Origin of the sequence: Pseudoalteromonas sp. bablab_jr010, assembly GCF_016464105.1 — a bacterium.
GTDB lineage: Bacteria > Pseudomonadota > Gammaproteobacteria > Enterobacterales > Alteromonadaceae > Pseudoalteromonas > Pseudoalteromonas simplex.
The window spans coordinates 56,006-96,451 of sequence record NZ_JACDWV010000029.1; the positions used below are offsets into that span (position 1 = coordinate 56,006).

Sequence of the window (40,446 nt, forward strand, 5' to 3'; positions counted from 1 at the left end):
ATTCCCCAACTTTTGCATTAGCTGCCAGAATCACATACAGGCTGATCAAGCTTTGTGTCAGTATTGTTTAGATGACCTTAATTTATTTGACCTTACACGCCATCCAAATCTGTTACACCGACCAGATATATGTGATGCATTTCCTGATAGTAATTTTGACCATTTAATTGCCTGTGCGTGGTATCAAGCACCTTTTAAACTTTGGCTCAAGCAATTGAAATTTAATGACCAACAATATTTTCGTGTGGCACTACAACAAGTGATAGGGAAACAGCTGCAATTAGCTCGTCAAGTTAATGCAAATTGGCCCGACCTTTTTATTGTGCTGCCTCTGCATAATCAACGCTTTTTAGCACGCGGCTTTAATCAGGTAAGCCAAACTTGGCTGCCTGTTTTAAAAAACCAGCAATCTACTGTTAGCTCAGCTCTTTACAAGCAAAAAGCAACCAAAGCACAATCACAGTTAAGTAAAGCGAAAAGAGTTAAAAATCTACAAAATGCATTTGTTTGTCAGCAAGATTTAACAGGGAAAACCGTGGCAGTTGTTGATGATGTGATGACCTCTGGCGCAACTTTAAATGCTGCGACAGAAGCCATAAAAAATGCAGGGGCGAAGCAAATATGGGCTATGCTCACTTGCCTAACAGGGTTAGGCAACCTGCATTATGATTAAGTGTGATTATTTATCACCAGAGGCATGAAAGGCATTACCAAAAAATAAGGCATTGCTTAGTAATCGACTCGTGCCGTACCAGTAACCACGGAATACTGGGTTATCTGTCATGCCTATCACACTGCCTTTGCCATATGAATGCGCAATGAGGCCAGCAGCACCCGCTACTTGCTCTACGTTTACGTCATCAGTAAAGCCAGCTAAAAGCGGTTTATCTGTGTAAGTAAGCACATTAACAAATGGAGCATCTGACTTCTCAAGTAGCCAAGTGCTATTCTTAAATACAGGTAATGTATTACGGTTCAGCGAATACGTAAGTGGGTGAGATAAATCTACAGAGGTATTAAAAATTGCGCCGGCAATACGCTGACGGCCTGCTAAGTGATCTTTATCAGCATAGCTAAGCCCTGTGGTATCAAAGGCACTCGCTACATCACGACGAGATAAGTAATTGGCTTTTAGTAGCTGCTGATCGGCTAAGAACTTAGCACCGCCTTTGTGACCCCAAATAACACCGCCTTTACGCACCCACGACTTAATAGCCACTTTAGTCGCATCATCAAGACGATTGAAATTTCCGTGCGCTAAAATAATATGGCTGTAGTTTTCAAGGTCGATGTTACCTAAACGTTCCATTTCGATAATGCTTGGCGCTGTACCAACAAAACGATCTAAGTAGTACCACACTTCTCCCAGCTCATACTGGCTAGTTCCTTGACCACCCACTAGCAATACTTTAGGCGCTTTCACAACCGCCATTGCACGAGAACCTAAATCAGCCCCCTTCACCGTTAAGCCCGAACTAATGGGTGTAATTTCAATGCCAAACTCATTCTGTGCTTGGTTTAAATAACTAACCCAGTTGCTATCAGTTTGCAGACCAGCAGGAACAAGAATACTACCTGGCTCAAAAGCGATTTCACCTGATGGTGTTTTTGCTGTTAGTGGGCTTAATGCCACACGTGCTTTCACGCCTTGCTCGAGTAAGCTATTAAGCATTTTTGGCGCTAGGTAGTCATCCCATTTGAATGCGTAAGCATAGCTTTGCGGTAATGCTGCAAAGCTTGACTTAACACTTTGCTGCCAAGGCATTTTTGCCACATTTAAACCCCAGTTGCTGCTTACCTTTGCAAATTCTAGGTTGAAGGCATGAGCAAGTGTCCAGCCAGATACATCATAAAACGTATTATCAACAAAACGCTGCTGCTCACTGAAAATTGCTTTAATTAAACGAAATTGTGGCTGTGCTAATGGCACATAATAGCTTTGCTCAGAAAAGCTTTGACCGTTTACTTTTAACGGCTCTTCTAACATGTACGCATTGATTTGATGTTGTCTAAGTAAATCAAGGAAGTATTGCATGCGGCTGTGATCAGCGCCGCCTTTAACTACATACCCTTTAAAGTCTTCATCACCAGCAAGATCAACTGCTTTGTTGTAAAATTTTGCTTGATAATCAAGTAAGTCTGTACGGTTATCAATCGCTGCTTGGAATGTCGATAAGCTAGTTAATAACTGATTTTTAATTGTAAACGGGAAGCTTAACGGACCGTTGATCGTTTCTTGTAAGTGACCACGCGAGCTCGCTTGTTCAAATAAGATGCCTACACCGCCATTGACGTCTGGGTAAGTTGAGCCTTTACCATAGTAAAAGTCATCAAAGCTTTCTTCAGTGAAGTAAAGTGCGTTGTGCTCATCAAGTGTCTTTGCATGATAGTTTGCAATTGCTTTAGTCAGCGTGACATTTTCTTCAGGCGTGATTGGGTGCTTACGAGTTGGGATCCCTGGTTGGAAAAAATAAGTGCTGTTTGGGCCCATCTCATGGAAGTCAGTTAGGATATTCGGTTTCCATTGGTGAAACTGTGCAATACGTGCACGTGATTCAGGATGTTGTAGTAATAACCAGTCACGGTTTAAATCAAACAAGTAATGGTTAGTACGGCTACTAGGCCAACTTTCGATATGTTCACGAGTTTGCGGATCTGATGATAACTTCATGCCACGGTTGCTGTTTGCCCAATTAGCAAAACGCGCTAAGCCATCAGGGTTTAATGACGGGTCGAGTAAAATAACCGTGTTGTTAAGTAAGGCATCGATTTCTGGGCCCTGTGCTGCAGCAAGGTAATACGCAACCAGCAACGATGCATTGCTACCTGATGATTCATTACCGTGAACACTGTAACCCATCCAAACAACCGCAGGCTGCTTGCTTGAGTCACTCGCTTCACCATTTAGGCGAGCTAAGTGAGCCTTACGAATTTGCTCAACTTGGCCAAGTTTGTCGGACGCTGTAATTGTTAGCATCACCAATGGACGCTGCTCATGGGTGCGACCGATTACTTTAAAATTCATTCGGTCACTTTTTTCAGCAAGAATTTGCATATATTGCACAAGCTGATCGTGACGTACATGCCACTCACCCACTTCGTAGCCTAACACCTGTTCAGGAGTCGGAATACTTGGGTCAAATTTCACATCTTGTTCAAAGTAATAAGAAAGTGGTTTTGCTAATGCGCTAACGCTCACTAGCATGGTTAATATTGTTATTATGAAACGCATAGATAGCACCCGTAATTATTTGATGTTTTAACGCTACCATTCGATAAAATAGATGCAACTTTTTACGCTCAACACTGGCGACAACACGATGAGCGGAGTATGATACACAGTATCCGAGTAATTTAGTCAAGTATAGTCCGTTTTATGATCTCTATTTCTGAATCTGCACAATCTCATTTTGCTAAACTTTTAGCAGACCAAGCTGAACAAACAAACATTCGTGTGTTTGTAGTAAACCCAGGTACTTCGCAGGCTGAGTGTGGTGTATCTTACTGCCCAGAAGACGCCGTTGAAGCGACTGATATTCGTCTACCATTCAATGGTTTTGATGCCGTTGTTGATGCAGAAAGCGCCCCTTTCTTAGAAGAAGCTGAAATCGATTTTGTAACTGACAAAATGGGTACTCAGTTAACGCTTAAAGCACCAAACGCAAAAGCACGCAAACTTAGCGATGATGCGTCACTACAAGAGCGTGTTCAACACATGCTTGAAACCGAAGTTAATCCACAGCTCGCAAACCACGGCGGTCAAGTAAGCCTAGTAGAAATTACAGCTGACGGTATCGCGGTACTGCAATTTGGCGGTGGCTGTAACGGTTGTTCAATGATTGACGTCACACTTAAAGAAGGCATCGAGAAAGAAATGATCGCCAAGTTTGACGAAATCAACGGTGTAAGAGACATTACTGATCACCAATCTGGTGAGCACTCTTACTACTAACCGGTATCTAAAGCATGCTTAAAAAATGGGTATTTCGCTTAGGTAGCGATCCCAAATTAAGCTTAAAACGCTTTCTTCGCGGCCTAGCACTGTTTGTGCTAGCCGTGATTTTTATTGCCATAGGTTATTATGGGCCCGCACTATTTCAATTAATTGGCCTAGTCATACTCTCAGTGGCTTTATTCTTTGCTGGTTGGGGCTATTTAGGTATTTTTGCCAACCGCTTCGCGCAAGTTTTAGAGCGCTCTTCACCCAAAAATCACGACCCTGATTTGTGGAAGTAATTTAATCTAATAATTGCTGATTATTGACAATTTTACGGTAGCGAAACCACAGCGTTAACCCGCGCATCAGCATAAAGCTGGTCATCGCAAACCATAAACCATGATTTTGCCAGCTACTCACTAACCAAAACAGTCCAAAAAAGCCCACTAAAGCACTAAATAGCATAGTATTACGCATATCTTTAGCACGGGTTAAACCAACAAATATGCCATCAAATAAGAAGCAGCCCATCGCCGCGATAGGCAATATAATCACCCAAGGAAGGTAAACCGTTGCAAGACTGATAACTTCGGGCACATCGGTAAGTAAGCGAATAATTGCCTCACCAAATAATAAAAATATAAGGCTATAAAACAGCGCAAATAACCCGCCCCAAAATAAGCTCAAATTAACCCATAACTTAATCTGCTTAGCGCTGTGCTCACCTTTCGCTTTACCGACCTTAGCTTCACTCGCATAAGCAATACCATCAAGCGCAAAGCTCACCAACATTAAAAAGTTTAGCAATACGGCATTAGCCGCTAAAGTTGTTTCGCCGATCCGTGCGCCATAAAAAGTCATAAAACTAAAACACAGCTGGAGTGCAAGTGAGCGAATAAAAATATCGCGATTTAAGCTCACCAAATCAAGTAACTTAGCAATACTTAACCAGGCTTTCACGGCAAGGTTGACACCTTGCTTTTTGGCGAGCTGAGCAACTAACATAAGTGCAAAAGCAAGGGCGATATAATCAGCAATTAAAGACGCCCACGCAGCTCCAGCCACACCCCAATCAAGAAACACCACAAAATAAATATCAAGCACGATATTGGTAATATTGGTGATTAGTAATAAATAAAAAGGCCCGCGGCCATAATGGACACCTAGCATCCAACCAAGTAAAACCAAATTACATAAAGCAGCGGGCGCACTAAAAATACGAATAGAAAAATAGCTATTTGCTTGTTCTAAAACAGCTTCATTAGCATTTGATAAATATGCCATTAAGGATTGAATAGGTATACTCAGCGCTATTAATAACAGCGCAACCGCTGTTGCTAGTAACAAGCTGCGCTTTAATAGCTCAGCGAGCAAGGTATGATCGCTTTTACCATAAGCCTGGGCAACCAAACCTGTGGTACTCATGCGCAAAAAGCCTGCTAGCCAAAATAATAACGAGATAACTGCTGAGCCCAGCGCTATACCAGCCAAATAGTGAGCGCTTCCTAAGTGGCCGATTACAGCAGTATCAACTAAACCTAACATTGGCACGGTAATATTTGATAAAATCATCGGACCGGCTAATAACAGTAAACTTTTATGGTGTGCCTTATGACGTTTAAGAAAATGTTTCATGTAGTATTTGCAGTCCTGTTAGGTTTATCTTTGCGCGCCCATGGTGCAGTCATTCTACAGTATCACCACGTCAGTGAAAGCCTTCCTGCGGTTACCAGTGTCAGTAGCGAAACATTCACTGAACATATGCAATATTTAAAAGATAATAACTTTAACGTTATTCCATTAGATGAACTCATTACCTCATTACAAACAGGCCAACCGCTAACAGATAAAACCGTCGCGATTACCTTCGACGATGGCTACAAAAATAACTATGAAGAAGCAGCGCCCATCTTAGAAAAATTTGGCTATCCGTACACTATTTTCGTCAATCCCGAGCTAATTGATGAAGGCAAAAGCTATGTAATGACTTGGCAGCAGTTAAAGGAGCTATCGAAAAAAGGTGCCTTAATTAGCAACCATACGCAAATTCATAATTACTTACATCGCAAACAACCAGGCGAGAGTGAAGAAGCATGGCTTGCACGTACTAAAAAAGACATTTTATCTGCCCAGCAGCGAATTAAAGAAGAAATTGGCCATGATTATAAATACCTCGCTTACCCTTATGGCGAGTTTAATAATTCATTGCAACAACTAGTAAAATCGCTAGGCTTTGTTGGTATAGGTCAGCATTCGGGTGCTGTTGGTATCCACTCTGACTTTACCCGATTACCACGTTTTCCAGCATCGGGCTTTTATTCAAAGCTTGAAACACTTGCCACTAAACTCGACTCTCAAGCATTCACTATCAAACAGCTCACCTACTCAGATAGTGTGACAGACGAAAACCCACCTAGTTTAACGATGCAATTTGATATGCAGGACTTTCATAAAAGCCAGTTTGCTTGTTATGTATCAGGTATTGGTCAAGCTGATTTAACCTGGCTTAGTAAAGATACGGTGAAGATCACATCACCTGAAAAACTGAAAAAAGGCCGTTCTCGCTTTAACTGCACGGCCCCTTCTATCGCGAAGAAAGGCAGCTATTATTGGTTCTCTCAACCTTGGGTTATTGTACCTTAACTACTTGTTTTAGCATTTGCGCTGTGACTTTATCAAGGCGAACCACTTCATTAGCCGCATTGAGTTCGACTGCGGCTTTTGGCATGCCCCATACCACTGACGATAATTCATCTTGCGCGATGGTGTAAGCTCCTGCTTGATTTAATGCGAGCATGCCTTTTGCGCCATCGCTGCCCATACCGGTCAATAACGCAGCCACAACCGCTTTAGGGCAAGCCACAACCAAGGAGTTAAATAGCACATCAACCGCTGGGCGATGGCGATTAACCAACTCATTAGTATCAAGCTGGCAGTATAGGCCGCCTGCTTTTTTCACTACACTTAAATGCTGATCGCCTGGCGCAATGTACGCCCAACCTGACTGTAACTTATCGCCATGTTCAGCCTCCTTAACACTAATTTTGCAGGTTCTATCCATGCGCATCGCAAACGAAGTACTAAAAACCGGCGGGATATGCTGTGTAATCACTATCGGTGGACAGTTTTCTGGCATGCGCACAAGCACTTCTTTAATTGCTTCTGTTCCACCTGTTGAAGCACCAATTGCAAGTACACTATTGGGCTTAAATTGCAGTGCTGTTAAGGCGCTATCGTCTTCAATTTTTGTTTCTTTAAATGCACGTATTCTTGCACCTGCGGCTGTGCGTACTTTTTGATGAAGTAAATGTGCATATCGCTGCAAGTTTTCTGTTACATTGATAGTTGGTTTAGCAATAAAATCAACAGCACCAATTTCGAGGGCTTCCAGTGTAATGGGTGAGCCTTTTTGAGTCAGTGTTGAAATCATCACAACTGGCATAGGACGAAGGCGCATCAAGTTTTTTAAAAAGCTTAATCCATCCATTTTCGGCATTTCGATATCCAGCGTTAAGACATCAGGATTGAGGCGCTTAATTAAATCTCGGGCTTGATAAGGATCTTCTGCCGCGCCAACAACTTGAATGTCTTCTGCTTGCTCGAGTACTTCCTTGAGTAAACCACGGATCAAAGCAGAATCATCAACTATGAGTACTTTGATCATTTGCTCTCCTAAAATAATTCAATATCCGTTTCTGCATCTTGCTGTTCGATATCGTGTAGGTATTTGATTTCACGTTTTTCGAGCTTATCTGAATGCAGTTCACGCATTTTTTTTACTTGGGCTTTACCTGTTTGAGGATCAAACATCACCTTTCGGGGCCAAGGCCCACCGACATCATGAGATACTAAATCTAAACCTTCCTCAAGTATATAAGCATTTGCAAAACGAATGTTGCCAACACCAATATCAGTCATTGAGCGGATTATTTTCCCTCCGCCAAACAGTTTTACTTTGAGATTGCGCCTAGAAGCACCGTTTTTAAGGATTTCATTGATCAGATATTCCATTGCCCAGTTACCGTAACGACAATTAAGACTATGAGCATTACTAGGATCGACTCCTTTTTCTACAGGCAACATAAAGTGATTCATGCCGCCAATTCCTAGGCCTTCATCATAAATACATGCTGCAATACATGAACCAAGCACTGTCGTGATCAATTCATCAGTTTTAGAGACATAAAACTCGCCAGGTAATACCTTAGCAATTACCTTCCCACGACGATTATCCCAAAACCGTTTCACATGCTCAAAGCCAGATATAACAGGCCGGAAGTGACTATTCATGATCCGCCCCTTTGGTAAATAGTCTGGCCTAAGTTTTTAAATTCCTTATGATCCTTCCCTAATGTCTCTGAATGCCCTAAAAATAAGTAGCCAGTGTTAGTCAGTAAGTCGTGATAGCGTTTAAAAAGTTCGTCTTTGGTTGGCTTATCGAAATAGATAACAACATTACGACAAAAAATCACATCAAACGGTCCTTTCATAGGCCAGCTCTGTAATAAGTTTAGACGCTTAAAAAAAATGTTCTTTTGTAGTTCGGGCTTTACTTTATAAAGTTCTCCATCGTGGCTTTTCAAAAACCAGCGCTTAAGATGGCTTTTGTCTAGTCCATTCACATTTGCTGCGGTATAGGTGCCAGCCTGCGCTTTTGCGAGTACATTTGAGTCTAAATCGGTGGCTAAAATTTTCACATCCCAATCGGGTGGAAATAAACCATGCAATGTCATAGCAATCGTATAAGGCTCTTCGCCAGTGGAACAGCCAGCTGACCAGACCCTTACCCGCTTTTGTTTTGCATTACCAACCAATAGTTTTGGCACTATAGTATTTTTCAGGTAATTAAAGTGATGGGGCTCACGAAAAAAAGAAGTCAGATTAGTGGTTATAGCATTAATAAATTCACTGAACTCTTGCTCTTTATTCTCATCAAGAAAACCTAAGTACTCCCTAAAACTCTTTAGCTTGTGATGGCGGATACGTCTTGCTAAACGCGAGTAAACCATTTCACGTTTATGCTCCGCCAATACAATGCCACACGCATCGTACACCTGAGAAGAAATAGCCTTGAAATCATTATCCGTTAATAAAAACTCTTTCATGTGTTAGACCCTGCAGCTGTAACAGTCGGTGCAATTAACTTATTAGGATAAAGTCGGGAAGAGTTTAAAACTCTTCCCACTCGTCACTGGGATCAACAAAATTGTTGCCTTTTGGTGCCGAACGCACTGGTGAGCTTGGCTGTTTAGCTGCAGGCGCTGAACTAGCGCTGTTTGAAATATCAACTTCGTTATTTGATAACGAGAAGAAGTTTAACAAGCGGCGCATATCATTTGCTTGTTCAGCCATTGATTCGCCCGCAGCTGATGCTTCTTCAACTAAAGCTGCATTTTGTTGAGTCATTTCATCCATTTGAGCGATGGCTTTATTAACTTGCTCAATGCCAGAGCTTTGCTCTTCTGATGCTTGGGCAATATCAGAGATCATTGCCGTAACTCTTTGTACTGCTGTTACTATTTCTTGCAATGTTGAACCTGATTCATTAACAAGTAATGTACCATCTTCAACTTTGCCAACACTGTCTCGGATTAATTCTTTGATTTCTTTTGCTGCGGCGGCTGAACGCTGTGCTAAGTTACGGACCTCACCAGCAACAACAGCGAAACCTCGGCCTTGCTCACCTGCTCGTGCAGCTTCGACTGCAGCATTCAACGCAAGTAGGTTTGTTTGGAAAGCTATTTCATCAATCACACTAATGATGTCAGCAATTTTCTTACTCGATTCATTAATTGCCGACATGCTGGTTACGGCGCGATTGACAACTTCACCACCTTTTTGCGCTTTTGTACGCGTTTCTTCCGCAAGTTCATTCACTTCTTTTGCATTATCAGCATTTTGACGAACCGTACTGGTCATTTCTTCCATGCTTGATGCTGTTTCTTCAAGTGATGAAGCTTGCTCTTCAGTCCGTTGACTTAAATCTGCATTACCTTGCGAAATTTCTTCTGCACCACTGGCAACGAGCGTTGCAGAGGTATTAATGCGATTAATCACTTCAGTAAGCTTATCAGCTGTGGCATTTGCATCACGTTTTAACTTATCGAATGAACCTTGGTACTCTTGTTCTATTCGTTTTGATAAATCACCATTTGCCATGGCATCAAGCATATTGCCCGTGTCTTTTACTGCATCATCGACGATACTAACTAGGCTATTCAAGCCCTGCGCTAGACGTAAGAAGAATCCTTGTTTGCCCGCTTCTTCAACACGCGCTTCTAAATCACCATTCCCGGCAGCAGCAACAAGGCCTGCAATTTCTTTTTCAATCGCCACTTCAGCTGTTCTATCTTCCCACTCTACAACCGTACCAATTCGTTCGTTTTCTGGCGTAAAGATAGGGTTTGCAACTAATCCAAATGTTCGACCACCAACATATATTTCAGTGCTATATGTGCTACTCAGCTTCGCCAGCATATTGCGCTGATGTGCTGGGTTTTTATGGAACACATCAATATTTTGACCAATGAGGTTACTACTGTTGAAATTAGGTAAGTCTTTACGTAAATCACTTTCAGCTGCTTTCATCATATTTAAAACAGCTTCGTTCATGTAAATAATATTATTGCCGGCATCTGCAATCATGGTATTGGTTGCCACACGGTCTAACGCGCGTCGAACACGAAGATTCTCTTCTGCTTCACGTTTTTCAGCTTCCGCTTTTGCCACGCTATCAGTGATATCTTGCCATTCAACAATTGTTCCTAGACGACTTCCAGATACACTGAGCCACGGCGTTGCTATTAAACTAAATATTAAATCCGCAATTTTAAGCGTTGTTTTAAAAGGCTCGGTCAAGGTTCTTAGTACTTCACGCTGATGAGATGGTTGCTTATGAAAGTCATCAACACAGGTGCCAACTAAGCTATCAACCGAGAAGTTTGGCAGCACCTCTTTTAAAGCTTCTTCACGAAACTTAAGCATTTTTTGTACTTGGTCGTTAACAAAAATAATTTCTAGGTCATTATTAGCAATCATCACATTGGCTTGGCAGACCCGAAGCGCGTTTGACAGATCTGCATCACGCTTAGATTTTTTTTCTAGCTCTTTTTGCGCTGTAATATCACTGGCAAACTTAATAACTTTAACGACATTGCCATTACTATCAATAATTGGGTTATAGGTAGCTTGAATCCAAATTTCTTTACCATTTTTGGCAAACCGCTTGAATTCATCTGACATAAATTCACCTGTGCGCAAGCGCTGCCAGAACTGTTGGTATTCAGGACTTTGAGTTTCTTGGTCATCAACAAAAATTGCGTGATGTTGCCCTTGAATTTCTTCAAGTCGGTAACCCATGGCATTCAAAAAATTAGCATTCGCAGTGATTATGTTTCCACTTGGTTCGAACTCAATAACTGCCAGCGATTTGTTCAGTGCTGCAACAACTAAATCATTATTTGACTCAACGTTTTTAGGACTACTAAACCATCCCATACCCTTCACCTTCTTGTTAATCTACCCAATTAAATGTCCATTGTTTTTTGTAGGTCTAGTAACGCGACCATCTTTTCACCCACATTGACTAAACCCGCAACAAATTGAGTGTTGTCTGAGTCAGACAAGTGCGGCACCGCTTTCGCTTCATGCTCTGCAATGCTATAGACATCCGACACGGCATCAACCACGATACCCATAATTTTACATGTGCTCTCTAATTTAACTTTCAGTACAATAACGACAGTTAACGGTCCATAAGTGACAGCGGGCAAGCCAAAGCGCAGCCGTAAATCAATAATAGGAACTATAGTGCCGCGCAAATTTATAACGCCTTTAACAAAGTCAGGTGAGTTTGGAATTTCAGTAATTTCTTCCCAACTACGAATTTCCTGTACCGTAAGAATATCTACACCGTACTCTTCATCAGCCATGAAAAAGGTTAAAAACTGTTTAATATCTTCGTCTTGCCCGATATTCAGCTTACTTTGTAGGTCATCGTGCTCAACAATCATGACGCCTCCAAATTAGCTTTTGATTCAATAATTAACTCTTGGCTTCCTGGCTTCCTTAAGCCTGACAATTTAATTAAGCCGCTGATATCTATAATTAAAGATACTCTGCCATCTCCTAAAATTGTCGCTCCTGATACACCATCAACTTTTTGATAATTCGCCTCTAAACTTTTAATAACCACTTGTTGCTGTGATAATAAATCATCAACCAACAAACCAACTTTTTGATTATCGCTCTCAACAACAACCAACAAAGTTCTATCAAGCGTTTCTATCGCACCTTTGTGATTAAAAATATTGTAAAGCCTTAAAATTGGGATGTACTCATCTCTCAAACGAAGTACATCTAAATCTTTACCGACGCGACTGACTTTGCTGATATCAATTTGTAGTGACTCAATAATAGAAATGAGTGGAATAATGTATGTATGCTGGGCAACTTTAACCAATTGACCATCCAAAATAGCTAGAGTAAGAGGTAACCGGATGGTGAAGGTTGAACCGACACCTGGCGCTGAAGCCACCTCAACCGAGCCACTGAGCGCTTCGATATTACGCCTAACCACGTCCATACCAACACCGCGGCCAGATAAGTCACTCACTTGATCCGCTGTCGAAAAGCCAGGTAAAAAGATAAGCTCATTAATTTCGTTATCGTTTAAATCGTCATTTTCAGAGATCAAGCCATTTTTTATCGCCTTTTCTCTGATCTTTTGCGTGTTGAGCCCCTGACCATCATCCATAATTTCGATAACAATATTACCGCCTTGATGAAATGCATTAAGCGTCACAGTGCCAACAGGGTCTTTACCCGCAGCAACACGCTTATCAACTGTTTCTAAGCCATGATCTAAGGAATTTCTCACTAGATGCACCATAGGATCAGAAAGCTTCTCCATCACCGTTTTATCTAGTTCTGTTTGTTCACCAAGCAATTTAAGCTCAACTTGTTTATCCAACTTTTGCGAGATATCACGAACTAACCGAGGGAAGCGACTAAATACAAAGCTTATTGGTAACATGCGAATACGCATGACATTTTCTTGTAAGTCACGTGTATTATGTGCCAGTTGCGCTAAGCCCTCTTGTAACGAGGCGATGGTTGCTTCGGTTATTTCTTGCTCACCTAACTGGCTTAACATCGCTTGGGTAATAACTAACTCACCCACCATGTTGATCAATGAATCAACTTTGTCGATACCAACCCTGATTGAGGTTGACTCTGCATTGGCTGTGGTCGCTTTAACGGGTACTGGTTTTTTCGTATCAGTAGTTGGTTTAACTGGAATAGGCTCGGCTTCTTTCTTTGGTTCGACAACTGCTGTAGCCGTTTCAGTCGTTGTAATTTCTTCATCACCAAACAAGCCACCGCACAATGTGATAGCAATGTCAGCGTCATCCTCAACCCACTCAAAAATTTCTTCTATGCAACTTTGCTCTTTGTCTGTGGTTAAGAAAAAACGCCATGATAAGAAACAGTCTTCGGGGGCAAGGTTAGTAATATCGGGGACATCATCTTGAAAGGCTTGTGTTTCTAGCTCACCCAACTCAGCAAGTTCACTGATCATGTACAGTGGTTCATTGCCAGTTTTAAATAAATGATGATGGGGTTTGAAGTCAATTTGAAAGGTATTTTTTATGTTAGTTTCGTTACTAACTGCCTGCTGCTGAACAACTTTGCTCTTAGAGCGCATGCCCAGAATTTCTTCAAATTTAACCCGTAACTCATCAGCCTCTGTTAAGTCTGGCTGCTGCTCCGCTTGCAATGTTCTTAACAACGCTCTTAAGCAATCAACCGACTTGAGAAGGAGATTAACGTGTTCTGCGGTTAAGGTACGAGAGCCTTCACGGATTTGATCTAACAAAGTCTCAAGTACATGAGTAAAGTCAGCAACGGCGCTGAAACCAAAGGTACCACTGCCTCCTTTTATTGAGTGTGCAGCACGGAAAATTGTATTTATCGTTTCCAAGTCTTCTTCGCCTGGCACCAAGTTCAATAACTCGGCTTCCATTGCATCAAGACCTTCGAAGCTTTCTTCAAAGAAAACCTCAAAAAATTGGCTTAGATCTATACTCATGCCCCGCTCCTATTATTAGCGAATCACTTTTTTCAATACCGCTAACAATTGCTCAGGATTAAATGGTTTAACAATCCACCCTGTTGCTCCAGCAGCTTTACCTTCTGTTTTTTTATCAAGCCCTGACTCTGTGGTCAGCATTAGTAGTGGTGTAAATTTATAATTCGGTAAGCTACGCAGCTCGCGAATAAGAGTAATGCCATCCATGACAGGCATATTCACATCAGAAATAACCGCATCAAAACCTTGTTGCTTAGCGATATTTAGTGCTTCGCTACCATCTTTTGCTTCTGTTACATCGAAGCCTGCTTTTTTTAGTGTAAAGCTGACCATTTGGCGCATTGATGCAGAATCATCGACAGCTAGAATTCTCTTCATAAAAACCTCTTAATTGGCATTTTCAAGCACAAGATAATGGCTTAAACCCAAACTAGTAATTGCTTGTTGCAAAGGCTTGCTTTCACCAATCCATATGATTTTGTGTTGTACTGAAAGCAAATGTTTTTGCAGCGCACATAAAAGCTGAATTGACGCCGTATCAGCTCGTGTCACTTCACTAATATCAAGACAAATATCGTCATTCGCAGACAATTCTTGTAGCAAATCTTGATGGAGTGTTTCGACCTGAGTAATGGCTAATTCAATAGGGAGCTTTAACATTATTTGAATCTTCCCTGCTTAAAACAATTCATAATAAAAGCTTAGACTGACTAAACGAAATTGCCATAAATTGCTTTAAAAAATAGTAAATTTTTTTAGTAGCTTAGCGAGTTATGGCAAAAAATGTATTTACTATTGTTAGCTAATATCGCAAGGCAAATGCTTTATTCTGCATAATAGTCTGCTATTAACTTAAACTCCTCCGTTAACTTGCTAGCATCTACTAATGGCACATTACCTTGCTTAAATTGTGGTTTGAAAATAGCTCTAACAGAGCCTGTAGGATCAACTAAAACAACTGATGCACTATGATCAACTGCGTATTCTTGCTGATCGCTATCGTTAATTGCGTAAATTAAGCCTAACTCTCTTACAAATGGAAAAAGTTGTTTATGCGGACCTGAAACAGCAAGAAAGTTAGGATTAAAGTAATCAATATAAGCTTTACGCTTTTCAGTTGTGTCACGCTTTGGATCAACAGCAACAAACCATACTTGTACTTTGTAATCTTGACTTAACTGTTTTTGAATCGCGGTTAGTTTTGCCAGTGTCATTGGACAAATATCTGGGCAACTGGTGTAACCTAGAAAGACCAAATTCCAATGATCCATAAATTGGCTGTTATCTGCAGGCGCACCATGTTGATCAGTTAATAAAAAAGGACTAATCGGTTTCGCTTGCTCATAAACCAGCGCTTCCACCTCAGGGACGCTATTATTTTTTTCACATCCAGCAATAAATAACACCAAGCCCATAAATAATAAAGCGACTATTCGCGTCATAAAACTAACCATTTATCAATAAATAAGACAATAAAGAGTAGCATTAAATGCACAATTGAAAAACGAAATAAGTCCATTGCAGTATCATCTTTAGGTGCTATTTTCAGCTTCAGCGCCTTATAAATGAAAACAGCATTTAGTATGCTCGCCCCAAGCAAATAAATTAGCCCTGACATACCAATTAAGTAAGGGAGTACACACACTAACGCGAGTAAAATGCTGTAAGCCACTACACATGTTTTACAAAATTCAATACCGTGAGTAACTGGCAGCATCGGAATTTTTGCCCGCTCGTAATCACTTTTACGTGCAATCGCTAATGCCCAAAAATGTGGTGGGGTCCAGGTAAATATAATCATCACCAATAACCATGGTGCAGCAGCCATATGGCCCGTTTCAGATACCCATCCTAACAGCGGTGGCATAGCTCCAGCCAAACCACCAATAACAATATTTTGCGGTGTGGCACGCTTTAAAAATGAAGTGTAAATAAAGGCATAGCCAACAAGCGCAAACAAAGTAAGAATGGCTGTAAGTGTATTCGCCCAAATCACAAGCATCATAAAACCTATTACGCCAATCACTCCAGCAAAGCTCAAAGCGTGCTGTTTACTGAGTCGACCTTTTGCCACAGGGCGATGGCGCGTACGTGCCATTTTACTGTCGATTTCACTATCAACAACATGATTGATCACAGCAGCTGCGGCCGACAGCAAGCCAATGCCTAGCAAGCTTGCAAGTTGCACAAATACTCCTCGCCCAACATCAGGAGCTAATGCCAGACCAACCCATGCTGTGAGTACAAGCATGGCAACCACTTTAAATTTACTTATAGCTAAGTAATCTTTAAGTAACTCTGAGCTTTGAATAAATAATGATTTTTCTGAGCTTAGTAATAATGCCATCACAGCCTCCTAGGTTCTTATTTTTAAGTGGAAGCATAGTCTTACCATGCTAAGCAGTAACAATGCGGCCATTAGGTTGTGCGCAAGCGCAACACTTAATGGAAAGTGCCAGTGCACAACAGCTAGACCTAAACAGATTTGGCACAACAAAGCGATTAATACAGTGACGGTACAGTGCTTAATTTTTCGTGAGTAACAGCGTGAATATATGCGCCACATGATCAGCGCTAACACTACACAAGTAACCAGCGCCCAAATACGATGCAGCAAATGAATAGACATACGCGCTTGCTGCGATAGCACACCATATTCATAGGTACTGTGCTCGAGCGGTAATTGAAAAACGCTCTTCAAAGAAAACGGTTGTCCGTAGCTACACAGCGGTAAGCCATTGCAATGTGGAGCTGCATAATTCGCCGCAAGCCAGCCACCCAATGCAATTTGCAGTATAAGCACCACCAAGCCCACCAGCGCTAACCGGTAATATGGCTTTGCGCCGCTATCACTGCTAGCAACAGGTTCGGTCTTTAAACGTAGATACAATAAAAACAGCAACGACAAAATACTAAAACCGCCGAGCAAATGCCCCATTACAACTAAAGGTTGTAGGTTCATAGTGACAGTCCACATGCCCAATACGGCTTGGAATACCACCAGTAATAATAGTGCTAATGGCAGCTTAACCGGCATATTTGGATATTGACGTTTTAAAAATGCAAAAACAAACAAAGCTAAAATTAATAGGCCAAGGGCACCGGCAAAATAGCGGTGGATCATTTCTTTCCATGCTTTTGCAGCCTCAAACATCATATCAGGGTAGTTTTGCTCAACATGTAACAGAGCAGTTTCATGTTTTGGCACGGTTAAAAATCCATAGCACCCAGGCCAGTCAGGACAGCCAAGCCCAGCATCACTCAGCCGTGTATAAGCACCAAGCCCAACAACTAAGATAGAGAAGAAAACCGTAATTAAGACTAAATATTTATAATTTTTATACATCTTTATCCCCTTAATGAGGTTTAACTTGAACGCGCATAGTTAAGTAGTTTCTTTAAGTCTTTAAGTAAGCCTTTTTGAATCAGTCTGTTTTGTTCTGGCTCAGCCGTGTAGGGGTAATGCAAAACCACTAAGCCCATGTGATCAACTAAATATAGGTCTCCCGCTTTGAGTGCAGGACTTACTGCTAATTGACGCCAATTTGCCGATACCTGCTGTTGATTTGTCAGTACCGCCACATCCACTTTTTGCTGATTTTTACCTAAAGCGACATATAGGTTATCTAGACTGGCTAATTGGCTTGCACAAACATCAGTGCACTCTTTTGGATAATTAAGCGCAATAGTCCATTGTTTAGGTTCGCCTTGTTGCCAATCAACTAGCTTCACTTCTTCACTTAAAAGCTCACCATGATTACTCGAACCACTCGGTAACCACTCAAGCTTTAATGCTGCATATGCAAGTGCCAACGGCACAAAACAGCACAAAACGAACAAACTAAGCGGGTTTATTTTCATAACCTCTCCTTCTCATCGCAAAAAAAGCAATAACTACACACGCTAAGCCGATTAATAACCACTGCACGGCATAGGCGTAATGTTTATCTGGCCCCATCACGACACTCTGGTAATGCGGGGTTGCAATACCATCTGCTTCATTACGATAACCAATAAAGTCTTGTAAGGGCTTTGCTAATTGAGTACTAAAAATTGTTAAATCGATGCCTTGAATACGCTTAGGCCAGCCTTGTTCTGCACCAATCTCATCGGCAAGTGTGAAGCCTTGTAAGTTGCCTTGTTTCAATTGCACTGTGGCCGAAAACCTTGTTGATTCTGGCCACTCAACGGTTGGTAACAGGTTGCGGTTTACAGGAGCTTTTAGCCAACCAAAGTTAACGATTATAGGCGCGGTTTCGCCGGTAATTGTCATAGCTACTAGTAAGTCATAGCCCACTTGCCCCTGATAAATTTGATTATCAAGCAGCCAGTACTGTTGTTTATTTACCTCGCCAGAGACTTTGACTTGCAAGCCCGTTTTGTTCAGCTCTCTAGGTAAATTTTGCAGCTCTTGCCAGCTCAAAACTCCTTGCTCTTTCGAAACGGCTAACTGACTTAGTTGCTGCTGTTTTTGCTCGCCTCGCTGGTATTGCCAAACGCTGAGTCGTAAACAAATAAGCACTGCAAGTATCACAACGCAAATTGCGATAATTGAGCTAAGCTTTTGTTTGCGCCATAAAATTAACTGCATTTGGAATACCTAATATGATTAAAATCATTATTGTTTTGTTATTACTTTATATTCTGTTCAACCTGTTTAGAGCGCTGTTTGTGATGATGTCAGCAAAAGAGCACTCGAAACCCATGTCGCATTATTTAGGTCGTCGAGTGCTGTTTTCAGGTATTGTGCTGGTGCTCATCATTGCCGCAATGAAATTAGGCTTTATTCACACCAACCCGTCGCCGCTTCACAAAGCTACAGCACGTACACAAATACAAATAAACACAACCACACCACATCAACAAAGTGCCAATACCAAGCAGCTGCTTGAAAGGCAAAGTGCTTTTCACTCGTGAAGTGGCCTTTAAAAATTCTTAGTAGCACTACAAATAAAATAATGGTTCCAAGTGTCACGTGCATACCGTGAAAGCCCGTTAACAAGAAAAAGGTATTCCCATAAACGCCCGCATCTAAGGTCAAACCTAGATCTTGATAAGCATGCATATACTCATAAACTTGTAAGCCAAGGAAAATCACACCTAATAGCACGGTTAAAGATAAAAACACCTTCAGGGCGCCGCGCTTATTGTTTTCAATAGCAACATGAGCAAAGTGAATTGTGACCGACGAGGTAAGTAGAATAAGCGTGTTGATCAATGGTAGACCTTGCCAGCCCATAGCTTGTGTGGTCTCGCCCGCTGGCGTAGTTAATAGCGGCCATACGGCTTCAAAGGTTGGCCAGAGTACTTCATTGGTCATAGCATTATTACTTGCGCCACCAAGCCAAGGCACCGAAATCATACGGGCGTAAAATAGTGCGCCAAAAAATGCCATAAAGAACATAACTTCAGAGAAGATAAACCAGCCCATACCTTGTTTGAATGAACGATCCATTTGCGCTGAATAAAGCCCTTTATGAGACTCTTCAATAACGTTTTTAAACCAGCTAAAAACCATATAGATTAATATGGCAATGCCTAGATACAACACATACTGGCCACTACTGCTCTCACCACTTACTTGCATCACTGTTAAACCAGCACCAACAGCAATTAAAAACATCGCGATGGCGCCAACTATTGGCCAAGGACTCTCGGCTGGAACATAGTATTTTTCATAATTTTGATTCATTTTGTTTGCTCCCAATTAGCAATTAGCTTGGCGGCTTTTAATCGTTTTTAGCCACAACATGCCCGCTAATATCAAACACGGTATACGACAACGTCAGTTCCTCAACATCGTCGGGTAACTCAGTATCAACATAAAACAACAAGGTAAACTCCATTTCTTCACCGGCTTTCATTGGCTGCTGATCAAAGCAAAAACAGGCGATTTTATGTAAGTACTTTGCCGCTTTACCCGGTGATACTGATGGAATTGCTTGCATGACTTTGTCTTCATTACTGGTGTTTTTCGCTGAGAATTTAACTTCACGCATGGCACCAGGTTGTACTGCCACACTGTATTGCTCAGACTGCACCTTAAATGGCGCGCCGCTTTGAGCGTGAGTGGTAAAGCTGACATCAACTTGACGCTGTGTATTTATTGATTCACTCGCGCTCGCTTTTTCTAATGATGGCTTACCATTCAACCCTGTAACGTCGCAAAACACGTCGTAAAGCGGCACCATTGCAAAAGCAAAAGCAAACATGAGCAAGCATGTAATCAGCAGTTTTTTTAGCAAAGGTGCATGGTTCATTACTTAATCTCCGGCGGTGTTTCAAAGGTATGATAAGGTGCTGGAGAATCGACTTCCCACTCTAAACCTTCAGCTCCATCCCATACTTTGGCAGGCGCTTTTTCGCCCCCTCTGGCACATTTAAATACCACCAACACAAACAACAGTTGCGATAAGCCAAATGCAAAACCACCAATACTGATAATGGCGTTAAAGTCAGCGAATTGCAGTGCATAGTCAGGAATACGACGCGGCATACCGGCAAGGCCAACAAAGTGCATAGGGAAGAACAACACGTTGACACTGATTAGCGATAACCAAAAATGCCATTTCGCCAGCGTTTCGTTATACATGTTGCCGGTCCATTTCGGTAACCAGTAGTAGGCCCCCGCCATAATTGAGAACACAGCTCCTGTCACAAGCACATAATGGAAGTGTGCCACCACAAAATAGGTATCATGATATTGAAAATCTGCCGGTGTAATCGCAAGCATCAAGCCAGAGAAACCACCTAAGGTGAATAACACAATAAAGGCGATGGCAAACATCATCGGAATTTCGAAGCTAATTGAACCGCGCCACATGGTGGCCACCCAGTTAAACACTTTAACGCCCGTTGGCACCGAAATGAGCATGGTGGCGTACATGAAAAACAACTCGCCTGCCACAGGCATCCCAGTGGTAAACATATGGTGTGCCCAAACGATAAAACTTAGCAGCGCAATCGATGAAGTTGCATACACCATAGACGCGTAGCCAAATAGCTTTTTGCGCGAGAAGGTAGGTACGATAGTCGATATAATGCCAAAGGCTGGTAAAATCATGATGTACACTTCAGGGTGACCGAAGAACCAGAAAATGTGCTGGAACATCACAGGGTCGCCCCCACCGGCTGCATCAAAAAAGCTGGTTGCAAAGTATTTATCGGTCAACACCATAGTGACCGCCCCTGCTAAAACAGGCATAACAGCAATTAACAAAAATGCAGTGATTAACCATGTCCAAACAAATAGCGGTAGCTTCATCCACGTCATACCCGGCGCTCTTAGGTTGACGATGGTCACGATAACGTTAATCGCCCCCATAATTGAGCTGATACCCATGATATGTACAGCAAATACAAACAGTGCGGTGTTGTCGTTACTGTAAGTGGTGGAGAGTGGTGCATAGAAAGTCCAACCAAACGCAGGACCGCCACCCGGCATGAGTAACGAAGCTAAGAGGATTAAAAATGCGAAAGGCAATATCCAAAAGCTCCAGTTATTCATACGTGGTAAGGCCATATCCGGTGCGCCTATCATCATAGGTACCATCCAGTTTGCAAGCCCAGTGAACGCGGGCATAACGGCACCAAACACCATGATCAAGCCATGTACGGTAGTCATTTGATTAAAAAAGTGCGGATCGACTAACTGTAATCCAGGCTGAAACAGTTCAGCGCGGATCACCATTGCCATTGCTCCACCAATTAAAAACATGGTGAGTGAAAAAATCAGGTATAAACTCCCGATGTCTTTATGATTGGTGGTGTAAAGCCAACGCTTAAAACCTTTAGCTGGGTAATGATGGTCGTGATGCGCATGCCCAGTTGCTTGCTCGTTAATAACGTTACTCATTAGTTCGCCTCCGCTGCTGCATCAATCGCGGCTTGAATTTGACTCGGTTGGATAACATCGCCGGTGTCATTACCCCACGCGTTTCGCTTATAAGTAATAACCGCAGCAAGTTGCTTAATTGAAAGCTGTTTATCAAACGCTTGCATTGCTGTGCCAGGCTTACCGTGTAACACAATATCTATGTGATCTTTTACATCACCTAATACAATCGGGCTGCCTTTAAGTGCTGGAAATACGCCAGGTAGGCCCATACCGGTAGGTTGGTGGCATGCAGCACAACTAGCCATGTAGACTTGCTCACCCAAGGTCATAAGCTCTTCTTTCGGTAATGTTTGATCAAGCAAAGCAGCATCCGCTGCGGCCGCATTGGCTTTTTCTTGCTTAGCATCTGCAAGCCAATTAGCAAATTCATCTTCAGGTAAGGCTTTCACCACAACAGGCATAAAGCCATGATCTTTACCGCATAACTCAGCACATTGGCCACGGTACACGCCTGGCTCGTTAATACGTGTCCACGCTTCATTGATAAACCCAGGATTTGCATCCTTTTTAACCGCAAAATCAGGCACCCACCATGAATGAATTACATCGTCTGAAGTCATTAAAAAGCGAACTTTTTTATTGATAGGAAGTACTAGCGGTTTATCTACTTCAAGCAAATAATGCTCAGTTTTCTCTGCTTTGTTGTCTATTTGGTCTTTTGGTGTAGATAGAATCGAGTAATAAGCAATGTCTTCACCCATGTACTCATAATGCCACTTCCATTGTGAGCCCGTCACTTTAATGGTGATATCGGCTTTAGAGGCATCTTCCATGGCAATTAAGGTTTTTGTGGCAGGCACAGCCATGGCGATTAAGATGACAAATGGAATGGCAGTCCAAAGTATTTCAACTTTTGTACTTTCATGAAATTGGGCAGGCTTGGCCCCTTTGGATTTACGGTGGTGTATTAAAGCCCAAAACATCACCGCAAATACGATGATGCCGATTACACAGCAGATAATAAATATCGTCATGTGTAACTCATAAACATTATTACTTATATCGGTCACCCCTTTACGCATATTGTATTGGCTATTTGCCAATGCAAGCTCAGGAAGTGCAAACAATATAAGCCACAAGGCGTAACGCAGTTTACCCATGTGACGGCTCCTTTAGATGCTATTGCAAGACGCAAAGCGAAAAGGCGATACAGCAAGGTGCCCATTCGTTTTTCTTATTGTTCAGAGCGACTACGTATCATTTTGACCCACTTATGATACCGACCCCATGACTAACACCTCGCACATTTTTGTGTCTTTTTATTAATTAGGTGTTAATACAGTGTATTAACCAATTAGTTAAAAAATGACCAATAAGCAAGTTTTAATGATAATAAATGTTTATTTTGGTGCAGAAATAACAACTATAATCAGCGCGTTATTTAATGTTTAGGAGTAAAAACGAAATATAAAAAGAGAGGAAAACTGCGCCATATAAGGCTTTAAATGAAGAGTAAGGATTCACAAATCCTAATTAAGTAGTAAAATTTCAGCGGCGCACCAAATTGAGTCAATTTGATGCACCAAATTGGGAACAGTTACATCCAGTCAGCGTTACGAATAACACCTACCGCTAACCCCTCGATGTTGAACGACTCATGCTCAAGGTCAACCTCAATAGGCGAAAACTCTTCGTTCTCAGCGTGTAAAAGTACTTTGCGACCCGCTTTTTCTAGACGCTTAACTGTTACATCTTCATCGACTCGAGCTACAACTACTTGCCCGTTTTCAGCAACTTGTGTTCTGTGTACTGCAAGCAAATCGCCATCCATAATACCAATGTCTTTCATACTCATACCATTTACACGCAGTAAGAAATCGGCTGCAGGTTTAAATAATGAAGGATCAACTTGGCAGTGGCTTTCAACATGCTCTTGCGCCAAAATAGGTTCACCAGCTGCAACACGGCCAATTAAAGGTAAGCCTAGTTGCTCTGGCTCATCTTCTTCAATTAACTGAATACCGCGACTCGCCCCAGGCTTCATTTTGATCATGCCTTTTTTAGCCAGTGCTTTTAGGTGTTCTTCAGCAGCGTTGGCACTTTTAAAACCTAATGTTTGAGCTATTTCAGCACGCGTAGGTGGCATGCCTGTATCTTTAATAAAGACTTTAATTAGTTCTAAAATTTGCGATTGGCGTTTAGTTAATGGGCGCATACAACTGGTTTTCCATACAGTACATTTAACTGTGAGTATATACAGTTATTTGAAAATCGCAAATTTAAATTAACCCCATCATATTGCTACAAAACTAACATTGAACCACACCGAAAGATGCCATAAGGTATTAGCTTTAATTAGCAGGCTAAGGAAACACAATGAGTATTTGGCACCACCCAATCACGTTAGAGCTTTGCAAAGAGCTAGAACAAGGGATCACCGGTCAAGGCACTTTAATGAAAACTATGGGCATTGAGGTGACTGAAATTGGTGATGATTATTTAATGGCAACTATGCCTGCTATTCCTGAGCATCATAACCCTATGGGTATGGTTCATGGCGGAGCAAACGTTGTATTAGCAGAGACAGTGGCAAGCTATGCAGCCAATTTCGTGGTTGATTTCAATAAGTTCTATGCTGTTGGCCAAGAAATTAATGCCAACCACATGAAAGCGTCACGCAAAGGAACGTTAACAGCAACAGCAAGACCGCTGCATTTAGGTAAGCGAACATCTGTTTGGGATATTAAAATTACCAATGCCGCAGGAGAGCTTTGCTGCGTATCAAGAATGACCGCAGCTGTTGTAGAGCGATAAATTCTGGCTATTTTTCAATAGGATAAATAGTAATTTCAATCCCTGCACCAATTGCTGAGATACGTAACAAGGTGTCGGCATGCAGGGGTTGGTTAAAGCATTTAGGCGAATTACCTGATTCAAAGCCTATATCAAATGTACGCTTTGAGCACGATAACCACTGTTTTAATGCATTGCGCGAGCAAGACTCAATAAGCTCGCAAAGCTGGTTAATGGCTTTATCTGGAGAGCTGATATCTGCGGTTGCTTCAATACGTGCTAGTTGGCGGTATTCATCTTGGTCATAATGTAAAACCATGGCGTTTTTCTTCAAATCAGCAACAAGCGCACTAATATCGTGCTTTGATTCAAGCTCCAGATCTACATTTAAAAATTGAATTTCCGACATACTCTCGTTTTTACCCTCTGTTGATATCGACTGAAACTTTAACTCAGTTTTGTATATATACCAAATCTAGAATACAGTTAATGCGACATTATGCCGCATTGGCAATCTAGCTAAACAACTTAAAATAGCGCCCACATAACAATAATAACGGGGTAATAATGAATAAACGCCTGTTTAAGTATGCTCGTAAAGGGCATAAATGGCTTGGCTACTTACTTGCTTTACAGATCTTTTTTTGGCTCTTAGGTGGGCTGGTAATGAGCTCATTACCACTTGAAAAAGTGCATGGCAAACATTTGGCTAATCGCAGTTTAAGTAGCCCATTTTTATTGTCAGACTACTTAGCATCTGTTGATAAGATAACAGCGCAATTTGAGCAAATTGAAGGTATTAAATATAGCCATTTTTTAAATACCCCGATTATAGAAGTTACATCCTCTAGCGGTACGTTTACTTTTGATGGCAGAACAGGTGCTAAAATGCCTGCACCGAGTAAAGCGCAAATCATTGAAAATGCGCAAGCTCACCTGCTTATTGACGCAAAAATAACGCAAGCGCAGTTATTAACAAAAGGGCCTAGAGAAGTCGGTCACAAAGCCAATGTTTGGCAAATTAGCTTCGATGATTGGCGATCAACAACCTTATATTTAGATAGCCAAACCGGTAACCTTATTACTGTGCGCAGCACCCTGTGGCGCATTTTCGACTTTTTCTGGATGCTACACATTATGGATTATGATGAGCGTGAGAACTTTAACAATCCACTACTCATCAGCTTCTCGGCCACCAGCGTACTATTTTGTATTACAGGAGTTCTCTTGTTACTACAAAACGTTCGAATTAAACGTAAAAAGCCAGCTACACGTGTTGGTCAATCAAAATAGGATTGCCATCTGGGTCGGTGATAATAAAACTCGCGTCACCGGCCTTTTGTATTTCTAATCCTTGTTGCTGAAATTGTGCAGCTAATTGCTCAAAGGTTGCAAATTCATCCAAAGCTTCAGCATTTTGATCCCACCCTGGGTTAAAGGTCAGCATGGTTTTGTCGAACATACCTTGAAACAAACCAATTAAATGTTCACCGTTTTTCATAATTAGCCAATGCTGTTCTATCTCCCCAGCAAACTCGTTGAAACCTAGCTTTTCATAAAACTGCTTTGAAGCACGAATATCTTTGACATTTAAACTCACTGAGAAGGCACCTAATAACATAGTTGTAATTCCTTTAATTAAAACGGCCTAACAACTATAGCTGAGTTGAAAAACTTTTCATTTTTAGAATAGTCGCTCTAAAATAGCGCTTCCTGTAGTTCACTGATGTGATGGATATGCGTTTATTTCTATACTTAGCCCTGTGTTTTATTTTCACTTTTCCTATATCCGCTAAAGAATTTTCGAGCTTTTACAGTGCCAAAAAGCATTTAATTAAGAATCTACCAAGCAACAGTAAAAGCTTATATTGTGGCTGCGACATAAAGCGCCAAGGTAAAAAACTTGTGCCAGATCCTGATGCGTGTGGTTATATTCCTAGAAACCCTGTCACCCGCTCAGGAAAAGAGAATGCCCGCGCAAAAAGAATAGAGTGGGAGCACATTGTGCCTGCCTGGGAGTTTGGTCATCAATTACAATGCTGGCAAGATGGCGGTCGTAAAAACTGTAAAAAGGTCAGTGCGAAATTCCGTCAAATGGAAGCCGACATTAATAACCTTGCCCCTGCTATAGGCGAGATCAATGCTGACCGTTCAAACTTTCGCTACGGCATGGTGTCAACATCAAGTGCAAGTTACGGAGCATGCCCTGTAAAAATCGACTTTAAGCAGCGCGTATTTGAGCCACCCATTTATGCAAGAAAGCAAATAGCCGATACCTATTTTTATATGCAAAGAACCTATGGCTTAAAAATATCAGACAAACAACGCAAGCTATTTGAATCGTGGCAAAAGCTTGAAATAGCTGAAATTAGCAATCGTAAGTTACTCTAATAGTGAAATTCTTATGGGCTTCTAAAGTACAAAAAGAGCTCCGTATTTCACTTCCTGATCTAGAGCGCGAAGTTAACTAACAAAAAAGGCGCAGCTTCAGCTACGCCTTTTACATCATAAGCTTTGGTGAGGGCCAAACACCTCGTAGTGAATGCGTTCACTTGCAACCCCAATACTTAGCAGCTGCTCTTTGATCATTGCCATAAAGGCGATAGGGCCACACAGGTAAAAGTCACCTTTACTAATTGGTAAGCTGTCAGCGATGTGGTTTACATCCATCAAGCCCGCAAAATCGCCCCCCTTGCCATCTTTAAACCAGGTAACACAATGTAATGAAGCGTGCGCTTGTTGTTGCTGTATTAAATACTCTTTAAAGGCAAACTGCGTCTCACTGTCGCAAGCATGTAGATAATGGATTGACTGGTTAGGTTGATTACTTAATAGTGTTTCGAGCATCGCCATCATTGGGGTTTGACCAACACCCGCAGAAATCAATACAACAGGCGAGTCGATTTCGCGAAGCACAAAGTCGCCTGCAGGTGGGTAAATTTCTACCTCATCCCCCTCAGTTAAGCTGTGTAGGTAGTTAGATACCAAGCCTTCTTCTTTCACGCTAATTCGGTAATTGTGGCCATTACTTTGCTGTGATAAAGAGTATTGCCTCACTTGCGTTAAATCACTGTTTGCTGGCGTTACTTTAATTCCTAAATATTGGCCCGGTAAATACGCCACAACAGGCTTTGCATCGGCAGGCGTTAATATGAAACTGCAAATTTGCGATGACTCCATACGTTTTTCTGTAATTGTGAAAGTACGAGTACCAAACCAACCTCCCGGTGCCTTTTTGGTTTTTTGATATAGCGACATCTCCTCATTGATACATACATCCGCTAATAATGAATAGGCTTCACGCCATGCATACTCGACCTCAGGAGTAAATTGTTCTGGCAATAACTCTTTTAAAGTCGCAATCAGATGTCCACCAACAATAGGATAATGCTCTGGCAAAATATGGTAACTGGTGTGTTTATGATTAATGCGCGCAAGCGCACCTTTTAACACTGCCAAGTTATCAATATTTGCCGCGTAGGCAGCTAAGGCATTAAATAGCGCAAATTGCTGAGAGCCCGATTGCTGATGCGTCATATTAAAAATATTTTTAAGCTCTGGGTTGTAGCTAAACATACGATCATAAAAATACTCAGTCACTTGAGGGCCTGCTTGTGCAAGCAACGGCAAAGTACTTTTAACAATCTGGATCGTTTTTTCAGATAACATAGTTTTTCCTATTGGAGAGATTAACCGCGGCGACCATCAACACGACGATTCACTAAGATGGGCGCACAATGAAATAAAAATAAGCTAAAGCCAGCAACCCACAGCAACGCACTTAACTGCCATGCAAGGTGATGACCTAAATAAACGGGAAGTAACGAACGTACAATGGCAGCTATCACAATGAGTACAAATGCCAAACTAATGTACGCAGGGGCTTGTAATGCGCGCCCAGTGTGACCATGAGAGACACGTACCATCATGGCGATAATCATCACACCTATGGTGCCAACAGTGATCAGATGAAGCGCATCTTTGAATAAGATAATTGGGCTGAAATAGCTCAGCGCGACGAGTATTAAACCAACCGATAAAGCCCAATAAGCCACATGTAATGACCATAGCAAAGGCACTTTTAGAATGCCTTTATGCCACCACAAAACACACCTGGCTGAATGTAAACAAGCAAGCCAAGCAAAAACCCAACCGGTGCTCATTGCGCTAAAAAATAGCTGACTCATAAAAAACCACGCAATGGCGAAAAATGAGCTAAATACGACTAATTTATCGAGCTTCGGGGTTCTAACTTGTTCACTTAGGTTAAGGCCGCGCGCGGTAAAAAATGGCACAACTCGCCCAGCCACAACACCAACTAGCAGTGTCATGATAAGTACAGCGGTATCAACAACCCCCAGTGCCAGCGACATTTTATTAAGTACAACTAAGCTCAAAAAAATCACATTGAGCGCACAGAGCAAAGATGCGATGACAACAAATAAGTAGTTATGGCTGCTTTTTGCCTGTATCAGCATGTCAGCTAGAATAATAATTCCAGCTAGCCACCAAACGAGTTGTAGCGCACTAACAATATAAAGGTTTAGCTGCTCGAACCCTGCAATCTCAATAAAAAAACTAAACCTTGCAGCAAGCCAAATCATGCTAAGCAAACAAAGCTTAATACCACTTACACTCGCCACACCTGTCCATGTTTGTGCGGCGGTTAGCAAAAAGCCCATGGCAACCACGCCTGCAAAGCCAAACAGCATTTCGTGAGCATGCCAAAGCGTTGCGGGCATTGTTAGGTGCCACTGTGCATAGCCCGCCAAGATTAAAAACCAGTAACTCATAGCAAATACAGCTAAGGCACCTGCCGCCAAGAAAAAAGGCCGAAATGCTAATGCCCATAACGGCCACTGGCTGAGTTGATAAAATTTGATCTTAGTTGGCATAGGTTCAGTTAAATTAATGACTTTCATTCGTGCTCTCAGCGTTTAATTTCCCCAGCTATTGCACAGTTCAAGCCAAAAATAAAAACCATTAAATATCAACACATTAAATTTGGACGCTTGATAAATAAGTCAAAATGACACACCATTAAAAGCATCAATAAAACACATTCAGGTCAAATTGACATGATGCTCAAAAAATCCCTTCTTGATGTTGCACTTGCACTTACCAAAGCAAGCAGTGTTGATCATAATTTCAGTTATCTGTTGAGTTGCATTAATGATTGGCTTGAATGTGATGCAGTTGCCTTATTATTGAAACAAGGCGATGTGTTAAAGCCCGTAGCCCTTCATGGGTTGTCGGACGATACGTTAGGAAGACGCTTTAAAATAGCGGAGCATCCGCGCTTATTTGAAATATGCCGTGGCAGTGAACCGCTAAAATTTGCCAAAGATTGTGGCCTACCCGACCCCTACGATGGTTTATTACAAAGCCAGCATGGCGACTTTCCTGTTCATGCCTGCATGGGCGTGCCGCTGCTAAGTAGCAAAGATAACAACGAACTATTGGGTGTTTTGACCTTTGATAGTTTAGATGAACATGCCTTTGACGCTTTAGCAATGAACGAGCTCAATCAACTAAAACAGCTAGCTGCAGGCTATGTTGAGCATGCCCTAACCTTGCAGCATTTTATGCAACACGCACAGCACAGCCATCAAGTTGCGCAGCAGCTTAACCTTGAGGCACTAACACGAGAAGGTGTCGAAATTATTGGTAATAGCCAAGCAATGCAGACCCTTAAAAATGATATTCAGCTGGTGGCTGCCTCAGAATTTAGCGTTTTAATACAAGGTGATACAGGCGTCGGTAAAGAACTCGTTGCGCGCAATATCCATTTAAACTCAAAACGCCGTGACATGCCGTTGATCCACTTAAACTGCGCATCGTTACCAGAGAACTTAGCCGAGAGTGAATTTTTTGGTCACAGTAAAGGCGCATTTACTGGCGCACATACTGCTCGCCAGGGTAAGTTTCAACTCGCCGATGGCGGCACGCTATTTTTAGATGAAATCGGCGAACTTCCGCTTGCCATGCAAAGTAAGTTATTGCGTGTATTACAAAGTGGTGAAGTACAAACGGTGGGGGAAGATCAAAGCCGTTATGTTGATGTCAGAGTGATTGCAGCAACCAATCGCGATTTAAAACAAGAAGTCGCTGCGGGGCGCTTTCGTGCAGATCTTTATCACCGATTAAGCGTTTACCCATTGCATGTTGCACCACTAAAAGAGCGCGATAACGATGTTATTTTATTAGCAGGCTTTTTTATTGAGCAAACATCTAAAAAACTGGCAATTAAGCAACTTAAGCTTAGTAGCGATACACAATTACTACTGCGTCAATATGATTGGCCAGGCAATGTGAGAGAGCTTGAACATGTGATCAGTCGCGCAGCACTCAAAGCCAAACAACAGCAATGGCAACAAAGCATTGTCACAATCGAGCCTGAACATTGTGATATTGCTAAAACCGCCGTTGCCGCACCAAGCCCTGTTGCAGTTAACGAACAAAAAGCCACTCGCTTATCGCTGAAAGAGGCAACTGACGCTTTTAGTTATCAATTGATTATGCAACAACTTGAACTACATAACCTAAACTGGGCTGCCACAGCACGTAGCTTAAGTGTTGATAGAGCCAACCTTGTGCGCCTAGCCAAACGGCTAGGCATTAGCGTTAAAAAGTCTGTTTAAGCTTTTAAATCTTTAAAATAGGCTTTTAAAAGCTGACTAAATGCTTGGACTTTGGCTGTGCGATGCACCAAGTGATGCGTTACCAGCCAAAGATCCGTTGGCCAGTTTAGCTCTTTAGGAAGCACTGGCAGCAGATCAGGGTATTGGCTTGCCACTTCATGCTGTAAACCACCAATTCCTAAGCCCCTCACAATCGCCCTTGTAGCTTCTGATGTTTCAGACACCCGTAGCTTAATTTGCGAAGATTCAATGTGTTGATCAACCCATGCAAAATAAGGCACTTTACCGTTATAGCCAGCCACCCCAGAGACAAAACTATGCTGCTGCAACTGCTCAATATTCTTTGGCATGCCATACTTTTCAATATAACTTTTAGAGGCATAAAACCCTGACGAAAGTTCAGCTAAATGCTGGGCAATATAGTCGCCTTCATCAGGCCGAGGACCTGCTCGCACGGCAATGTGTGCCTGACCGTGATCAAGACGTAAGCGGTTTTGATCAAGAATAACTTCGAGCTGCACTTGCGGGTGCAGGCTTTGAAACTGTTCGCAGACATCACTAAGCACATCAATAAAACCACTGACCGTAGTTAATAATAAACTGCCTCGCAGTTGGCTATCAGCGGCAATAATATCGTTGTGAAGTTTTTCAAGTTCAGCGTTAATCGATTTTGCAGTCGCAAACAACTTAGCGCCTATTTCTGTCACTGTATAGCCACGGGCATGACGGTGGAATAACCGCGCATCAAGGTTATCTTCTAAATTGTTGATTCTTCTAAGCACTGTGCTGTGATGAACACCTAACGATTCAGCAGCAGCGGTTAACGTGCCAAGTCTTGCCACTTCAAAAGCGACTTTTACATCTTGCCAATCATCAAATTGAATCGCCATAACGGCTCCTTGTGTGCATATACGCACATAAGTTTTGCGTTTATTTGGCTTTTCTGCAAGCTGTTTTTTGCTACAGTGAGTATATCAACAGTGAAGCTTAAAAAAGGAAGCCATCATGACAGCACCAAAAATTATTGCCCTAGCAGGCAGTCTACGTAAAGACAGCTTTAATCAAAAACTGATTAATGAAGCTGCGCGCTTCGCCCTCGAAAGTGGTGCTGAAGTAGAAGTGATTAAATTAAGCGATTTAAACTTACCTTTATTTGACGAAGATATTGAAGCGCAAGGTACACCTGCTGGCGCACAATTATTGAAAGATAAGCTTCGCGCAGCTGACGGTATTTTATTAGCAAGCCCAGAATATAACGGCTCAATTACAGCACCACTTAAAAACGCAATCGATTGGGCATCTCGTACAGAGCAAGGTGCAGTGCCTGCTTTTCGAAATAAAGTCACAGCACTTTATGCATCGTCACCGGGTGGTTTAGGTGGCTTACGTGGTTTAAATCACGTACGTGATATTTTATCGGGTATTGGTAGTTTAGTGCTTGCAGATCAACTTGCAGTGCCTGCTATCCACAGCAAATTAGATGAGCAAGGCCGCATCAGCGATGCTGATACAGCCGATAAAGTTGCCAGCCTTGCCCAGCAACTTGTGAGCGTAGCGAGCAAATTAAATAAATAATTGCTAGCCTAGTTTTATCGCTACTAACTTAGTTTTGTCGCTGCTAACTTAGCAGCGATAAAATCTTCATGGGTTACATACAATAAACTTGCGACACGGCGAATAACCATTTCTTCATGCTTATCTAAATTGCCATCTGCGTAGGCTAAACGCCACAAAAGCTCGATGATATCAATACGCTGCTCGGCGCTGCACTGGGCATTAATTTGCTTTGAAAACTGAAAATAATCTATTGCATCATCTAGGCTTTGCGATGCACTTGCAACTAACTCTTGAACCTCTTCCTCGTTAAGCGAGAAATACTTCTTTAAGGTCTCATTCAGGGTCTGTTGCTCATCATCTTGTAACTCATTATCTGCACGCATAACCTCAATCAATAACGCAGCAACGGCGGTTTTTAGGTCATGCTCAGTAATGCTAGATTGGGTATCATTCAGCGCTGAAAACAGCTGTTTTATTTTATTGAGCATCACATTTTCCCTTTTTGGGTGTTAGACTACATGTAAGACGTAACGTTACCTTAGTTTGACTATGGATGCTAATTCAGGTTCAACATCACGATGAAACAAGGTATTAATCACATGGAGTTAAGTGTTTATGAGTGAACTGAGAAGTACACAAGCACTATTAATTAGCGCCGTTTTAATGTTAGCGGTGTGCAGTAATGCGCAGGCAGCAAAAGGCGAAACCGAAAAGCTCTATGACTTCGACGAAAAAGTCCATTACTACCAAACTAAATTGGCCGACGGCCGCTACCATCTCGAAATTCAGTCTGACGACTACAAGCACTTTCGCAATCAAAGCGTATTCTTACTGCGCCATGCCAGTCGCTTATGTAGAGACAAACCATTTATGCTAAGAGTGACTGATGGAGTGCAGGAATATGAACGTTTTCCAACTAAACCTCGCGCCTATCAGCCCCCTTTAACGGTTGTTTTACAGTGTGAAGACGAAGCTAAATAGTACTAGTCTTCATATCCCCACGGCGTGCTTGGCGGCGTGATAGGTTTAGTTAGGTCAAAATCAACGCGAAACTCACGTCCTTCACGCACTAAGCGATACGTAAATTGCTTTGGATAAATATACATTTGCCACGTGTTACCCATTGATTGGGGAATACCTTGGCTCACAAACAACTCTTTTGAGTATTGATCAGCCGGGAACGACTGTGCGTTAGCAAAACCCGCATCAAGGGTATGGCCACCATACATGGTTGATTTATCATCGCTGCCATCTTTATGACGATGGTCATGCTTTAAACTAAGTCCACTGCCCGTTTTTGTGATGATCCAAGTTCGAGATGCATCATCCCCTACATGAAATGGCACTTGTAACTCACGCTCGTTACAACGACGTACATGCATTACTAACTTTTTGCCCGCAAATGAGCTCGGGCCAGCTGCGTTATCAACGCTCACTTTACCTTCGTAAGCTTTACCGCAATGGGCAGCGATATTATCAAAAAAGCCATCATGGCTTGGAATTGACACTAAAGGTGCAGGTCGTGCAGCCGCTACTGATGATGCTGCCACGAGCATCGATGCCACTAAATATTTCATGGTGTGTTCCCTAAATAAAACTTCAGTCTAGGCTAATGGTTTAAAGGCCATAAAGAAAACAATTACGATAAATAACAAAAAAACGCGGCCTTGGCCGCGTTTAGGTTCACATGGAAAAACAGGTTATTGCCAAGGGCGTTCTGCTGCAAGTTGCTGCTCAAAGGCATCAATTTGGCTGTTAAGTGTTTCAGTCACACCGATAAAGTCCAAGCCACTTAATAAACGCTCTTTGATGTCATGGCGAATATCAAAGTGAATAGTGTCAAACTTATCGCTACGAAGTTGTTGGTTTTCTAAATCAACTTCGATATTAATATCATCATGCTGTTCACTCAGTACAAATAATTGCTCAAGTGTTTCTGCAGGTAATGCGATAGCAAGCATTTGGTTATTGCCGCAGTTGTTAAAGAAAATATCAGCAAAGCTTTCCGCTAAGATCACTTCAAAACCATATTGCTTTAATGCCCATGGCGCGTGCTCTCGCGATGAACCACAACCAAAATTGTCGCGAGTTAAAAGAATTTGCGCACCTTGATAACAAGGGCGATTCAAAATAAACTCAGGGTTTGGCTCGCCGTTATCTAAATAACGCCAATCGTAAAAAAGTGCCGCATCAAAACCATCACGGCTGGTCGACGTTAAAAATTGCTTTGGAATTATTTGGTCAGTATCAACATTGTTTTTATCTAACGGGGCCATTAAGCCACTAAAAAATACACTCATTAGGCTTCTCCTCTGATATCAACAAAACGACCATGAATTGCCGCTGCCGCAGCCATTGCAGGGCTCACTAAGTGAGTGCGGCCACCGCGACCTTGGCGACCTTCAAAGTTACGATTTGATGTAGAAGCACAGCGTTTACCTGCTTCTAATCTGTCGTCATTCATTGCTAAGCACATTGAACAACCTGGCTCACGCCATTCAAAGCCAGCTGCTTTAAAGATATCTGCAAGGCCTTCGTCTTCGGCTTGTTTTTTAACAAGACCTGAGCCTGGAACAATCAGCGCTTCAACACCCGCTGCAACCTGCTTACCTTCAACAATTTGCGCAGCAGCACGTAAATCTTCAATTCGGCTATTTGTACATGAGCCAATAAATACGGTATCAACAGTCGCAGAAGACAATTTATCACCGGCTTTTAAGCCCATATATTTTAGTGCGCTACGGATTGCATCAGCTTTGATTAGGTCTGGTTCTTGCTCAGGATCAGGAATGAATTCATCTACGCCAATCACTTGCTCAGGGCTGGTACCCCACGTAATTTGCGGTTGAATATCAGCAGCCTCTAATTCAACAACATGATCAAACTCTGCGCCTTCATCAGTTTTTAGTGTTTGCCAGTAGGCAACGGCACTATCAAAGTCAGCACCTTGTGGTGCAAATGGGCGACCTTTTAAATAATCATAAGTTGTTTGATCTGGTGCGATTAAACCCGCTTTTGCGCCCATTTCAATACTCATATTACAAAGCGTCATACGCGCTTCCATAGACAGCGCTTCGATCCCTTCACCACAAAACTCAGCAACATAGCCAGTACCACCCGCAGTGCCTAATTTACCGATCACTGCCATGATTAAATCTTTGGCAGTAACGGTTGGACGTAGGCGACCATTTATTTGAATTTTTAATGACTTGGCTTTTTTCTGCTGCAGTGTTTGAGTGGCTAGAACATGCTCAACTTCTGAAGTACCAATACCGTGCGCTAGTGCACCAAATGCACCGTGGGTAGAGGTATGGCTGTCACCACACACTATGGTTGTGCCCGGTAAGGTAATACCTTGCTCAGGCCCCATTACATGCACAATACCTTGATTAATCGAATTTAAATCATAAAGTTGAATACCAAACTCTTTACAGTTTGCATCCAGTGCCATTAATTGATTTTTCGACACATCACTCGCAGCATCTAATGAACGGCTTTTTGTTGAAACGTTATGGTCCATGGTCGCAAAGGTTTTTTCTGGGCAACGTACTTTACGGTTTTTCTCACGTAAACCAGCAAAGGCTTGCGGCGATGTAACTTCATGAACTAGGTGACGGTCGATATAAAGTAAATCGGTTTGATCATTTATGCTGGCGACTACATGAGCTTGCCAAATTTTATCGTATAAGGTTTGGGCCACTTGCTATTCCCTCATTTTAGTTACGCTGAGTGACGAGCTCAGCGCAAACAATTTTTAATTAAATACGTGCCACAATTGCCGCAGCAACATCACTGGTGGTGTACCCTGCATTTGGGTAGATATCTGGCGTACCAACACCTGCTTCAACCGCTTCTGCCACCGCTTTTTCAATCGTACGAGCCGCTTCATCTTGCCCTAGTGAGTAACGCAACATAAGCGCAGCACTTAAAATTTGTGCGATTGGGTTTGCAACCCCTTTACCAGCGATATCAGGTGCTGAGCCACCAGCTGGCTCATACAAACCAAAGCCAGACTGATTTAAACTCGCTGATGGTAATAAGCCCATAGAGCCGGTGATCATCGCGCACTCATCAGACAAAATGTCACCAAATAAGTTATCGCAAAGTAATACATCAAACTGACTTGGCTGTTTAACTAACTGCATTGCCGCGTTATCAACATAAATGTAGTCAAGGCTTACCTCTGGGTAGTCTTTGCTCACTTCAGAGACCACTTCACGCCAAAGTACGCTGGTCGCTAACACATTCGCTTTATCAACCGAGGTAACATGATTACTACGCAGCTTAGCGGCTTCAAATGCAAAGCGTGCGATGCGCTCAATTTCTTTACGTGAATATGTTTGGGTATCGAAAGCGGCTTCTTGCTCACCTTCGCCACTGCGGCCTTTTTCACCGAAATAAATACCACCGGTTAACTCGCGCACACATAAGATATCAAAGCCTTGTGCACTGATATCTGCACGCAGCGGTGATGCAGCACTTAGTGCTGGTAATAATTGTGCTGGGCGTAAATTACAGAACAAACCAAAATGCTTACGCAGTGGCAACAGTGAAGCTCGCTCTGGTTGCTCGTTAGGTGGTAAGTTTTCCCACTTAGGACCACCTACCGAGCCAAATAAAATCGCATCGGCATTTTCACAAGCACTCAATGTACTTTGCGGCAGTGCCTGACCAAACTCATCAATGGCAGCACCACCAATCGCGTGGTGATGACGAGTCAAAGTAAAACCAAATTTTTCGCTTACAGCATCCAAGACGGTTTCTGCTGCTGCCATAACTTCTGGACCAATCCCGTCGCCTGCTAATACTGCGATACTGTAATTCGATTGACTCATCCTGCTTTCCTCTGTTGTTTTAAATCAGACACTTTTTGTGCACGATAAATTAAGTTATAAACGCGGATCATAGCGCGTACCGACGCTTCTACCACATCCGCTGCAATGCCCGCGCCGTGATATGGGCGACCATCGTATTTAGCGATAATATTCACTTGTCCTAGCGAGCTGGCGCCTTGGCCTGTTGCTTCTAGATTATATTCAATCATCTCAACCGACATACCCGTTAAGCGCTCAATTGCTAAGAATGATGCTTCGACAGGGCCGTTACCCGTTGCTGCCTCTTGCTTAGACTCGCCATCAATTGTCATGCCGATTGTTGAACTCGCCACCGATTGTGAGTTAGACGTAGAGTTAACAAACTCAAGTTGGTACTTCTCGTCTTTATCTTTGATTTGATTAAAGTAAATCATCGCTTCTAAGTCGTAGTCATACACAGTACCTTTTTGGTCTGCTAATGCTAAGAAGCTGCTGTATAAGCTATCCATATCGTAATCAGATTTTTGATAGCCTAACTCTTCTAAACGATGCTCAATAACATGACGACCTGAACGCGAAGTCATGTTTAATTGATTATTAGGTACACCGACACTTTCTGGCGACATAATTTCGTAAGTGTTTTGGGCTTTTAATACGCCGTCTTGGTGGATCCCTGAGCTGTGTGCAAAGGCATTTTCACCAACAATTGCTTTGTTTGGTTGTACTGGCATATTACAAATCTTCGCGACTTGACGCGAAGCACGGTAAATTTCTTCACTACGAATATCGGTATGCACTTTTAAGTGGTCTTCACGCATCTTCATGATCATCGCAACTTCTTCAAGCGAACAGTTACCTGCGCGCTCACCAATACCATTAATCGTACATTCGATTTGGCGAGCACCGGCTTGTACCGCTGCGATTGAGTTAGCAACCGCTAAACCTAAATCGTTATGGCAATGCACGCTTAAACGCGCCTTGTCGATATTTGGCACATTGTTCATTAAGTGATGGATCATCGCAGCATATTCGTCTGGCGTTACATAACCTACGGTGTCAGGTAAGTTGATAGTTGATGCACCCGCATCAATAGCTTTTTCAACGATGCGGCATAAATCCCAATGCGGTGTACGACCAGCATCTTCACACGAAAACTCAACGTCATCGGTGTAGTTACGCGCAAGTTTAATCGACTTAACAGCCATTGCCGTTGCATCGTCTAAGCTCATACGTAATTTGTGTTCAAGGTGTAATGGGCTGGTTGCAATAAATGTATGAATACGGCCCTGCTCTGCCGGGCGAAGCGCTTCACCACATGCTTCAATATCTTTTGCTACTGCACGTGCTAAGCCACAAATAATCGGCCCTTTCACTTCTGTCGCAATGCGCTGTACAGAGCGAAAATCTGCTGGGCTAGATACCGGAAAACCCACTTCCATTACATCCACATTTAAGCGGCTAATGGTATGCGCAAGTTGAATTTTGTCGTCTTCGGTTAGGCTTGCTTTTAATGCTTGCTCACCATCACGTAACGTTGTGTCAAAAATCCAAACCTTATCTTTCATAAACTGTCCTCGTTCCCAATGACCCATTAGCGAGATAAAAAAAACCCCGCGGTTGCGGGGTTTTTTAATGTTCTACAAATGCAAATACACTAAGCCCCGCTCACTGATTTAAGCAGTAAGAGGTTTAGTTTTAATGTAATTGAATGTGTAATTTGCATCTTAATTTACTAAATGTGTGTTCAGTGGCTGTATTTTTAACATTCAAAAAACCAGCTTGCAAGCATAATTTTTCCACAAAATCGATTTTCAAATCGCGTTAATGAAATTAAAAATCCATAAAAGCACGCTTTAAAGGTTAATTAAACCCAATTGAATGCATTGAACGTTTAAAGTTTCGGAAGGTAAAGCTTCTATTGCTTAGATTAACTTTTAAATGTGATAGTTATCACATACACATAAAGTAACAGTACGAGGAAAAAATCTAATTATTTAGTGAGGTGCTCTAAAAACATCATTGATTCTCACGCCACTGCGCTTGACCAGAGCCAAGCTCATGTAATACACGACCTGTGAACCCTGCTGAAGGTGTATTTGATAGCCACACTTTTATTTCACCGGTCTCACCCATACCAATAATTAAATAGGGTTTTACATCGTTAAAAACTTTACCTGTGTGCGCAGTGAATGGGGGTAAGTTTTTAACTAATTTATATCCCGCCTTATCTATGGCCACTTCACCGTAATAAATTCTATTTTCTGATTTATCGAGCCATTCAACCGCCACTTTTTCCGGGAATTTTTGGTCGTACAAACTGACTGTACCGCCAGCCTCAGCATAACAACACTCAACTGCCCCTGATGGTATGCCCCATGTATCATCAAATACCACTGAGCGCCCCCAAATAGCATTTCCATTCTCAGTGCCTACGCCTGCTACCATGTAATCTATTTTTCCCGTTGACGAGCAACCTGCTAAAAACAAAGCGCAAGCAATTGAGATGAGTGGTTTTATAAACTTGTCCATCGTCGCTAAATGCATTTTAATAATTCTCACGCCATTGCGCTTGCCCTGAGCCAAGTTCATGTAATACTCGCACTGTGAACCCTGCTGAAGGTGTATTTGATATCCACACTTTTATTTCACCAGTTTCTCCCATACCAATAATTAGGTAGGGAAAAATCTCGTCCTCAACTTCACCTGTGTAATAACTAAAATTAGGTAAGTTTTTAGCTAATTTATATCCCGCTTTATCCTGTCTCTTATACACATCT

43 protein-coding genes and 1 pseudogene (1 of these 44 running past the window's edge) are annotated in these 40,446 nt (G+C 42.2%); 11 read left to right on the plus strand and 33 right to left on the minus strand.

Going from position 1 to position 40,446, the window contains the following annotated elements; translation table 11 throughout:
- Nucleotides 1–673: the 3' portion of a phosphoribosyltransferase family protein gene (locus tag JIG37_RS00945; RefSeq protein ID WP_199528408.1), read on the plus strand. Its footprint begins 44 nt before the window's first position; only the last 673 of its 717 coding nucleotides appear in the window; its start codon lies beyond the left edge, outside the window; the stop codon is at nt 671–673.
- A gap of 6 nt (nt 674–679) precedes the next feature.
- On the opposite strand, the gene JIG37_RS00950 is transcribed toward JIG37_RS00945, so the two are convergent.
- Nucleotides 680–3,232, minus strand: a complete 2,553-nt coding sequence (locus JIG37_RS00950) for a M14 metallopeptidase family protein (protein ID WP_054554436.1) — start codon at nt 3,230–3,232, stop codon at nt 680–682.
- Nucleotides 3,233–3,376: 144 nt separating this feature from the next.
- On the opposite strand from JIG37_RS00950, the gene nfuA reads away from it, so the two are divergent.
- Complete coding sequence (gene nfuA / locus JIG37_RS00955; RefSeq protein ID WP_054554437.1) at nt 3,377–3,952, plus strand: Fe-S biogenesis protein NfuA; 576 nt, start codon at nt 3,377–3,379, stop codon at nt 3,950–3,952.
- Between the two features lie 14 nt (nt 3,953–3,966).
- Nucleotides 3,967–4,236, plus strand: coding sequence for a hypothetical protein (locus JIG37_RS00960; protein ID WP_199528409.1), 270 nt, complete (start codon nt 3,967–3,969; stop codon nt 4,234–4,236).
- Nucleotide 4,237: 1 nt separating this feature from the next.
- On the opposite strand, the gene dinF is transcribed toward JIG37_RS00960, so the two are convergent.
- Complete coding sequence (dinF, locus tag JIG37_RS00965) at nt 4,238–5,572, minus strand: MATE family efflux transporter DinF (RefSeq protein ID WP_138618440.1); 1,335 nt, start codon at nt 5,570–5,572, stop codon at nt 4,238–4,240.
- On the opposite strand from dinF, the gene JIG37_RS00970 reads away from it, so the two are divergent.
- A complete protein-coding gene (locus JIG37_RS00970; protein WP_228290611.1) occupies nt 5,549–6,580 on the plus strand; it encodes a polysaccharide deacetylase family protein in 1,032 nt (343 codons plus the stop codon). The genes dinF and JIG37_RS00970 overlap by 24 nt on opposite strands.
- Here the strand turns inward: JIG37_RS00970 and JIG37_RS00975 are convergent.
- The 13 genes from JIG37_RS00975 to JIG37_RS01035 all read right to left on the minus strand — a co-directional run bounded on the left by JIG37_RS00975 (nt 6,567) and on the right by JIG37_RS01035 (nt 18,618).
- Nucleotides 6,567–7,601, minus strand: a complete 1,035-nt coding sequence (locus tag JIG37_RS00975; RefSeq protein ID WP_199528410.1) for a chemotaxis response regulator protein-glutamate methylesterase — start codon at nt 7,599–7,601, stop codon at nt 6,567–6,569. The genes JIG37_RS00970 and JIG37_RS00975 overlap by 14 nt on opposite strands.
- Before the next feature lie 8 nt (nt 7,602–7,609).
- The gene (cheD, locus tag JIG37_RS00980; RefSeq protein ID WP_054554441.1) at nt 7,610–8,227 is read right to left on the minus strand and encodes a chemoreceptor glutamine deamidase CheD; all 618 of its coding nucleotides are present in this window, start codon (nt 8,225–8,227) and stop codon (nt 7,610–7,612) included.
- Nucleotides 8,224–9,042 (minus strand): protein-glutamate O-methyltransferase CheR, encoded by an 819-nt coding sequence (locus tag JIG37_RS00985; RefSeq protein ID WP_054554442.1) that lies wholly within the window; start codon nt 9,040–9,042, stop codon nt 8,224–8,226. The genes cheD and JIG37_RS00985 overlap by 4 nt, the downstream gene beginning before the upstream one ends.
- A gap of 64 nt (nt 9,043–9,106) precedes the next feature.
- The gene (locus tag JIG37_RS00990; protein WP_138601015.1) at nt 9,107–11,434 is read right to left on the minus strand and encodes a methyl-accepting chemotaxis protein; all 2,328 of its coding nucleotides are present in this window, start codon (nt 11,432–11,434) and stop codon (nt 9,107–9,109) included.
- A 29-nt stretch (nt 11,435–11,463) separates the two neighbouring features.
- Nucleotides 11,464–11,949 carry a chemotaxis protein CheW gene (locus JIG37_RS00995; protein ID WP_054554444.1) on the minus strand — a complete coding sequence of 162 codons (486 nt, stop codon included), beginning with the start codon at nt 11,947–11,949 and terminating at the stop codon, nt 11,464–11,466.
- Nucleotides 11,946–14,027, minus strand: a complete 2,082-nt coding sequence (locus tag JIG37_RS01000; RefSeq protein ID WP_199528411.1) for a chemotaxis protein CheA — start codon at nt 14,025–14,027, stop codon at nt 11,946–11,948. The genes JIG37_RS00995 and JIG37_RS01000 overlap by 4 nt, the downstream gene beginning before the upstream one ends.
- Before the next feature lie 15 nt (nt 14,028–14,042).
- Nucleotides 14,043–14,405: a response regulator gene (locus JIG37_RS01005; RefSeq protein ID WP_054554446.1), complete on the minus strand. Its 363-nt coding sequence runs from the start codon at nt 14,403–14,405 to the stop codon at nt 14,043–14,045.
- 9 nt (nt 14,406–14,414) lie between these two features.
- A complete protein-coding gene (locus JIG37_RS01010; RefSeq protein ID WP_199528412.1) occupies nt 14,415–14,687 on the minus strand; it encodes an STAS domain-containing protein in 273 nt (90 codons plus the stop codon).
- A gap of 164 nt (nt 14,688–14,851) precedes the next feature.
- Nucleotides 14,852–15,469 carry an SCO family protein gene (locus tag JIG37_RS01015; protein ID WP_054554448.1) on the minus strand — a complete coding sequence of 206 codons (618 nt, stop codon included), beginning with the start codon at nt 15,467–15,469 and terminating at the stop codon, nt 14,852–14,854.
- Entirely contained in the window at nt 15,466–16,374 is a 909-nt protein-coding gene (gene cyoE, locus JIG37_RS01020) for a heme o synthase (protein WP_054554449.1), read from the minus strand. The genes JIG37_RS01015 and cyoE overlap by 4 nt, the downstream gene beginning before the upstream one ends.
- Before the next feature lie 9 nt (nt 16,375–16,383).
- A complete protein-coding gene (locus tag JIG37_RS01025; RefSeq protein WP_054554450.1) occupies nt 16,384–17,373 on the minus strand; it encodes a COX15/CtaA family protein in 990 nt (329 codons plus the stop codon).
- A gap of 20 nt (nt 17,374–17,393) precedes the next feature.
- Nucleotides 17,394–17,888 carry a hypothetical protein gene (locus tag JIG37_RS01030; RefSeq protein ID WP_054554451.1) on the minus strand — a complete coding sequence of 165 codons (495 nt, stop codon included), beginning with the start codon at nt 17,886–17,888 and terminating at the stop codon, nt 17,394–17,396.
- Complete coding sequence (locus tag JIG37_RS01035) at nt 17,869–18,618, minus strand: SURF1 family protein (RefSeq protein ID WP_138601011.1); 750 nt, start codon at nt 18,616–18,618, stop codon at nt 17,869–17,871. Before JIG37_RS01035 ends, JIG37_RS01030 begins: the two co-directional genes overlap by 20 nt.
- Before the next feature lie 14 nt (nt 18,619–18,632).
- Here JIG37_RS01035 and JIG37_RS22915 point away from each other — a divergent pair, with 14 nt between their 5' ends.
- The gene (locus JIG37_RS22915; protein ID WP_138618448.1) at nt 18,633–18,944 is read left to right on the plus strand and encodes a DUF2909 domain-containing protein; all 312 of its coding nucleotides are present in this window, start codon (nt 18,633–18,635) and stop codon (nt 18,942–18,944) included.
- On the opposite strand, the gene JIG37_RS01045 is transcribed toward JIG37_RS22915, so the two are convergent.
- From JIG37_RS01045 to lexA, 5 genes are all read right to left on the minus strand, one after another.
- Nucleotides 18,844–19,719: a cytochrome c oxidase subunit 3 gene (locus JIG37_RS01045; protein ID WP_138601007.1), complete on the minus strand. Its 876-nt coding sequence runs from the start codon at nt 19,717–19,719 to the stop codon at nt 18,844–18,846. The genes JIG37_RS22915 and JIG37_RS01045 overlap by 101 nt on opposite strands.
- A 37-nt stretch (nt 19,720–19,756) precedes the next feature.
- Nucleotides 19,757–20,287: a cytochrome c oxidase assembly protein gene (locus tag JIG37_RS01050; RefSeq protein ID WP_054554454.1), complete on the minus strand. Its 531-nt coding sequence runs from the start codon at nt 20,285–20,287 to the stop codon at nt 19,757–19,759.
- Nucleotides 20,287–21,882, minus strand: coding sequence for a cytochrome c oxidase subunit I (gene ctaD, locus JIG37_RS01055; protein ID WP_199528413.1), 1,596 nt, complete (start codon nt 21,880–21,882; stop codon nt 20,287–20,289). The genes JIG37_RS01050 and ctaD overlap by 1 nt, the downstream gene beginning before the upstream one ends.
- The gene (gene coxB / locus JIG37_RS01060; protein WP_199528414.1) at nt 21,882–23,024 is read right to left on the minus strand and encodes a cytochrome c oxidase subunit II; all 1,143 of its coding nucleotides are present in this window, start codon (nt 23,022–23,024) and stop codon (nt 21,882–21,884) included. Before coxB ends, ctaD begins: the two co-directional genes overlap by 1 nt.
- Nucleotides 23,025–23,461: 437 nt before the next feature.
- Nucleotides 23,462–24,079, minus strand: a complete 618-nt coding sequence (lexA, locus tag JIG37_RS01065) for a transcriptional repressor LexA (RefSeq protein ID WP_054554457.1) — start codon at nt 24,077–24,079, stop codon at nt 23,462–23,464.
- A 161-nt stretch (nt 24,080–24,240) separates the two neighbouring features.
- On the opposite strand from lexA, the gene JIG37_RS01070 reads away from it, so the two are divergent.
- Nucleotides 24,241–24,678: a hotdog fold thioesterase gene (locus JIG37_RS01070; protein WP_054554458.1), complete on the plus strand. Its 438-nt coding sequence runs from the start codon at nt 24,241–24,243 to the stop codon at nt 24,676–24,678.
- A 7-nt stretch (nt 24,679–24,685) separates the two neighbouring features.
- On the opposite strand, the gene JIG37_RS01075 is transcribed toward JIG37_RS01070, so the two are convergent.
- Nucleotides 24,686–25,066 (minus strand): hypothetical protein, encoded by a 381-nt coding sequence (locus JIG37_RS01075; RefSeq protein ID WP_199528415.1) that lies wholly within the window; start codon nt 25,064–25,066, stop codon nt 24,686–24,688.
- 158 nt (nt 25,067–25,224) lie between these two features.
- On the opposite strand from JIG37_RS01075, the gene JIG37_RS01080 reads away from it, so the two are divergent.
- On the plus strand, nt 25,225–25,950 hold the full coding sequence (locus JIG37_RS01080; protein ID WP_199528416.1) for a hypothetical protein: 726 nt from the start codon (nt 25,225–25,227) through the stop codon (nt 25,948–25,950).
- Here the strand turns inward: JIG37_RS01080 and JIG37_RS01085 are convergent.
- Nucleotides 25,925–26,278 (minus strand): VOC family protein, encoded by a 354-nt coding sequence (locus JIG37_RS01085; RefSeq protein ID WP_054554461.1) that lies wholly within the window; start codon nt 26,276–26,278, stop codon nt 25,925–25,927. The two genes, JIG37_RS01080 and JIG37_RS01085, sit on opposite strands and share 26 nt — an antisense overlap.
- A gap of 116 nt (nt 26,279–26,394) precedes the next feature.
- Between JIG37_RS01085 and JIG37_RS01090 the strand changes: the two genes are divergently transcribed.
- Nucleotides 26,395–27,048 carry an endonuclease gene (locus tag JIG37_RS01090; RefSeq protein WP_199528417.1) on the plus strand — a complete coding sequence of 218 codons (654 nt, stop codon included), beginning with the start codon at nt 26,395–26,397 and terminating at the stop codon, nt 27,046–27,048.
- Nucleotides 27,049–27,162: 114 nt separating this feature from the next.
- On the opposite strand, the gene hmpA is transcribed toward JIG37_RS01090, so the two are convergent.
- Nucleotides 27,163–28,326: an NO-inducible flavohemoprotein gene (gene hmpA / locus JIG37_RS01095; RefSeq protein ID WP_199528418.1), complete on the minus strand. Its 1,164-nt coding sequence runs from the start codon at nt 28,324–28,326 to the stop codon at nt 27,163–27,165.
- Between the two features lie 20 nt (nt 28,327–28,346).
- The gene (locus tag JIG37_RS01100) at nt 28,347–29,579 is read right to left on the minus strand and encodes an NnrS family protein (protein ID WP_054554464.1); all 1,233 of its coding nucleotides are present in this window, start codon (nt 29,577–29,579) and stop codon (nt 28,347–28,349) included.
- Between the two features lie 156 nt (nt 29,580–29,735).
- Between JIG37_RS01100 and norR the strand changes: the two genes are divergently transcribed.
- Nucleotides 29,736–31,298 carry a nitric oxide reductase transcriptional regulator NorR gene (gene norR / locus JIG37_RS01105; RefSeq protein ID WP_054554465.1) on the plus strand — a complete coding sequence of 521 codons (1,563 nt, stop codon included), beginning with the start codon at nt 29,736–29,738 and terminating at the stop codon, nt 31,296–31,298.
- Here the strand turns inward: norR and JIG37_RS01110 are convergent.
- Nucleotides 31,295–32,188: a LysR family transcriptional regulator gene (locus JIG37_RS01110; protein WP_199528419.1), complete on the minus strand. Its 894-nt coding sequence runs from the start codon at nt 32,186–32,188 to the stop codon at nt 31,295–31,297. The genes norR and JIG37_RS01110 overlap by 4 nt on opposite strands.
- A gap of 115 nt (nt 32,189–32,303) precedes the next feature.
- Here JIG37_RS01110 and JIG37_RS01115 point away from each other — a divergent pair, with 115 nt between their 5' ends.
- Entirely contained in the window at nt 32,304–32,873 is a 570-nt protein-coding gene (locus JIG37_RS01115; protein WP_138600997.1) for an NAD(P)H-dependent oxidoreductase, read from the plus strand.
- A gap of 23 nt (nt 32,874–32,896) precedes the next feature.
- Here the strand turns inward: JIG37_RS01115 and JIG37_RS01120 are convergent, their stop codons facing one another.
- Complete coding sequence (locus JIG37_RS01120; protein WP_054554468.1) at nt 32,897–33,343, minus strand: TerB family tellurite resistance protein; 447 nt, start codon at nt 33,341–33,343, stop codon at nt 32,897–32,899.
- Nucleotides 33,344–33,518: 175 nt separating this feature from the next.
- Between JIG37_RS01120 and JIG37_RS01125 the strand changes: the two genes are divergently transcribed.
- Complete coding sequence (locus tag JIG37_RS01125) at nt 33,519–33,836, plus strand: hypothetical protein (RefSeq protein WP_244664329.1); 318 nt, start codon at nt 33,519–33,521, stop codon at nt 33,834–33,836.
- Nucleotides 33,837–33,838: 2 nt separating this feature from the next.
- On the opposite strand, the gene JIG37_RS01130 is transcribed toward JIG37_RS01125, so the two are convergent.
- From JIG37_RS01130 to JIG37_RS01160, 7 genes and pseudogenes are all read right to left on the minus strand, one after another.
- A complete protein-coding gene (locus tag JIG37_RS01130; RefSeq protein WP_199528421.1) occupies nt 33,839–34,432 on the minus strand; it encodes a hypothetical protein in 594 nt (197 codons plus the stop codon).
- 123 nt (nt 34,433–34,555) lie between these two features.
- Nucleotides 34,556–35,155 carry a 3-isopropylmalate dehydratase small subunit gene (gene leuD / locus JIG37_RS01135; protein WP_054554473.1) on the minus strand — a complete coding sequence of 200 codons (600 nt, stop codon included), beginning with the start codon at nt 35,153–35,155 and terminating at the stop codon, nt 34,556–34,558.
- Complete coding sequence (gene leuC, locus JIG37_RS01140) at nt 35,155–36,555, minus strand: 3-isopropylmalate dehydratase large subunit (protein WP_199528422.1); 1,401 nt, start codon at nt 36,553–36,555, stop codon at nt 35,155–35,157. Before leuC ends, leuD begins: the two co-directional genes overlap by 1 nt.
- 58 nt (nt 36,556–36,613) lie before the next feature.
- Nucleotides 36,614–37,690 (minus strand): 3-isopropylmalate dehydrogenase, encoded by a 1,077-nt coding sequence (gene leuB / locus JIG37_RS01145; protein WP_054554475.1) that lies wholly within the window; start codon nt 37,688–37,690, stop codon nt 36,614–36,616.
- Nucleotides 37,687–39,234 (minus strand): 2-isopropylmalate synthase, encoded by a 1,548-nt coding sequence (leuA, locus tag JIG37_RS01150; RefSeq protein ID WP_054554476.1) that lies wholly within the window; start codon nt 39,232–39,234, stop codon nt 37,687–37,689. Before leuA ends, leuB begins: the two co-directional genes overlap by 4 nt.
- A 451-nt stretch (nt 39,235–39,685) precedes the next feature.
- Nucleotides 39,686–40,228 (minus strand): DUF2931 domain-containing protein, encoded by a 543-nt coding sequence (locus JIG37_RS01155; RefSeq protein WP_348535064.1) that lies wholly within the window; start codon nt 40,226–40,228, stop codon nt 39,686–39,688.
- A pseudogene (locus JIG37_RS01160) lies at nt 40,215–40,446 on the minus strand (DUF2931 domain-containing protein); the annotation flags it as partial. The pseudogene JIG37_RS01160 and the gene JIG37_RS01155, both read right to left, overlap by 14 nt.

What these genes read in the sequence shown, in the direction of transcription:
- JIG37_RS01035 (WP_138601011.1), bottom strand. Translation starts at nt 18,618, where the DNA reads ATGCAGTTAATTTTATGGCGCAAACAAAAGCTTAGCTCAATTATCGCA.
- JIG37_RS01010 (WP_199528412.1), bottom strand. Translation starts at nt 14,687, where the DNA reads ATGTTAAAGCTCCCTATTGAATTAGCCATTACTCAGGTCGAAACACTC.
- lexA (WP_054554457.1), bottom strand. Translation starts at nt 24,079, where the DNA reads ATGCGCCCATTAACTAAACGCCAATCGCAAATTTTAGAACTAATTAAA.
- JIG37_RS01125 (WP_244664329.1), top strand. Translation starts at nt 33,519, where the DNA reads ATGTTAGCGGTGTGCAGTAATGCGCAGGCAGCAAAAGGCGAAACCGAA.
- JIG37_RS22915 (WP_138618448.1), top strand. Translation starts at nt 18,633, where the DNA reads ATGATTAAAATCATTATTGTTTTGTTATTACTTTATATTCTGTTCAAC.
- cyoE (WP_054554449.1), bottom strand. Translation starts at nt 16,374, where the DNA reads ATGGCATTATTACTAAGCTCAGAAAAATCATTATTTATTCAAAGCTCA.
- coxB (WP_199528414.1), bottom strand. Translation starts at nt 23,024, where the DNA reads ATGGGTAAACTGCGTTACGCCTTGTGGCTTATATTGTTTGCACTTCCT.
- JIG37_RS01030 (WP_054554451.1), bottom strand. Translation starts at nt 17,888, where the DNA reads ATGAAAATAAACCCGCTTAGTTTGTTCGTTTTGTGCTGTTTTGTGCCG.
- JIG37_RS01075 (WP_199528415.1), bottom strand. Translation starts at nt 25,066, where the DNA reads ATGTCGGAAATTCAATTTTTAAATGTAGATCTGGAGCTTGAATCAAAG.
- JIG37_RS00975 (WP_199528410.1), bottom strand. Translation starts at nt 7,601, where the DNA reads ATGATCAAAGTACTCATAGTTGATGATTCTGCTTTGATCCGTGGTTTA.
- JIG37_RS01100 (WP_054554464.1), bottom strand. Translation starts at nt 29,579, where the DNA reads ATGAAAGTCATTAATTTAACTGAACCTATGCCAACTAAGATCAAATTT.
- JIG37_RS01080 (WP_199528416.1), top strand. Translation starts at nt 25,225, where the DNA reads ATGAATAAACGCCTGTTTAAGTATGCTCGTAAAGGGCATAAATGGCTT.
- norR (WP_054554465.1), top strand. Translation starts at nt 29,736, where the DNA reads ATGATGCTCAAAAAATCCCTTCTTGATGTTGCACTTGCACTTACCAAA.
- JIG37_RS00985 (WP_054554442.1), bottom strand. Translation starts at nt 9,042, where the DNA reads ATGAAAGAGTTTTTATTAACGGATAATGATTTCAAGGCTATTTCTTCT.
- dinF (WP_138618440.1), bottom strand. Translation starts at nt 5,572, where the DNA reads ATGAAACATTTTCTTAAACGTCATAAGGCACACCATAAAAGTTTACTG.
- JIG37_RS01115 (WP_138600997.1), top strand. Translation starts at nt 32,304, where the DNA reads ATGACAGCACCAAAAATTATTGCCCTAGCAGGCAGTCTACGTAAAGAC.
- ctaD (WP_199528413.1), bottom strand. Translation starts at nt 21,882, where the DNA reads ATGAGTAACGTTATTAACGAGCAAGCAACTGGGCATGCGCATCACGAC.
- leuD (WP_054554473.1), bottom strand. Translation starts at nt 35,155, where the DNA reads ATGAGTGTATTTTTTAGTGGCTTAATGGCCCCGTTAGATAAAAACAAT.
- JIG37_RS01050 (WP_054554454.1), bottom strand. Translation starts at nt 20,287, where the DNA reads ATGAACCATGCACCTTTGCTAAAAAAACTGCTGATTACATGCTTGCTC.
- JIG37_RS00990 (WP_138601015.1), bottom strand. Translation starts at nt 11,434, where the DNA reads ATGGGATGGTTTAGTAGTCCTAAAAACGTTGAGTCAAATAATGATTTA.
- JIG37_RS01005 (WP_054554446.1), bottom strand. Translation starts at nt 14,405, where the DNA reads ATGAAGAGAATTCTAGCTGTCGATGATTCTGCATCAATGCGCCAAATG.
- cheD (WP_054554441.1), bottom strand. Translation starts at nt 8,227, where the DNA reads ATGAATAGTCACTTCCGGCCTGTTATATCTGGCTTTGAGCATGTGAAA.
- JIG37_RS01045 (WP_138601007.1), bottom strand. Translation starts at nt 19,719, where the DNA reads ATGAATCAAAATTATGAAAAATACTATGTTCCAGCCGAGAGTCCTTGG.
- JIG37_RS01000 (WP_199528411.1), bottom strand. Translation starts at nt 14,027, where the DNA reads ATGAGTATAGATCTAAGCCAATTTTTTGAGGTTTTCTTTGAAGAAAGC.
- JIG37_RS01015 (WP_054554448.1), bottom strand. Translation starts at nt 15,469, where the DNA reads ATGACGCGAATAGTCGCTTTATTATTTATGGGCTTGGTGTTATTTATT.
- JIG37_RS01130 (WP_199528421.1), bottom strand. Translation starts at nt 34,432, where the DNA reads ATGAAATATTTAGTGGCATCGATGCTCGTGGCAGCATCATCAGTAGCG.
- JIG37_RS01025 (WP_054554450.1), bottom strand. Translation starts at nt 17,373, where the DNA reads ATGTATAAAAATTATAAATATTTAGTCTTAATTACGGTTTTCTTCTCT.
- JIG37_RS00950 (WP_054554436.1), bottom strand. Translation starts at nt 3,232, where the DNA reads ATGCGTTTCATAATAACAATATTAACCATGCTAGTGAGCGTTAGCGCA.
- leuA (WP_054554476.1), bottom strand. Translation starts at nt 39,234, where the DNA reads ATGAAAGATAAGGTTTGGATTTTTGACACAACGTTACGTGATGGTGAG.
- nfuA (WP_054554437.1), top strand. Translation starts at nt 3,377, where the DNA reads ATGATCTCTATTTCTGAATCTGCACAATCTCATTTTGCTAAACTTTTA.
- leuB (WP_054554475.1), bottom strand. Translation starts at nt 37,690, where the DNA reads ATGAGTCAATCGAATTACAGTATCGCAGTATTAGCAGGCGACGGGATT.
- JIG37_RS00995 (WP_054554444.1), bottom strand. Translation starts at nt 11,949, where the DNA reads ATGATTGTTGAGCACGATGACCTACAAAGTAAGCTGAATATCGGGCAA.
- JIG37_RS01070 (WP_054554458.1), top strand. Translation starts at nt 24,241, where the DNA reads ATGAGTATTTGGCACCACCCAATCACGTTAGAGCTTTGCAAAGAGCTA.
- JIG37_RS00960 (WP_199528409.1), top strand. Translation starts at nt 3,967, where the DNA reads ATGCTTAAAAAATGGGTATTTCGCTTAGGTAGCGATCCCAAATTAAGC.
- JIG37_RS00970 (WP_228290611.1), top strand. Translation starts at nt 5,549, where the DNA reads ATGACGTTTAAGAAAATGTTTCATGTAGTATTTGCAGTCCTGTTAGGT.
- hmpA (WP_199528418.1), bottom strand. Translation starts at nt 28,326, where the DNA reads ATGTTATCTGAAAAAACGATCCAGATTGTTAAAAGTACTTTGCCGTTG.
- JIG37_RS01120 (WP_054554468.1), bottom strand. Translation starts at nt 33,343, where the DNA reads ATGCTCAATAAAATAAAACAGCTGTTTTCAGCGCTGAATGATACCCAA.
- JIG37_RS01090 (WP_199528417.1), top strand. Translation starts at nt 26,395, where the DNA reads ATGCGTTTATTTCTATACTTAGCCCTGTGTTTTATTTTCACTTTTCCT.
- JIG37_RS01110 (WP_199528419.1), bottom strand. Translation starts at nt 32,188, where the DNA reads ATGGCGATTCAATTTGATGATTGGCAAGATGTAAAAGTCGCTTTTGAA.
- JIG37_RS01085 (WP_054554461.1), bottom strand. Translation starts at nt 26,278, where the DNA reads ATGTTATTAGGTGCCTTCTCAGTGAGTTTAAATGTCAAAGATATTCGT.